This window comes from Acinetobacter sp. ANC 4558 (genome assembly GCF_002135375.1).
In the GTDB taxonomy this organism is placed as follows: Bacteria; Pseudomonadota; Gammaproteobacteria; order Pseudomonadales; family Moraxellaceae; genus Acinetobacter.
In genome coordinates this window covers 115343-173013 of record NZ_NEGH01000008.1, presented here as the reverse complement: position 1 = coordinate 173013, position 57671 = coordinate 115343, and the positions used below count along the sequence as shown (strand labels likewise).

Below are 57671 nucleotides of genomic sequence, written 5' to 3'. Positions count from 1 at the left end.
TATTGCAAAATAACTACATTTTTATTAATTAATGGCTCTTGCATATTAATAATACTCATGCCTATCATAATTTAAATACTTCAAAGGGTTTTTAAAATGCTAAAGAAATTAGCTCTAATAACATTAATGGGTGTATCTGCTTCTGCAATGGCGGGTGGTTGGCAAGTAAAACTTGCAGGCTCTCTTATTGATCCAACGGGAAGCACAAATGTTAATGGTCTTGGCAAAGTAGAGGCTGACTATCAATATGCTTTCACACCTTCAGTAGAGTATTTTTTTAATGATAATTTTTCTACCGAATTATTATTAGCAAATCCAATTAAGCATAACATCAAACTTGATGGTAGTGATATTGAAGGTACAAGCATTAAACAGCTTCCTCCAACGCTTACTTTCAAATATAACTATGTTAACTCAAGTGCATTTACGCCATATATCGGTGTAGGTGCGACAGGTTTCTTCGCTTGGGATGAGAAGGGTGTAGTTAAAAAAGTGAAGAATACTGCTGGTGTTGCGGGGCAAATTGGTGTGAATTTCAAACCTGCTGATGCAAAAAACTGGGGTGTTTTCGTTGATGTACGTTATGCTGATTTAGATCCTAAAGTGACTCTAAATGATGATAATAATACAAAATTTAAATTGAATATCGATCCAGTAGTTTATACTTTGGGTTATAGCTATAAATTCTAAGTATTTAGCCGTTATAAAAAGCCCAGTCTAAAAGACTGGGCTTTTTATATGACGAATAGAATGTATAAGAATATAAATAAATTGGAATTAAAATCATTGTTTTACGATATAGTTTTAAAAAAATAATATACAAGCATTGAAAAAATAAAAAATTACTCCATTCATATAACAACGATAGAAACTACCGATTAAATAAAAGGAGTAACAGGTGACTGAGCAAAGCACACAAAAACATAGTTTCCAAGCTGAAGTATCTCAATTATTACATTTAGTAACGCATTCTCTTTATTCTAATCCAGAGATTTTTTTACGTGAGTTAATTTCTAATGCTTCAGATGCTTGCGATAAATTGCGCTTTGAAGGAATCAATCATCCAGAATATTATGAAAATGACTCAGAGTTACATGTTCGCGTTACGTTAGATAAAGACAATAAAACCATTACAATTTCAGATAATGGGATTGGTTTAACTGAGCAAGAAGCGATTGATAATCTAGGTACCATCGCAAAATCTGGCACAAAAGATTTTATGTCAAAGTTGACTGGAGATCAAAAATCAGATGCACAATTGATTGGTCAATTTGGTGTTGGTTTTTATTCAGGATTTATTGTTGCAGACAAAATTACTGTTGAATCTCGCCGAGCTGGTTCAGATGTTACGCAGGCTGTGCGCTGGACGAGTGGTGGAACGGGCGATTTTGAAGTTGAAGGGATCACTAAGGAAAGCCGAGGTACAGATATCATTCTTCATTTACGTGATGATGCGCTTGATTACTTAGAAAGTTATAAAGTTAAGCAAATTATTAATAAATATTCAGATCACATTAGCTTGCCAATTGAAATGCAAAAAGAAGTTTGGCAAGAAGAAGAGGTTGCTGAAGGTGAAGAACCTAAAGCAGGTCAATATGTGAAAACTGATGAATGGGAAGCGATTAATTCTGCAAGTGCATTATGGACTCGAAATAAATCAGAGATTACGGAAGAGCAATATATTGAGTTCTATAAAAATCTTTCGCACGATTTTCAAGAACCATTGGCATGGGCGCATAATCGTGTAGAAGGAAGTACGGAATATACACAATTACTTTATATTCCAAGTAAAGCAGCAAGCAATATTTTTACACGTGAAGCAAAAGCTGGCATTAAGCTCTATGTAAAACGTGTATTTATTATGGATGATGCAGATAACCTTATTCCGAATTATTTACGTTTTGTGCAAGGTGTGGTTGATAGTGCAGATTTACCATTAAATGTAAGCCGAGAGTTGCTACAAGAAAGCCGCGATGTAAAAACAATTCGTGAAGGAAATACTCGTCGAGTTTTAACGGTATTGGATGGTTTGGCAAAGTCGGAAGATGAAAAAGATCAAGAAAAATTTAAAACCTTCTATGCAGAGTTTGGTTCTGTACTAAAAGAAGGATTAGGTGAAGATCTTGGTAATCGGGAACGTATTTTAAAACTTTTACGTTTTGCAACCTCGACAAATGATGATATTTCAACATCATTAGCAGACTATAAAGCACGCATGCAAGAAGGGCAAAAAGCAATTTACTATGTGACTGCTGATAGTTTGAATGCTGCAAAAAATTCACCACAACTCGAACTCTTCAAGAAAAAGGGCATTGAAGTTTTATTGATGAGTGAACGTGTGGATGAATGGGCAATGGAGTTTGTTCATGAATTTGACGGCACACCACTGCAAAACGTGGCAAAGGGTGCGGTAGATTTAGGTGATTTACAAGACGCAGAAGAGAAAAAAGCACTTGAAGCTGCGGCAGAACAATTTAAACCAGTGGTTGATAAATTGTCTGACTCATTAAAAGCGAAAACGAAAGAAGTTCGTGTGACGACGCGCTTGGTTGATTCACCAGCATGTTTAGTGACCAGTGATGGCGAACTTTCTCCGCAATTGGTGCGTATGCTCAAACAAGCAGGTCAACCTGTACCTGAAAGTAAGCCGATTTTAGAAATTAATCCAGAACATCCTTTGGTGAAAAAGCTTGAAAGTTCAGCACAGTTTGATGATTTGGCTAACGTAATTTTTGATCAAGCGCTTATTGCAGAAGGTGGATTACCTGAAGATCCAGCAGAATATATTAAGCGTATTAATAATTTGTTAGTGAAGTAATCGCTAAAAACTTTAGATAGACGTGATTAAAAAAGCCTCCTAATAGGAGGCTTTTTTAATATTAATTCAAGAGTTCTCTTGGTTTAAGAAAATTTTATTCTTTAGGAATTTCACATTGATCATCGGTGCACGTTTGAGCAGTAGGTGCTATTGTTTCTCTTGCTTTTTCTAAAACCTGAATAAAAACTTCTTTTGGTTGAGCACCTGCAAGTGCAACACGTTGATCAAATACAAAGAAAGGAACGCCAGTAACTTTTAATTGATCACGTGCGACTTCTTCATCAAATTGAACAAAATCTGCATATTCATTTGAATCTAAAAGATCATCAACTTCAACAGGATTTAGTCCAATTCTAGACGCAACATCTTCTAAGGTTTCTCTTTCACCAATCGGTAAGCCTTGGGTCATATAACTAAAGAATAAAGCTTCTTCTGCTTCAGAACCGAGTCCTTTACTTTGTGCTAGATGAATAAGGCGATGCGCATTCAACGTATTTCCTGAATTGGCATTTTCCCAGTTAAATTCAATCCCTTCAGCTTTTGCCATTTCTGCAATATTGCGCTGCATATCTTCAACTTCTGCAATGGTCCGCCCATATTTTTGTGCTAAACGTTCTGAATTTGAAATTTCTTGTCGTGGCGGTGCCTCTGGATCAAGTTGGAAACTATGCCAATGTACTTCAAGTTCTACACCCGCTTCAGCAGCGGCAGCCTCTAAACGCTTTTTACCAATATAGCAAAATGGGCAGACGACATCAGACCAAATATCTACACGCATAAACTTTCTCAATATTCTGTTTGAATTAGAAATGGGGGTCAAAAATGAGAATAAAAGGAATAAATAAAAAATTATAATGATTCATTGTGAATAACAAGGGGGTAATTGTGGAAAATAATTTTAAATTGAATAGAGGGGATCAGTAATAGTAGTATATAAAATAGACGATGTTAAAAAGTTTATACAACTATATAGAGGGCTTGTGAGATGCGTAAAATTGTAATCGTTATTGCGATGATCACTTTTGCTATCTTCGGCTTGATGATGTATCAATATCGAGAGCAAGCGCGAGAAGTTACTCAGTTTGAAATTTATCAAAATGTACTTGATGAAAAGTCAGATACTCTTTATGAGCAAGCAAAAGATTGGACAAAACCAATAGCGATTGATACACGAGATGTGCGATTAAAGCCCGATTTTCAAATTATGGCAGATTTCATGTTGAATATGATGGTTCAAAATGCGGAATTAAGAAACTCATATTTACGTGAACTTAAAGATGCGCAGTGGGATAAGTTTTTAGATATTGATCGATTAGAAAAAGATCAACAATATGCGTATATTGAAACAGAAACAATGCTCGCTCGAGTGGGAGAAATGATTAATTTATATCAACAAAATTTAGATGAGCATCAGCATGAGATTCAGAAAGAAATATCTGTATTACCCATTAAGACAAGATTTCGTCGATATTTAACAGAAGTGTTAGTTCAACGTAATGATCAAGGTCAAGATCATTTATTATTTCAATTAGAAAAACAAAGATATGCTAAAGCACAGCAATTATTTAAAATTTTAAAATCTCAAAAATGGAAAAATAAAAATAATACCTTTATGTTCGAGGATCAACGCGTTGTGAACGAGTTTAATCAAGGCTATGCTGAAATTGTGGCATTGGATAAACAAATGAGACAAGTGAGTCAATTAACTCAAAAAGAATTAGAAAAACGTGTTGAATAAAGTGATTAAAATATGATCTAAAACTTTAATGTCATGATATTTATGGATGTATTAGAATAAAAAAGGATGTAATAACATCCTTTTTCTTAAGTTAATTTCAATTAAGATGCTTTCTTTTTAAAAATAGAGAAAATACTTTTTTTCTCGGCAGCTTTTGGGTCTTTGCACTCATGAGCACAGATTTGTTGTTCAATTTTTTGCTCTGCACGTTTTTCATCAGCACTGAGTAATTTATTCTCAACTTTAGCTTGAGCTTCGATCGCTTTTATTTCACTTTTAGCATCAGCTTTAACAGTAGCATCATCTGTTTTTGCAACTTCTTTTAACGTGATTACAGTCGCATTTGTATCAGCTTTTAATGCTACTTTTTCAGCTTGAGTTTTTTCTTTAATTTCTGCTTTGGCCTTTTTTGCTTCTAATTTTGATTCAGTTTTACCTGCATCCACGGTTTGTGTAACAGTTGTTTTAACATCAGTTACATCTTGCTTAATGGTGTTTTTTGCAGCATCAGCAGTCACGTCAATTGCTGTTTTAATGGCAGTTTCTGGTGTTGGTTGAATCGCTTGTGCTGCCATAACCGATGTTGTACTTGCTAATAATGCAATAGATAAAGTGGTTTTTAAGGCGTTCATGCATGAATTCCAATGAAATAAAAGAATAGAAGTTTTCGATATGGATTCTAAACCTGAAGAGACTAAAAATATGATTTATGATCTTTTTAATCTCTTCATATGATTGAATATTCAACAAAAATTACAGAGTGATAACATAAAGTTTCTATTGAATTACATGCTTTTCTCTCAGGGAGAAATACCATTTGGAAACCGATACCAACTTTCTATCAGTAATGCAGCTGCAAGACTATCTGCAGAAACTTTTTTACCACGCCCTTGGGTTTGATAATGTTCTAATTCATCACGAGCTTCACGTGTTGTTAAGCGTTCATCAACCATGAAGGTTTCAATATGAGTCTGATGGCGTAGGCGCCGTGCAAACTTACGCGCACGTGTTGATAGTTCAGATTCAGAATCATCCATATTCAGGGGCAAACCGACTAAAAATAAATCAGGTTGATGCTGCTTTACAATTTTCAGTAATTCCTCCCAATGAGGAATGCCATCACGCATAGGAAATAATGCAAGTGGATGTGCACTTTCAATCAGGGATTGGCCGACAGCCATTCCCATTTTTTGTGTACCAAAGTCAAATGCCATAACCATTTGAGCTAAATTTGAATCAGGCATGTCCGATCTCAGAAGAAAGCCAAGTACGATCTATGCCTATTTTTTTATAGGCTGCATCCCATCGATCGTCATAAGGAAGATTAAAAATTAAATCCATGTCAGAGTCACAAACCAACCAATCTCCATGAGATATTTCTTGCTCTAATTGGTTTTTTGACCAACTGGCATAGCCTAACGCAATTTGATATCGACCAACACCTTCATTATGTGCAATTGCATCTAAAATATCTTTTGATGTTGTAATGCAAACATTTTCACCAACAGCAATAGATGAATGCCAAGTCGGTTGCCCCGTATGAAGGACGAAACCTGCTTCGGGTCTTAAAGGACCACCTTGTAAAACTTCGTGTGGATTAACATTGTCAGCAACAATATCTAAATCATGTAATAATTCTTTTACTTGTATACCTGCTGGTCGATTAATAATGATTCCTTGAGCACCATCTTCATCATGGCGTGCTAAATAAATGACTGTATTTGCAAAGAAATCATCATCCATATTAGGCGGAGCAATGAGACACCGATGTGTCAGATATTGTTTGGGCACCTAATGGTTTCTCCTTATTGCTATGGGTTTCGTTTAAATTGTATGTTTATATCAAAATACAAGACTAATTCAGCTTCAACAATGGATTTTTGTGAGAATATAGAAGAATTATGAATAAATATAAAATTTAATGTGTTCTATTTATCTATATGTATATAAAAAGGTAATTTTCATTTTTTGTATTAATAATTATATAATTGATTGATGTTATCCCCCATTTATAAAATCATAGGTTAAATTTAAAATAACATTATTTTATAGGAAAGAGCAATGCTAAAAATAATGACGAGATTGTTCATTGGAATGAGCGCAATGAGTTGGATACCAACCAGTTATGCAGATCATGCTGCTTTAAATGTCTTTGAAAAAAGTGTAATTCAAAAGTATAAAGATGCTGATTTTTATGAAGTTAATGCAGATATTGCCAGTGATATTTCAAAACAAATTTCTAGTGATGTTACAAGCTATAGCTATGATTTTCCTTATTTACAGAAAGCGGGATATGTACAAATTCATTATTCACCTGATAAAAAATTAAAATTTTATACATTTGATGTTTCTGGTGGTGGAACAATGGGAGAGTGGTATACCGATGTCCAATATACAATTGGTGACAAGACATTGGTTGATGAGTTTAAAGCAGGGTATATATCGAAAGTTTCTCAATCGAATATTAAAAATAAACCAGTATATTTAGTTCAAAATTATTATAAAGGAGACAGTTGTCATGGTGCATATGATGTACGAGCTGTCGAAATTGGTGCTCAGCAATTATTAAAAGCCTATGTATTTGAAGGTAAAAATAAAACGAATCATGAAATTACCGTTGAGTTTGATTGTCACAAAGTCCCTGATCGTAGTGAAGCATTAGATTATATTCGTGTGACACCAAAAACCGTGGATATCATGCTATTAAATACAGATCTTGTTCCACAGAATAAATACTTACGTTATCGTTTGGAAAAGAATGCTTATAAATATATCGGCATCGTAAAATAAAAATGACATATTTTATGATATGTCATTTTTAATACAGCATTATTTTAAAACCTAGTGAAATTTTAAATTGAGCTGGGTTGGAATTTTAGTTGTCTAAGTTGTTTGGCATGTTGCAAAGTGGTTTCATTGATGTCTATCCCCCCCGTCATGCGTGCGAGTTCTTGAATTCTATCACTTTCTTCTAGCTCAATAATAATGCTGCTCGCAGGATCTGTTTGGCGCTTTTTAACCAATAAATGTTGGTCAGATTGAGCAGCGACTTGAGCTTGGTGTGTGATACAGAGAATTTGCACATGTTGCGCTAAGCCAGCTAATAAACGACCGACGATTTCAGCTGTTCCACCACTGATACCAACATCAATTTCATCAAATACTAAAACCTCAGATTCTGTTTTTTCAGCATTCATGACTTGCATGACTAACGCGATACGAGATAACTCACCACCTGATGCAACACGTGCTAAAGGCTGTGCGGGAATTCCTTTATTGGCAGTAAAGAGTAATTGAATAAAACTTAAACCTTCACTAGAAACTTGCTCGAGTGGTTCAAATTTGAACTCAAAATGTGCCTCTGGTAATGCCAGCTGTTTAACCTGTTCTGTCAGTTTTTTTGCTAGAGGTATCGCGGCATCGCGACGAATTTGATCTAGGTGTTCTGCTTTGACGATAAAATCTTGATAAGAAATATCGACTTGTCCAGCTAAGGTTTCTGGATCTTCTAATTGATGTAATTGTTCTAATTCATTTTGCCAGCTTTCAAACTCTTGCTGAAGCTCTTCAGGCTGAGTACGATATTTACGCGCTAAACGATGGAAAGTTTCAAGTGAATTGTTGAGTTCTTCCATACGTTCAGGATCAAAGCTTTGTCTGTCAATGAATTGACGCAAATTTGCAGTTGCATCTTCAAGTTCACTTTGTGCATTCAGGAGTGATGTATAAATTTCTAAAAGCTGTTCACTTCGACCTGAATGAGATTCAAGACGCCTAAGAATAGATGAAAGTTCCTGATTTATATTTTGTTCAGCATCATCTAAAGCAGTTAAACCATAGCCACAGTCTTGCATAATATGTTCATGATGACTTAAACGATCAAATTCTTGTTCAGTTTCTAGATAATTGATTTGAATAATACTTTCTAATTCTTCGAGTTGAAGTTCTAGCGTTTCAATACGTTGTTTACGTGTTGCTTGAGCATCAAGTGCAGCTTGATGTTGACGAATATCTTTTTGCCATTTGCTGTAACGCTCTCGGACTGCTTGAGCAGATTCATAAAAATTACTATATCGATCAAGCCAATGTTTAGGATAGGGTGGTTCGAGAAGCTGCTGTTGGCTATGTTGGCTATATAATTGAACCAATAACCGCCCGATCTCTTTAAGTTCGGTTAAACTGCTGGGTCTACCATTAATCCATGCTTTACTGCGGCCAGTGGCAAAAATAACACGACGTAAATGAATTTCACCAGATTCATCATCTAATTCATGTTCTTTTAGCCATCGCGCTTCGGCAGAGCTATTTTGATAACTAAATGTTGCTGTCACATCTGCTTTGTCTGAACCAAAACGGACATAATTGGTATCCGTTCTTTCACCTAAACATGCGGAAAGGGCATCGAGTAAAAGTGATTTTCCTGCACCAGTTTCACCTGTTAAGACATTGAAGCCTTCTTCAATATCAATAGCTAAATGATCAGCTAATGCAAAATTAATTAGAGTTAAATGTGTCAGCATAAACGCATCCGCACTGCGAAAAGTTTGAGTTAATGATAATTCAGTTTTGTTATTACAAATTAACTTATATTCGAAATTGACTGAAAACCCAATAATTTTATCGTAAATTTAAAGTTCAGGATAAAATTATGATCAATATTTATTCTACAAAAGTGATGTTCATTCTTTTGAAATGGTTATGGGTTATAAAGTACTTTAACTATGTCATAAATTTTATACTATGTGGGCATGTTAGGTATAGCGATTATGAGTGAAAATGTTTTTTATCGGATGATCGAAAAAGTTATTTGTGATTCAGATAAACTTGATTTAGACTCTCGAAAAATTGCGATAAATTAGCTTGCCGTTGATAGTATATTTATCTTGTTGCATAAAGCAATAAGACGTATTTGTTGGGTATAGACGTAATTGATTTATAGGCATGGATGGGCAAGTGTTAGAGATGTTAAATCTGACGAGCTTTTTCAGTCGTACAAATATAAAGTGTTATCTGGAGAATAGGCATGTCAGCTCAGTTTGATCATGTATCAGTTGTAAAAAAGTCTAATGTTTATTTTGGTGGCTTATGTATTAGTCATACGGTGCAATTTGAAGATGGTACGAAGAAAACACTAGGTGTAATTTTACCAACTGAAAGTGCGTTAACTTTTGAAACACATGTTCCTGAAAGAATGGAAATTATTTCTGGTGAATGTCGAGTGCTTATCGCAGAGAGCGAAGAAAGCGAATTATTTCGTGCAGGTCAATCTTTCTATGTACCAGGAAATAGCCGTTTTAAAATTGAAACGGATGATGTTTTAGACTATGTATGCCACTTAGAAGGCTAATATCTAGTTGAAGTAAACAAAGAATTTTTAACCCGAATCGGGTAAACTATTCATAAGCATAAATCCTGCGAAGTTGGCTTTGCAGGATTTTTCTATTTTTATCCGTATGACTAGGGGTCGTTCATGGCTAAACCTGAATATTATTATGGCGTTCACTCAGTGGAGTCATTATTAGAGCTTGAGCCAGAACGTGTACTCACGTTATTTACTTTGAAAGGTCGTGATGATCACCGATTAAAGCGTGTATTAGAGTTGGCTGAACCTTTTGGTGTGAGTGTTCAACAAGCAAGTAGAGATAAACTAGAAAAGTTAGCAGGATTACCTTTTCATCAAGGTGTGGTTGCTGCTGTACGCCCATATCCCACGTTAAATGAAAAAGATTTAGAAAGCTTATTACAAAGTTCACATCAACCATTATTGTTGGCTTTAGACCAAGTCACTGATCCACATAATTTAGGTGCTTGTATTCGAACAGCAGCAGCAATGGGGGTGGAAGCTGTGATTGTGCCACGAGATCGTTCTGCAAGCTTAACGCCAACTGCGCGTAAAGTTGCAGCAGGCGGTGCTGAAAAAGTAAAATTTATTCAAGTGACAAATTTGGCCCGTACATTGGGTCAGATTAAAGACGAATTTAATGTTCGTGTGGTTGGAACAATGTTAGATGAGAAAGCACTCCCTGTTCAGCAATATGACTTTACCGATTCAACGGTTTGTATTGTGATGGGCGCTGAAGACACAGGGTTGCGTCCAATTACACAGTCTCAATGTGATCAAACAGTTTTCATTCCAATGGCAGGAAATTTACAGAGTTTAAATGTAAGTGTTGCAACAGGAATGGCTTTATATGAAGCATGCCGTCAACGCAATGTTTAAGACTGACCTCCTTTGATATTCTTTTAATTTTATGATGTCATCAAGAACGCAGGGATATATTTATGTCCTGATTACGATGTGTATTTGGGGCGGTTTTACATTAAGCACCAGACTAAGCGTTAAATGGCATATCGAATCATGGGATTTAGCTGCCCTTCGTTTTCTTTTGGCATTTTGTATTTTAATACCAATTTTAATTTGGAAAAAAGATACGGCTTTTTTATGGAAAAAAGAGCCCATTATTTTAGCAGTAATCGGTGGTCTGCTTTATTGTTTGACTTGTTATAGTGCATTTTATTACGTTCCTGCTGCACATGCTGCTATTTTCTTAAATGGTTGCCTACCTCTTTGTACGGCTTTGGCAGGTTTTATATTATTTCGGCATCCTTTTGATCGACATACATGGCTAAGTTTAGCCATTATGTTGAGTGCGATTACAACAATGAGTGTTTTGATGTATCAAGAAACAGGGACAGCCTTTGGATTTGGTGATTTCCTATTTTTTATGAGTGCAATATGGTGGGGGATTTTTACTGTTTTGCTACGTCATTGGAAACTTTCGGCTTGGCATACCATGTGTGGGGTCGCGATTTGGTCTGCAATCATTTATATTCCCATTTATTTACTATTTTTGCCTAAAAACTTATCGGCACCAGAACCCACGCACTTATTTGTTCAGGTACTTTTTCATGGCATCTTTGTCGTGATTGTTGCCACATTAACATATGTAGAAGCAATTAAAAGATTAGGTGCATTTAAAGCGGGAAGCATTGTGACATTAGCACCTTTTATTGCTGCCATCTTGGCTGTTCCTTTGCTGGATGAGCCCTTAAGTTTTGCGATCATTTGCGGTCTTATTGGTATTGGTATTGGTGCATTACAACCTTGGCGCTGGTTTGGACGTAAAGATGCACTAGCACAGCAATTAGAACAACACAAAGCAGTAAAATAATCGTTATTTTTTTTCTAATGCAAGTTTTAAATATTTATGATGCAATGGCTGTAGTTTTTCGTATAAATGCTCAAGATGCCCATCATTAAGCACAATATCATTTGCGAAATCACGCTTTTTTTGACGTGACATTTGTGTTTGAATAATTTTTTGAATTTGTTCTATATTCTGATCATCACGTTGAGAAGCGCGTTGAATTTGAAGTTCTTCAGAAGCATCAATAAGTAAATTGTGCTGTGTGAGTTGATGTTGATTGGTCTCAAATAATAAAGGAGAAACTAAGATAACATAAGGGCTTTGTGCTCGTTGTAATTGCTCAATAATAGAAGTACGAATAGCAGGATGAGTAATATTTTCTAAAGTCTTACGTGCAAGAGGATTTTTAAAAATATGCTCACGTAAGGCACGTCGATTTAACGCACCATTTTCAAGTAAAACCCAATCGCCAAATGCTTGATGAATTTGTTGCAAAGCAGGTTGACCAATTTCCACAATTTCACGTGCAACAACATCTGCATCTACGACTACAATATTTTGAGATTCAAACCATTGGCTTGCAGCTGATTTACCACTCCCAATTCCACCTGTTAATCCCAAAATAAAGCTCATATTTTCCCTTAATAACCTAAATAAAAATTCATGATGGGTTTACCCCAAAGTAAGGCAACCCATCCTGCAATCGCAATATAAGGACCGAATGCAAAAGCTTGGTTTTCTTTGCGAATTTTTAATAGAATAATACCAATAATTGCCCCAAGCAATGATGAAAATAAAATAATCAACGGTAAAAAGAAAGGGCCTAACCATGCGCCTAGAGCAGCCAGTAATTTAAAATCACCATAGCCCATGCCTTCTTTGCCTGTGATGAGCTTAAATAGATAATAAACAATCCAAAGACAAAGAAAGCCAATGATATAACCCCAAATTGCAGAACTTGGTGATGTAAAAATAGCAAAGCTATTGAACCCTAAGCCAAGTGCAGCAAGTGTTAAGGTAAAGCGGTCTGGTAAGAGTTGTGTATCAAAATCGATGAAAGTGAGCGTGATTAGAAGATAGGTGACGATAAGTCCACCGAGCATCTGTATGGTAGGTCCTAACACAAAAGCAACCGTGAGCGCGCATCCAGCAGTTAATAGTTCTATAAATGGATAGCGAACACTAATGGGATTTTGACACGATGCACATTTTCCAGCGAGGAAAAGCCAACTCAGCACGGGAATATTATGATACCAGAGAATAGGCGAATGGCATTTGGGGCAAGTCGAGTTTGGCTGACTTAAGCTTAATGGTTGTGTCTCTAAGGTTGTCGTAGGTTGATCAGGATTGATAAGAAGTTGACATTCATGATGCCATTCTTGTTGCATTATTTTGGGTGTTCGGTAAATCACAACATTTAAAAAACTGCCGATACACAGGCTAAAAATACCGACTGCAAGATAAAGTGCAATTGGATTTTCGATAAAGTAATTGATTAAATTTTCCATTAAATTACAGATCCCATTTGGAAAATTGGAAGGTACATTGCAATGACTAAGCCACCAATTAAAACACCTAATATCGCCATAATTAGAGGTTCCATCATTGAGGTAAGGCCATCAACAGCATGATCAACTTCATTCTCATAATGTGTGGCAACTTTATCTAACATATCGTCTAAAGCACCAGATTCTTCACCAATAGCAACCATTTGAATTGACATTGATGGAAATTTTTCAGCCATACGCATTGCAAACTGTAATTGTTGTCCGCTAGCAACATCATCACGTATTTTTAATACCGCTTTTTCATAGACGGTATTATTGGTTGCACCTGCTGTTGACTCTAGTGCATCAATTAAGGGAACGCCTGCAGCAAACGTAGTTGATAACGTACGACTATAACGAGCGATAATGGCTTTATAAACTAAGTTACCAAAGATGGGAACTTTAAAGATAAGACGGTCTAAAAAATTTCTAAATTTTTGACTTCGCTTTTTGACTTGGGTAAATAATATAATCGCAATAATGAGCCCAATGATTAAAAAGAGCCAATATTGTTGTAGCCAGCGTGAAATATTCACCACGAACTGAGTAAATGCGGGTAATTCTGCACCGAATGATGAAAATAAGTCTTCAAAAACTGGAATAACTTTCACCATTAAAATAATGGTGACAATAATGGCAACAATGAGAACAGTTGCAGGATATTTCATTGCTTTTTTTATTTTTTGTTTCAATAGTTCACTTTTTTCTTTATAGATCGCAACACGTTCTAACATCGTTTCAAGTGAACCTGATTGCTCACCAGATTCAATGAGTGAACAAAAGAGCTGATCAAAATATTGTGGATGCTTTTTTAAGGCTTCTGCAAAGGTATTGCCACTTTCGACATCACCTTTAATTCCTAACACGACTTCTCGCATTGATGGATTGTCTAAGCCTTCTGCAACGATTTCAAAGCTTTGTACTAATGGAACACCTGCTTTCATCATGGTTGCAAGCTGGCGTGTAAAGATTGTGATATCTAAAGTCGAAACTCTTTTTTTCATCATTCCTTCAAGAATATTCTTCTTCTTTTCTCGAATTGATTTAATGCTAATTCCTTGTTTACGTAGTGTGACTTTTGCTAAGGCCAGATTGCGTGCAGGAATTTCACCTTTAAGTCGTATGCCCTTACGGTCAAACCCTTCATATAAAAAGAGCGGCATCATTTGTGAGTTTTTATTCGCCATAATTTATTATCCTTATTTATTCTAAATTATTTGCTGGTAATTCGATTGATTTCTTGTAATGAAGTAATTCCTTGCATTGCTTTTAATAGACCTGAGCGCCTTAAGTTTTGAAATCCTAAATGTTGAGATGCTTCGGCAATTTGAATTGCATTGCGATCTTCCATGATTAATCTAGCAATTTCAGGCGTCATTTTCATGACTTCGTAAATACCAATTTGTCCCTTGTAGCCATCATGACAGGCCGAGCAGTGACTGGGTTTATAAAGTTGAAAGGTTGCATTGAGCAGATCACTTTCCAAAAATCCCATTTCAATCAAACTTTGTGGAGGAACATCAATGGGTACTTTACATTGATTACACAGTTTTCTCGCAAGACGTTGTGCGACGACGAGATTAATCGAGGTTGCAATATTGAAAGAGGGAATTCCCATATTTTTTAAGCGAGTTAAGGTTTCTGATGCACTATTGGTATGTAGTGTAGACATCACCATATGACCAGTTTGTGCAGCTTTTATGGCAATTTCGGCAGTTTCTAAATCTCGAATTTCCCCAACCATAATAATGTCAGGATCTTGACGTAAAAATGCACGTAAGGCAGTTGCAAAAGTTAATCCTACTTTTGAGTTAACATTAACTTGATTAATTCCTTCCAGGTTAATTTCAATAGGGTCTTCTACCGTAGAAATATTTATTTCTTCATGATTGAGGATGTTTAATCCTGTATATAAAGAGACTGTTTTACCAGAGCCCGTTGGACCTGTAATGAGTAATAAACCTTGTGGTTTCGTTAAAGCTTCCATAAATAAAGCTTTCTGATCAGGTTCATAACCTAAAGTATCAATTCCAACCATTGTGCTTGAAGAGTCTAAAATTCGAAGTACGAGTTTTTCGCCAAATAAGGTTGGGAGTGAATTTACTCGAAAATCAATGGCTTTCTGTTTAGATAATTTCAATTTCACACGACCATCTTGTGGTAGTCGTCTTTCAGATATATCCATTTGGGACATAATTTTAATGCGCGAAGCTAAGCGACTGGCAAGATGCAGGGGCGGGGTGGCTATTTGTCTTAAAACACCGTCAATACGGTATCGGACACGATAATAATGTTCATATGGTTCAAAGTGTAAGTCGGATGCTCCCATGCGAATAGCATCAATAAGTAACTTATTAATATATTTAACAATAGGAGATTCATCTTTAAAAAAATCTTCTTCTTGAGGTGTATCATTAGGATCAGAGTGATCGATTTCTAGTTCAAAATCTTCATCAAAATTAAAAGTTTCTTCATTGGTAAAATGCTGCTCAATAAGTTTTTTTAATTTGTCATATTCAACAATCGCGATTTCAATGTTCATTTTACTGCTAAAACGAATCGCTTCAATCGCATCTAAATTGGTTGGATTTGATGTTGCAATATAAAGCAAGTTACCCCGAATAAAAATGGGTAAAACTTTATGCTGAATAATAATGTTTTCATGAACTATATCTTTGATAATTAAAGATGAATCATACGCATTTAAGTCAAAAAGAGGATCACCAAATTCTATGGAAATTGCTTTGGCGACAACCAAGGCAGGAATATTATAATGCTGTATCAAATAAGGTACGATGTCTTGCTCGGTTTGCTTAGAAGACTCAATGGCCAAATGCATTCGATCAGCATCGACGATATCATTTTCAACAAGTTGTCGAATAAAACCGGTAAATTTTGGCATCACTTGCATGGGTGCCCCTTCTAATTATCTAATTTAATTTTTATACTTTTGGTGTAACAAAATTATACGATTGTTTAACAAAAATACTATATATAAGTTTGTTTATACTTAGTATATCTGCGCTTTTAATGTGGTATAGTTAACAAAAATGTCTCGAAATATATGAAAAAATTAAAATACTTTTGTAATTTATAATTTCTAAAGCGTATGAGATATTTTTTTAGCAGAGTCATGATTTACGTGTAGAATGTGCACGATTAAAAAATAGTTTTTGTGAGTTATGTATGTCGGGGTCGACGATTACACCTTGGGTTATTGGTAATTGGAAAATGAATCCAGTCAAAGCCGATGCTCTACAACTTGTTGAAAATTTCAAACAATTATTGCAAGTTCAGCCCATTGATGAAAATAAATGTTATTTAGGGTTTGCGCCAATTTCAATTGCATTGACCAGTATTCAATCTGAACTCGCGTCCTTGAATCGTGTGGTTTATACCGTTGCTCAGGATGTATCTCGTGTGGCAGGTATGGGTGCATATACTGGTGAAGTGAGTGCAGAATTACTGAAAGATCATGGCATTCAATATGTATTGATTGGTCATTCAGAACGTCGTGAAATTTTTGCTGAAGATGCGCATATTTTAAAGAAAAAAATAAGTAATGCACTCAATGCAGAAATGACGATCATTTATTGTGTTGGGGAAAGTTTAGAACAGCGAGAAGCAGGACAGGCAGAGGCCGTTGTTTTACAACAAATCTGTGATATCGCTTCAGTGGTTAGTGCGGAACAGTGGCAGAATCTTGTCATTGCGTATGAACCAATTTGGGCAATTGGAACGGGTAAAACAGCATCTCCTGAAGATGCTCAAGCAATGCATGCTAAAATTAGAGAAGGTTTAAACCAAATCACAGCATTAGGTTCGAAAATTGCAATCTTATATGGTGGTAGTGTTAAGCCTGAAAATGCAGTAGAGTTGGCGGCCTGCCCAGATATTAATGGTGCTCTCGTTGGTGGCGCATCACTGAATGCAGAGTCTTTTTATCAAATTGCACAAGCATTTGCGAATACAAAATAATTAGGAGTACAGCATGCAAACATTTGTGCTGGTCGTACATATTATCTTAGCAATCTTAATGATTGTGTTGATTTTAATCCAACATGGAAAAGGCGCTGATGCTGGTGCCTCTTTTGGTGGTGGGGGCGCTGCTACGGTATTTGGTGCCGATGGTTCTGCAAGCTTTTTAACCAGAGCAACTGCAATTTTAACTGCATTGTTTTTTGTTACAAGTTTGACTTTAGCCATTTTTGCAAAAAAGCAAACAACGAATGCTTATAGCTTAAATACAGCACCTGTGACAACAACTGTGCCTGCAAAAACGACTGAAACTTCACCAACTGCGCCAAAAACAGGTGAATAATTCTATTTAGCCCTTTCTTTTTTAGATTGATACGACTAGAATGCGACACAGCTGCGGTGGTGGTGGAATTGGTAGACACGCTACCTTGAGGTGGTAGTGCTTTCGGGCGTGGGGGTTCAAGTCCCCCCTTCCGCACCAACAAAATAATCCAGAAGTTATTGTTGGTGAAGCAGCTAAATCTATTGATGCGGGATGGAGCAGTCTGGTAGCTCGTCGGGCTCATAACCCGAAGGTCGTTGGTTCAAATCCAGCTCCCGCTACCAATCAATTTTATTGATAAGTGCAATCTTACAATAAACAATTTAAAGTTATTTTAAATTGAGATAAAACTTGTATGTTGATGCGGGATGGAGCAGTCTGGTAGCTCGTCGGGCTCATAACCCGAAGGTCGTTGGTTCAAATCCAGCTCCCGCTACCAATCAACTTTATTGATAAGCGTAATCTTACAATAAACAATTTAAAGTTATTTAAATTGAAATAAAACTAGTATGTTGATGCGGGATGGAGCAGTCTGGTAGCTCGTCGGGCTCATAACCCGAAGGTCGTTGGTTCAAATCCAGCTCCCGCTACCAATCCAATTAGGGTGCAACTTAATTGGGCAAAATTTAGAGTTTTGATTGAAAAGATTCTATATTTTGTATATAATTTTTGCACGTTGATGCGGGATGGAGCAGTCTGGTAGCTCGTCGGGCTCATAACCCGAAGGTCGTTGGTTCAAATCCAGCTCCCGCTACCAAGTTTCTAAAGAGGCTCACAACAAAGTGGGCCTTTTTGCACATTGGATTTTTAAAAAACAATGTGTAGTATTGGGGCGATTACGCCCTTTTTTATTGGCTATCGTGTAGTGTCGATATAAGCTGTATACGGCTTACGGTCAAATATGCTTCACTATAGTAAAGTATTATGGTTAATCAGACCAAGTTTTCGCACAAATTTGACGAGAGTAAATGAAGCTATCAAACAAAACACAAGCACTTCAGGACTTAATTGAGCCAGCAGTGCAAGCATGTAACGTAGATCTTTGGGGAATTGAGTTTATTCCACAAGGCAAGCGATCATTGTTGCGTATCTATATTGACAAAGCTGTTAATGAAGTTGCTGAGCCTGTTCTTAATGAGGATGGCGAAGTTGAGGAAGGTCGTGGTATTGGCGTTCAAGATTGCGTTCGTGTAACACAGCAAGTCGGTGCTATGCTTGATGTTCATGATCCGATATCGGGTGAGTATGCACTTGAGGTTTCATCTCCAGGATGGGATCGACCATTTTTTCAACTAGAACAAATGTCTGCCTATACTGGTCAACAAGTTGCATTACGTCTTATTAGTGCAGTAGATAACCGTCGTAAATTTCAGGCAAAACTGGTATCAGTTGATCTGGAAAATGAAATGATTCAGGTTGAAGTTGAAAAGCAACAGGTATTGGAGATTGATAGTCACAATATCGATAAAGCTAACTTAATCTATCAAGATTAATTTAACAAATAAGAATCTAACGAATAGGTGGCTTATGGCGCGCGAAATTCTTACCGTAGTTGAAACGGTCAGTAATGAAAAAGGTGTAAGTCGTGAAGCAATTTTTGAAGCGCTTGAACAAGCTCTCGTTGCAGCGACTAAAAAGAAATTTTACGAAGGAACTCGTTCTGAAGAAGCACGTTTACGTGTAGAGATTGATCGTAAAACTGGTGACTATAGTACTTTTCGTCAATGGGAAGTTGTTGCTGATGAAGATCATGAAATGCCGGCATGCCAAGATGCAATTTCTGATGTAGATCCTGCACAATGGGCAATTGGTGATATTCGTGAATTAGAAGTTGAGTCGATTGATTTCGGTCGTATTGCTGCGCAAATTGCAAAGCAAGTGATTGTTCAAAAGATTCGTGAAGCGGAGCGCGCTTTAGTTGCCGATGCATATGAAGCAAAAGTTGGTGAGTTAATTTACGGTGAAGTGAAGAAGCAAACTAAAGATGGCTTTATTATCGATTTAGGGGATAATGCAGAAGCTTATTTAGCGCGTGAAGAAATGATTGCTAGAGAAATTCTACGTCCAAAACAACGTATAAATGCTATTCTTTATAGTGTGAATCGTGAAGGCCGCGGTGCTCAATTATTATTATCACGTTCTAAACCAGAAATGCTTATGGCATTGATGAAGAAAGAAATTCCAGAAATTTCTGAAGAAATTATCGAAATTAAAGCTGCTGCACGTCATCCTGGTGTTCGTGCTAAAATTGCTGTTAAAACCAATGATCATCGTATAGATCCAGTAGGTGCGTGTATTGGTATGCGTGGTACACGTATCCAAGCAGTACAACAGGAATTAAATGGTGAACGTATTGATGTTGTTGTGTGGTCTGATGATCCAGCACAATATATCGCAAGTGCTTTAGAGCCTGCAGATGTATCGAGCATTGTGATTGATGAAGATGCACGTACAGCAGATATTATTTTTGCAGCGAGTGATCAATTAGCTCGTGCTATTGGTTCACAGGGTCAAAACGTTCGTTTAGCATCTGAGTTAACTGGCTATAAGCTAGATATGATGTTAGAGGAAGAGTATTACGCTCGTCAGCAAAATGAAGCACAACAATATTTAGATATGTTTGTTACACGTCTAGATATTGAAGAAGATCTTGCTATGGCATTGGTTGAAATGGGCTTTACTTCGTTAGAAGAAATTGCTTATGTACCAGTAGAAACATTCGATGAAATCGAATTAGACGCTGAAGTTGTGGAAATGTTGCAAAGTCGTGCAAAAGAAGTGACTTTAGCAGATGCATTAAAACAACAAGAAAATATTCAAGATCCGAGTGAAGAACTTCTAGCAATGGAAGGTATGACACAAGAGATCGCTTACTCGCTTGCTGCTCGTGGAGTTGTAACGATTGATGATCTTGCTGATCAAGCAACCGATGATATTGAAGATATTGAAGGTTTAGGTGCTGAAAAAGCAGGTCAACTCATCATGAAAGCGCGCGAATCATGGTTTAACTAGGAGGTAATATATGACGGACAAGTCAATAAAAGAGTTAGCTCTAAATGTGGGTCGTTCCGTTGAGAAGCTCCTAGAGCAGGTTCGTGATGCAGGTTTACCACAACGTAAAGCTGACGATATTATTTCTACTGAACAACAAAATGCCCTTGTAAACCATTTGAAGAAAATTCATGGTCAAGAAGCAGGTAATGCAGGACAAATCACGTTGAAACGTAAAACGACCAGTACGGCTAAAGTAGCAAGTACATCAGGTAAGGCAAAAACAATTAATGTAGAAGTTCGTAAGAAGCATACATTTGTTAAGCCTGATCCAGAACAAATTAAAGCAGAAGCTTTAGCGAAAGCACAAGCAGAGCAAGAAGCAAAAGTTGCATCTGAGAAAGTTACTGATATAAAAGCAGCACCTTCTCAATCATCAGGTGCTAGTAAGGCATTAGAAGCAATGCGTGCAGCTGCAAAGCAAGAAACGGCTAAGCAAGAAGTTCCTAAAGCTGCGGTTGTTGTGAAGAAAAAATCAACCAATAAACCAATTACTAAACCACAAGTGAAAGTAGTTGAAACAGCAGAACAAAAACGTGCCCGTGAAGCTCAAGCAGCGCAATTAAAAGCAACTGAAGAAACAGTACGTCGTAAGGCTGCTGAAGAAGCTCAGCAACGTACGCTTGAACAAATGCGTCAAATGGCATCTAAATATTCTTCTGATGATGCGACAGCAACTATTCGTGTTGTTGATGATTCTCCACTTGCGGCTGGACTTGTTGGTCAAGCATATGAAGATTCATTTGCAAAAGAAGACCGTGAAATTAAACGTGGTACAAACACGAATAATACTCGCTCACCGAAAAAAGGTGGTCGTCGTGGTCAAGAAGAGCAATCATTTAATCAAAACCAACATAAACGTGGTTTAAAAACGAGTCAGGCGAACAAGCATGGCTTTGAAAAACCAGTTAAAAAACAAGTTTATGATGTTGAAATCGGTACAACAATTGTCGTTGCAGATTTGGCTGCAAAAATGGCAATTAAAGTTCGTGAAGTTATTAAATCACTGATGAAAATGGGTGAGTTAGTGACTCAAGATCAAGCAATTGATCAAGAGGTTGCTGCACTAATTGTTGAAGAAATGGGGCATAACCCAGTATTGGTTTCAGATACACAAGCAGAAGATAATTTACTTGAAGCAGCAGAAGAAGCGCGTGGTGCACAATCTACACGTCCACCTGTTGTGACAATTATGGGTCACGTTGACCATGGTAAAACTTCACTTCTTGACCGTATCCGTCGTGCTAAAGTTGCTCAAGGTGAGGCTGGTGGTATTACGCAGCACATTGGTGCATATCATGTTAAAACTGAGAAAGGCATTATTACTTTCTTAGATACACCAGGACATGCAGCTTTCACAGCAATGCGTTCACGTGGTGCGAAAGCAACGGATATTGTAGTTCTAGTTGTTGCTGCAGATGATGGTGTTATGCCACAAACTGCTGAAGCAATTGATCACGCACGTGCGGCTGGTACACCAATTATTGTTGCAATCAACAAGATGGATAAAGAGTCAGCTGATCCAGATCGCGTATTGAATGAATTAACTACAAAAGAAATCGTTCCTGAGCAATGGGGCGGTGATGTACCAGTTGCCATGGTTTCTGCACATTCAGGCGCAGGAATTGATGAACTTCTAGATCTTATTTCAATTCAAGCTGAAATGTTAGAATTGAAAGCTTCTGAAGAAGGTGCAGCGCAAGGTGTTGTTATTGAAGCTCGAGTTGATAAAGGCCGTGGTGCGGTAACATCAATTCTTGTTCAAAATGGTACATTAAAAGTAGGTGATCTTGTTCTTGCAGGCGCATCTTATGGCCGTGTTCGTGCAATGACTGATGAAAATGGTCAACGTATTCAATCTGCGGGACCTTCAATTCCAGTTGAAATTTTAGGTTTACCTGAAGCTCCTATGGCGGGTGATGAAGTTCTTGTTGTGAACGATGAGAAAAAGGCACGTGAAGTTGCCGATGCTCGTATGGATCGTGAACGTCAAAAACGTCTTGAACGTCAAAGTGCAATGCGTTTAGAAAACATCATGGCTTCTATGGGCAAAAAAGATGTGCCTATTGTGAATGTGGTGCTTAAAACTGATGTACGTGGTACCTTGGAAGCATTACATGTTGCACTTGCTGATTTAGCAACAGATGAAGTTGGTGTTCGTGTCATTGGTTCAGGTGTTGGAGCAATTACAGAATCTGATGTAACACTTGCAGAATCTTCTGAAGCTGTTCTTCTGGGCTTTAACGTTCGTGCAGATACTGCAGCACGTCAAAAAGCCGATGCAGACGGTATTGATATTCGTTACTACAGCATTATTTATCAATTAATTGATGATGTAAAAGCAGCAATGAGCGGTAAGCTTGCGCCAGAACATCGTGAAACAATTCTTGGTGTTGCTCAAGTCCGTGAAGTATTCCATTCAAGTAAGTTTGGTGCAGCAGCTGGTTGTATGGTACTTGAGGGTGTATTACATCGTAATAAGCCAATTCGTGTATTACGTGATGATGTGGTGGTATTCCAAGGTGAACTTGAATCTTTACGCCGCTATAAAGAAGTGGTTGAAGATGTTCGTGCTGGTATGGAATGTGGTCTTGCAGTTAAAGGTTATAATGACATCAAAGCACTTGATAAAATTGAAGTCTATGATGTTCAACTCATTAAACGGAGTCTTTAATGGCGGGTAGTCAACGTCTTAAGCGTATGGCCGATTCAGTTCAGAGAGAATTATCTGAACTGATTCGTCAAGAGCTGAAAGATCCTCGCTTAGGTGGTTTAGTCACCATTTCAGCAGTTAAAGTTAGCCCTGATTTAGGTTATGCTGACGTTTATGTAACTGTGATGGGGCGTGAATTAGGCGATGAACAAAGTGAAGTGGCAAATAAAGAAACTTTAGATGTATTAAATAAAGCTTCTGGTTTCTTACGTCATGAATTAAGTCGCAGTATTAAAACACGCATTACACCGCGCTTGCGGTTCCATTATGATAAAACCAATGCATATGGTAATTATATGTTTGGTTTAATTGCTGAAGCAGTCAAAGATTTACCTCCTAGTGAGGAAAAAACAGATCAAGAATAATGTTGATTATTCTTAAAAATGCCACCTTCGGGTGGCTTTTTTATTTTAAAAATTGCGATTGAACATATGAAATACAAAATGGATATTTAAATATGAAGATAAGGATAAAGCAGCTTTAAAAGAAATTAAGCAAAAAGTCTTATATTTACATCGCGGAGTTACGATTTTAGTCATGATATTTATATTGTATTTAAATACGAGATGATCTTCATTAAAGAAGATCATCTTTGGTTGATTTGCTTTTTGAGTAAAATGCACGTCGACGTGTGCGTTGCCATGGCAGTGGGCGATTTAATGCTTCAGGAACGTCTCCACTCATAGAACGTAAGCGTAAATGTAAAGCCGCTTGTGCAATTAAATTTGCAGATACAGGTGCTGTGATAAATGCAAAAAGTGTAATTAAAATTTCTGCAAAACCAAAGCGTCCGTGAAAAGCAGAATATATAATTGCAGCCAATAAAAAACTTCCTAAACCTAAAGTACTTGATTTAGTTGGCGCATGGAGTCGCATAAATAGGTCAGGTAAACGGATCATCCCAATACCACCGACCAGAATAAAGAATGAACCAATAATTAGGAAAATCGAAACTAAAATTTCCATGGTTATTTGCATTGCCTAACTCCTAATCAATCACATGACCAGTGGTGAAATAACGCGCTAATGCGGCTGTTGAAACAAAACCAAGCATTGCAACCAATAAAGCACTTTCAAACATTGAAGTACTTGCCCAATAAATTCCAAGCACCACGATCAAGCAAATTGCATTCAGAAATAAGGTATCTAGCGCCAATAGTCGATCAACAATTGAAGGTCCTATGATGAGTCGAATTAAGCACAGCAGCATTGAAATCGTAATCGCAAATGTACAAATACCTAATGCGTAAGGAAGTATGCTCATGACTGTGCTCCTGCTTTTACACCGAAAATATTCATTAAGGGTTTTTCATAGCGAACTTTGATCAATAGAATTTCTTCATTGATATCATTTGTATTTAACGCATGAACTAGAATATCACCACGATCTTGATCAATACCTGCAGATACTGTTCCTGGTGTTGTGGTAATGATCATTGCAAGAAGCGTATTCACTTCTTCATGTTGGGTTTCTAGTGGAACACGAAACCATTTGGGTTGTAATTTATGAGTAGGGCCGAGTACCAGTTTTGCAACGTTGATATTTGCAATAATGATATCCCAAAAAACCACGAAAAAAAGTTTAGAGGCTTCAATCCAGTTGATATTGGGAGTTCGATCAATAAATGGTTGAATGAGTTTTGGAATGAAAATAGCCAAGAACAATGCCATGGTTAAAGACGCTGCATCTGCACTATGAGCGAGCATTAACCAACTCAAGCCCACAAGTACAGAAACAAAAGGGTGGGGGAGCCATTTATCCCACAACGATTGTTTAGACATGTTATGGTCCCTCCGCTGGTTTTAGTTCAGTATTTTCTTCACTATCTGCATGCTGTTGCTGAATTTGTTGAAGTTTATAATCTGAAATATGTTCGCCAGATAAAGTATCTGGTGCAATCAGATAAGGAATAAGATGTGCATTTGGATCGACAGTTTCGCCACCATATTTTGTTTCTGGAAGATATTCTGGATCAAATGGTTGCACGCTAATGACATTGCCTTGTTCATCTGCTTTGAGCAAAATTTCATTATAAAGCGTATTGTTTTGCATTTGTTCAGCAGTCGCATATACATATTGATAGACAGGATTTGAACAAATAACATAAATAATCAAGCCACTTAAAAGAATATAAATAACTTTATCATTACGCTTTGGTGCATGTGCTGGAAGCATTTGATAGCGTTTATATTCTTCAGATTCTGGGTTTTCTTCAGGACGTGTTGCGCGCCAAAAAAGAATAAAACCTACACGGGTAAATGCAATGATACTGAGTAAGCTCACCAGCAATACAACAATAATGATCAGGATTTGATAAGGTGAATGGGCTGTCGCTTGAAGAATTAAAACTTTACCAAAGAAGCCACTAAATGGTGGCAGACCAGCCATCATGAGTGCAATTAGAAAGAAAACAATAGAAACGACAGTATGTTGTTTCATTTGTGGTGCAACTTGTAGCTGATCTTTAAATACACCTCGTTGAGAGGTAATCCAACCACATAGAATATAGAATGCTGCACCAATAATGGTACTATGAACTAAGTAATATAATGCCGCTGCCCATGCTTGAGTATTAAATAGTGAAATAGAAATTAAAATAGTACCAATGGAAGAAAGAATCATAAATCCGACAAAACGACGTAATCGTTCGGATCCCATTGCACCAATGACACCATATAAAGATGTGATGATTCCTAGTGGAAGTAGCCAGTTTTGTAGAATAGCTTTACTCATAGGATCATCAAAGACTGTACCATTGATGCGTAAAATAGAATAAATACCAACTTTGGTCATAATGGTAAAAATCGCAGCAATAGGTGTTGCTGCAACAGCATAGGTCTTGGGTAGCCAAAATCCAACGGGAAGCATTGCTGATTTAATGGCAAAAACAACAAATAATAAAAGTCCACCAGCAACTGCAAGTCGATGTTGATCTGCTTCAAGTAATGGAATTAAGCGGGCAACATCTGCCATGTTTAAACTGCCCACACTACCATAAATCATACCCAGCCCAATTAAGAATAGGGCAGAGGCAAATAAATTTATCGTAACGTAGTGAATGCCTAATTGAAAACGTGCTTTACCTTGACCATGCAGTAATAAAACATACGATGCCATCAATAAAATTTCAAAGAAGACAAATAAGTTAAATAAGTCTCCAGTGAGAAATGCACCGCAAAGTCCCATGAGTAAAAAATGCATCATGGCATGGAAATAGCGACCTCGTTCATCCCATTCTTTGCTGGCAAACCACATGACAGGTACGCTGAGCGTATAGGTTAAGACCAGCATAAATGCGGAGAGTCGGTCTAGAACTAGAACAATACCAAATGGCGCGGACCATTCACTTAAGCTATAGGTTGTGATTTGCCCACTACTCGCAAAAATTAAATAGATAATTGCGGTTGTTAAGCCTAAAAAAGAAGAGAGATAGCTAATTCCACGTCGCCAAGGTTGGCGCCAGTCATGTGCTAAAGAACCAGAGCCAGGATTGCCTAAAAGCACTAAAATAAATGCTGTAAATGCAGGAATTAAAATACTAAAAATAGGGGTATGTTGAATCCAAAAATGGAAGAAGTCATTCATTATGGCTCATCCTCACGTGGATCAATTGGAGGCATTTCTTCTTTTGAGTCAACATGATCTGTCCCTATTTCATAACGTGTACGTAGTGCAAGTTGGACAATAAATGCGGTTGTTGCAAAACCAATAACAATGGCAGTGAGTACTAAAGCTTGTGGGAGTGGATCAGTTGTTCTTGCTGTTTCTGTTAAAATAGCAGGAGCGTTAACATGAATTCTTCCCATTGCAAATAAGAATAAATTCACGGCATAACCAATCATCGCTAAGCCTAAAACAACAGGAAATGTACGTGCACGAAGGATCAAGTAAATTCCTGTTGCAACGAGCAATCCAATTGCCGAGGTGAGTAAAAATTCTAAACTAATCATGATTACTCCTTCGGTACTGGACCGGACATGGTTGAATGGCGTGAATCACCCAATACCGAAATCATTAACATAGCAGCACCGACCACCGTAATATAGACACCTGCATCAAAGAGTGCTGCTGAAGCTAAATGCATTTCTCCGAGAATTGGCGGTGAAACATAAATATGTGCACTGGTGAGGAATGGGCGACCCCAGAACCAAGATGCAACACCTGTGAGTCCTGCAATGACAAGTCCGACTCCAATCCATATTTCATAGAGGCGACCTGATTTTGCTTTAAGCATTCTTTCAGTTTGGTCTTGACCAATTGCGATATATTGGATAATTAACGCTGAAGAAGTAATTAAACCTGCAATAAACCCACCACCAGGTAAGTTATGTCCTCGTAAAAAGATATATAGGCTAACAACAAGAGCCAGAGGTAGAATCCAAGAAGATGTAATACGGAACATTAATGGAGAGGGATTAAAGCGATATGCAAGCCCTTGTGTCATGGTTGTGCCGTGTGCGCGCATACCATCCATTAAACAAAGTGCTCCAATAGCAGCAATGCCTAAAACAGTGATTTCACCAAAGGTATCAAAACCACGGAAGTCAACTAAGATCACGTTAACAACATTACTGCCACCACCTAAAGGAATGGCTTGCTGCATGAAGAACCAAGAGATTGAATTATGATCTCGGGTTAAAATTAACCATGTGATCCAAGCAATTCCTAAACCAGATCCAATCGCAATAATGGCATCTCGCCAACGACGTGTAACACTTGACTCATAAGGCGTGAGCTGAGGTAAAAGTGATAAGCTCATTAATAATAAGACTGTTGTTACAACATCTACTGTAATTTGGGTTAATGCTAAATCTGGTGCAGAGAAGCAAATAAAGACCATGGTAACAACAAGGCCTACAGCACCACTAATTAAGACTGCTTTGATTCGTTCATGATGGAACCAGAGCATCATCCAGCATGATGAAAATAACAGTAACCAAAGTACAATGGCAATGGCTGGGGCATGAGTCAGTTCTCGTGTACCTGTCGTGAGATCAGGGCTTGCTAATGGTACCGCTACAACAGCAATGCTAAATAAAATAATCCAAATTAAATAACTTTGAAGTTTTCCATTTTCTGTAAAGCGTTTGAATTTACGAGAGTGTATAAGCAAGCTTTTAAGCAGAGACTCAAATAATACTTTACCTTGTAGTTTTCCAAAATAAGGGTCTAAATCTATATGGCGAATTCGACCATTTTTGGCCAATGCAAAATAGAAGAGACCTCCACCGAATAGGGCAATCATGCTCATGATTAATGGTGCATTAAAACCATGCCAAATTGCGAGGTGTACACTTTCAAGATGCTTAATTTGTGTGCTTGATTGCATTCCTGCATTAATAATTGGTTCGATCAATAAAGCTGGAAATATACCGACTAAAATACATAAAATTGCCAATATAGTTGCAGGTGCACGCATACCGAAAACGGGTTCGTGAGCATTTTTATTTGGAACATTTTTGCCAACTGGGCCATCAAAAAATACCCCATGGACTAAGCGAATAGAGTACGTAACAGCAAATATACCAGCCAATGTCGCAACAATAGCTGAGAGCACCATGACAGGACCATAGAGATCTGCTAAAAGTTCTGTAAAGAACATTTCTTTAGATAAGAAACCATTTGTGAATGGAACACCCGCCATTGAGGCAGCGGTGATCATGGTCAGTGTTGCAGTAAATGGGAGTAATTGCCATAAGCCGCTGAGCTTTCGTAAATCTCGTGTGCCAGATTCATGATCGATAATGCCTGCAATCATGAATAAAGCAGCTTTAAAGGTTGCATGGTTGATAATATGAAAAATTGCAGCTGCGACAGCAAGTGGAGAACCTATGCCCAATAAACAAACAATTAAACCTAAATGGCTAATAGTTGAATAAGCTAAAAGTCCTTTTAAATCTTCTTTAAAGATGGCAAAAAAGGCAGCCATACATAAAGTAAATAACCCAATAAAAGTAACAAGATTATGGTAAACCATTGAGCCAACAAAAATAGGCAACAATCTTGCTAATAAGAAAATTCCTGCTTTGACCATGGTGGCTGAGTGTAAATAGGCAGAAACAGGTGTTGGCGCTGCCATCGCATTTGGAAGCCAAAAGTGGAATGGGAATTGAGCACTTTTGGTGAATGCACCAAGTAAAATCATGAGTAAAGCGGGAACAAATAATGGGCTATTTTGTATTTGGTCTGCCATTCCAGTGATTTGATCAATTTGGAATGTGCCCGTGATTTGTCCTAATAAAATAAAACCACCCAGCATGGATAACCCCCCCATACCTGTAATGGTTAAAGCCATACGAGAGCCCCGTTGGGCTGCATCGTAATTGCTCCAGTACCCTACAAGTAAAAATGAGGAAATACTGGTGAGCTCCCAAAAAACGAGCAAAATAATTAAGTTATTAGACAGGGAAATACCCAACATGGCTGCCATAAACAGCATGAGCAAAAAGTATAATTTACTTAATGAATTTTTGGGGCTTAAATAATAATAAGCGTAGATATAAATGAGTGTGCCAATTCCAGTAATTAGCAATGAGAATATTAAGCCTAATGCATCTAAGCGGAAACTTAAATCAATACCTAACTGCGGAAGCCAAGACCAGCTTTCTAAAAGCGTAGAGCCTTTAAATACGTCTGTTGCCTGAGTCAGTAACAAGATAAAACTTGTTAAGCTGACTCCAATAGCGCCAAAGGCGATTACCCCGCGTGAGAACTTTTTCAGCCACGAGATAAGTATTGTGCCAAGGACTAGCGGTAACAATATAATAATCGGTAGCACACTCGTATCCATTGTTGTAAATAGGTTTAAAACCTAAGTAAATCTAAATCTTTCAATAATTTAAGGACGGCAAAGAGGAGTCCAAAGATTCAATTTTGAAAGCGACTATATGTTCAGATTGCATGAAGATTAAATTACATTGCGTAATTTGTCATTCGATAGTAATTTCCGATTTTAATTAAAAAATCACAAATAAAATCGATCATATTACAGCATAGACTGAACATCAATCATTTTATGCATGTTTTATATATTATATGTTTTCTTTGAAGATCTTAGGATATTGAAATGCCTAAAAATTATTGAAATAACATCAAGATTGGTGTTAATAAATGTAACAAAAAAGCTACGAAGCATGTCGCTTCTTTTGTGAAAAGAACGTTGATGTTAATAAAGAAGTGTAATCTGTTCAGGTGATTGTACTGTGTTTAAATTATTTTAAACCGCTGTCAAGAGAGCTTCAACGCTAGTAATATTTAAAACTCTTTTTTGTGGAAATTCATGTTTTATGTGCATGAATGTGTAGATGTTTCATTGGTATGAACATGTTCGAAAAACAAAAAATCATTTAATAGGTTTTCTTAAAGAGACAGGCATTTTTTGTTTTAACTGTTGCATTAAATCATATATATGATGAATATTTAAACTTAACTTCGCACGCGTACAGGCTACATATAAGAGTCGTAACTCTTCATCGCTAATTTTAAAATCCTTTTCGTTTAATTTAAATTGGTAGTCATCTTCAATATGAACACGATTCCATTCTAAACCTTTGGCTTTATGTGCAGTTGAAATAATATAGTCGGCATGTTCGAGTGGTGTGATCTTTGCGAGTGCTTTTTTGAGTGGATCTGTACCATGATCATCAACCAATTTAACTAAAGGTTTAATATCACTTCCTTCATTGGTTTCACAGTATTCATGAACATCATGCCAAGAATTAAACCAAGCCAGTTCAGGAACATCGGTGACTCGCTTTCCTTGCTTGAGCATGCTTGCTGCATCGACAAAACGATTTAATCGAACATGGTCTGCTTGCAGGCTGACTTTGTCACCATGAACTAAACCTGCTAAAAGAAGCTCCATTGCGCGTGCATTGGTTCGACATAAAATCGCATCACGCAGTTTAGTGTGAGGTTTATTGACAACTTTTGAGTTTAAATCTGGGTTTCCGAGGAGTGGAACAGTCTCATGTAAAGCACCTAAAATGGCATTCGCATTGAGTGCAATTTCTTCACCAAACCGAAATGAAGTGGTTAATCTTGACTCAGGTAAGGGAAGTTGTTGCATGGCATTGATCGCTCCGCGCCACGCGTAAATTTGTTGATGGGCATCACCCACATAAATAACTTGAGCATTTTTTTGTTTGAGTAAGATGCCTAACATGAGGGGGTCAGCATCTTGAGCTTCATCAAATAAAATATAATCTGCTGGAATATTCGGTTCAGATAAAGCCCAAAGTTTTAAATAAATATCATGCCCAATTCCTGCTTGATGCTGAGGATCAATCGATTCTAACCAACGCCGTTCAATGGCAGGATATAGATGTGATTGTAATGCTGTAATATCATCTGGGTGTAGCCAATTGGGGGCTTGTAAATGTCTAGGTGCAGGATATTGTGAGCTTGTTGAACAGAAATAGCTCACAGAATTTGCAACTAAACTGGCTAACCGAGAAGGCATTAATACATATTTTTCATAGCGACCACCCATCATGCGTCTTAGCGTAATTGGTGTTAATCGATATTCTTTGGCAAGGAAACTTGGACTTAACCGTGGTAAGCGAAGTTTATCGGTTACTCCACGTGGAACACTTCTAAATGCGAGGGAATGGAACGTTCGACAATCGACCTGACGATGAAATTTACTTTGCGCTTCAGCAGCAATTGCTTTATTAAACGCAAGATACATGCCACGTCGCTGCGGCATGGCATCACTAATCATTTGCAGGGTGGTTGTTTTACCTGTACCTGCATAGGCAATCACTTTAAAGGATTGCCCTAAACGAGCATTATCTATTGCTGTTGCTTGTTCATAGGTTGCTTTAGGTTTTTGCATATCAGATACAGATGAGTTCATCATTTATTGTTGTTGTCGGTTTGCTTTTTCAATTAAGCCCGATAAACCTTGTCTACGCGCGAGTTCATTTAAAACCAGTTGTGGTTCTAAATCAAAATATCCAAGCATGACAATGGTATGGAACCAAAGATCACTGACTTCATAAATTAAATCATTTTTATGATCTTCAGTTATTTCAGATTTAAATTCTTTGGCAGCAAGAATCGTTTCGATGCTTTCTTCACCAATTTTTTCTAATATTTTATTTAAGCCTTGATGATACAACTTTGCCACATAAGATGAGTCTGGGTCGGCTTTTTTGCGTTCACTCATCATCTCGCCTAAATATGACAATACTTCAACTTGTTCAGATTGGGCGGTGGATGCATTCATGGCAATGGTGTGTGGGTTGTTGGATTTTTCGCCATAAATTTGATTTGGATCTTTCAATTGTACATCAACAATTTCCCAACCATGTGCAGTCAACTTACGATAAAAGCAAGACTCACGACCAGTATGACAAGCAATTCCACCATGTTGTTCAATTTGTAGAATGATGACATCAGCATCACAATCAAGGCGAATTTCATGGACAGTTTGAAAGTGACCAGATTCTTCACCTTTATGCCATAATTTATTACGAGAGCGAGAAAAGTATACTGCTTGATTTTTTTCTGCGGTGAGTGCTAATGCTTCTCGGTTCATCCAAGCAACCATTAAAACTCGACCTGTTTGATGATGTTGAGCAATGGCAGGAACTAAACCTTGTTCGTTAAATTTTACTTCATCGAGCCATTGCACATTATTCATGAGTATTTCACCAAAATTATTTAAAAAATTACCTATACGTAAATCGTATAGGTTCCATAGTGTACGGTATTCATCTCCTAAGAAGGAAATAAATCTTGATCTATTTTTATTATGATTTAAAACGGGATCTTACACCATCATTGGAGCACTATAATTAAATAAAGAAGATTTTCTTTTAACTTTTGTGCGATACAACAATTTGATGTGATTCAGTTTGAATCGTTATAGATCTTGCATATGTGCGGAAAAGTTTTGTTTTTCGACCATTTCTAAAAACTCATCTCCCATGCGATGGCTTTCAGAGACGCATTGATTCCATAATTTTATGCGCTGATTTTGGTCTAAACCTTTCAAGGTAAAATCTTTACGATCGGGTAAACGCCCTAATGGTAAATTTTGTAAATATTCTTGAGAAGGGGAAAGTAATAATGTTCGTGCTTGATTTTCAGGATTAGCTCGACGTTTTTTTAGTATTTTATCAAACCAGCCTGGTGTAATGTGATCTGTAAAATGGGGATATAACACAATACCTTTGCTTTTAAAGGGAAGGTCAATATGATAATCAATCAGACCACCATCACGATAACTGCCTTGTGGAGCATCTGGAATATCTTGTACAGCAGGCATGACAAGCGGAATAGATGCTGAAGCCATAAGCCACGGAATAATATTTTGTTCAGTCAGTGATTGATATAATGTGGTGAATTCATCATCAACTCTAAATTGTTGATGTGTATGAGGTTGACTAATAACACGTTGCATAAATAAGCGATTGTGTTTTCGTGCAATGGCATTACTGCCAACAATACCCATGACAGACGTTAGTAAAGGGAGCGTTTTATCACTTTGAAAAATATGATTTGCTTTTATGGAAAGTATCGTTAAATGATAGTCTGGGTGAGCAATTAATTGTTGTTCTTTTCCTTGTATTAAATCGGTCAACATATCTCGACAGATATTACCTACGTCATGACGTGTCATTTTTTTATGAAAATGTAGATGGGTATAAAGTTGAGCAAGTTTTTCAGTCCCTTCTTTGGCACCCCAAGCGAGAATGCTTGCAAAACGCCAACTTCCAATCGATGAACCAATTAACATACGACGTTGGTGTGCTTGAATAAAAAAATCACCGAAAATAGCTTGATCCAAACCTTGTATGCCTAAACCTTTGGGACCGCCTGCTGCACCAGGTACAATATCCACTTGAGCTGCATTTAATCCTTCTTTTTGAATGAGTTGTTTCGCTAAATGACCTGCGCGAATATTTAACGATGGAGCATGTTTTTTAAGAATTTGCGTCATAATAGTCTAAACGAATTTTAATGTATTTTTATTTTAAATCAGTCATTTCATACAACAATGGCGATAAGAACCATCACATGACTTATTGGTCATCTTATGGATATTTTATTTTGAGTGATTAAAAAAACCAGCAAGGTTGCTGGTTTTTGATTCAGAATAGCTTATTTCGAGATACGCCAAATTGCAAGAATGCCAGAAATTATGATGAGAATAATGGAAATATACCAAGGCGCAATCACTGCGATAGCAAGAAAAATGGCGATAAAACTACCAAAAATCCAACTACGTTTATGTTGATTTTCCATTTCAAGGCGAATACTTTGCAGTTCATTAATTTGTTTTGAATGCCAAAGTGATTGATTTTTTAATCCATTTAAACTATCAATCAGCAGACTTGGGAAATCTTGGGCACCTAAAAGTAAATCTGGAATTTTTTGACCTAATTCTTTTAGGTTCTTTTGAGGGTTCATTTGGGCTTTTATCCAATCAGTTAAGATTGGTTTTGCTAAGCTCCAAATATCAAGTTCTGGGTATAAATCTGTTCCTAATCCCTCAACATGTACTAAGGTTTTCAGTAGTAGCATGAGTTGAGGTGGTATTTCTAAATGGAAGCGACGAGCAATATCCATGACTTCAAGTAAAATACCTGCAAAGTCTAATTCGTGCATAGGCTTAGAAACCATTGGACCAACAGTTCTTCGCATTTCACGTGCAAGTGCATCTTGATCTGTTCCAGGTGGAATCCATCCTGCTTGATGCACAACTTGAATAAGTTGCATGAAATCACTATTCATAACAGACAATAACATACGTGCTACGGTCATTTGATCATGTTTAGAGAGTTCACCCATAATGGCGCAGTCAAGTGCGATAAAGCGGGGATTACTTGGATTAATGGTTTCTACAAAGACATTTCCAGGATGCATATCTGCATGGAAAAAGTTATCTCGAAATACTTGTGTAAAGAAGATCGTTAAACCTTTACGTGCAAGATCAGCACGATCCATCCCAAGACGATCAAACGTTTCTGTATCTGAAATAGGGACACCAGTAATACGTTCAGCAACCATCACATCTTTACTGTCCATATAGACTTCAGGCACATACATCATGCTTGAACCAGTAAAGTGATGACGCATTCGGCAGGTGTTATCTGCTTCTAGAGTTAAATCAAGTTCTTTAAGTATGATTTGGCGATAATCTTGAATAATTTCAGTGAGATGTAATGCTCTAGCTGCTTCTAAACGTTTTTCTAGTTTATGACCTAACCATTCTAAAATTTCAAAATCTTGTAAAATTTGAGCTCGTATATTTGGACGGGTAACTTTAACAATTACTTCACGACCATCATTTAATGCTGCAGTATGAACTTGAGCAATTGAGGCAGCAGCAAGAGGTTGTTCGTCAAAGCGAGAAAATAACGTCGAAATATCAGCTTTAAGAGATTCTTGAATTCTTGTTTTTGCAATTCCTGAGTCAAAAGGCTTTACACGATCTTGGAGTAGAACCAGTTGCTGTAATATTTCAGGTGGAATTAAATCTCGACGTGTAGAAAGTAATTGGCCAAGTTTAATAGCTAAAGGGCCCATATCCTCTAAAGCTTGTTTTAACTTTAGTGGATTTTTACGTTCTTTGCTCGACCATGCAGCAGGGTGCATTCGAATAATGCTTAAAGCATGGCGAGCTTTTTCAGGTAATTCTTCAGCAGGAAACAACGTGTCGAGTCTATAGTGCGCAGCAATACGCCAAAGTTCGAATAAACGTGAAACATGCGGAATCATATAAATATTTACCTAATTTTAAGTTATTTTTTGTCGTGCTTCAATTTTTGCTTTGATCTGCTGAATTTTAGCTTCAGCTCGATCTAAGTTTTGATTGAAAGTTCGAGTGTCTTGGATCAAATCATCCATCTGCCAGCGTGGTGCAAATATTCCAGTATCTTCTTTGAGTGCATCTTCAGCAAAAAAAAGATAACTGCGTATATTGCGCTTTATATGCTGTGGAGCATGTTGAATTTTACCAATTTCATGTGCAAGCGCTGGACCAATCCAAGGAGATAAGTGAGCAGCAAGATCTGGTTCAACTTGGTTCATAATACGTTGAATATCTTGCAATAAATGATAATCACCTTGAAGTGGAATATTGCCAACGTCTTGAGCAAATAAGAGTTTGATCAGTTCAATGATATTTTGAACATGTAATATTGTTGTTGCTTTGGTAGCTTGATTTTCTTGTTCGAAGGGTCGTTGTTCAAAAATAGATGAACTTTGAGATTGACCAGTTGCTGTTGCTTCAAGACGTAATTTTTGATCATCAAAAAATACGTCAACTGACAGCTGTGGTGAATCTATTACAACGCGAAGAAGTTTACCTTTCAATTCATTTAATTGAATACGAGTAACTGTATCTAAATCAATGAAATGATTAATTAATCGTTCAGCTACACCAAGCGCGAGAATCGACCACATGAGAATAACCTTAAAGTTTAAAACCACGGTGAACTGCGACAATACCACCGGTTAAGTTATGGTAATCACAATTTTGGAAACCCGCATGTTCCATCATCCCTTTTAATGTTCTTTGGTCTGGATGCATACGAATTGATTCTGCTAAATACTTATAACTTTCTGCATCATTGGCAATAATTTTCCCCATGATTGGTAATGCCGTAAATGAATATAAGTCATAAAGTTTAGAAAAAGGTTCAAAAACAGGTTTAGAAAATTCGAGTATAAGTAACCGACCGCCTGGTTTAAGAACGCGATACATGGCTTCAAGTGCGGCATCTTTATCGGTGACATTACGAAGACCAAAGCTAATTGTGACTAAGTCAAAACTATTATCTGCAAAAGGTTCCAAGGTTTCAGCATTTGCTAAAACATAATCAACATTGGTGCAGCCCGCATCAATCAGGCGATCTCTTCCAACATTAAGCATAGACTCATTGATATCGGACAGGACAACATGGCCAGTTGGTCCAACTTCACGGCTAAATACTTTTGCAAGATCACCTGTACCGCCAGCAATATCAAGAACATGCTGACCACGACGCACACCTGACATATTAATTGCAAAGCGTTTCCATAGACGGTGAATTCCGAAAGACATTAAGTCATTCATAATGTCGTATTTACTTGCAACTGAATGAAAAACTTCAGCAACTTTTTGTGCTTTTTCTTCGCTATTAATTGTTTTATAACCAAAGTGAGTCGTTGAACCCACATTTCCAGTATTGGCGCCACGAGGAAGGTTATATTTAGGTATTGAATGAGTGATAGGCGTATCTGTTAAAGGTTGTTCGAGTGATTGTTGTTGTCCTTGAGGGATGCCTTGAGGGAGAGGCTCGGTTAAGAAAGGGCTCACGTTGTCTGAGTTTTGTGCCGACGGGGTTGTTGTAGACGTCTGAATTTCATTCGACATGGGAGTCACTCCTAACAAAAAATAGGGTTAATCTTATAGTGCATGCATGATGACATATTATTTGTCGTTGTACAGCAATCATCATGCAATTGATGGGCATAATATACAGGAAAAACACATTTAATTTTTCTATTTTTTAAATATGACAATTCTCGTTTATTGAAAAGGTGTTGGAAAGCCAGAATGTACTTTATGAATAATTTGGCGTTCGCAAGCTGTAAATTCATGGACAAATTTTTCTGCAGACTTTAAGGGTTTAATGGCTAAAAAACCTTCCTGCATAAACTCATACATCACTTCAAAGTGGTGCTTTATGGCGATATTTTTACACATTTTAAAAGCAGTTTGCACCATAAATGAGCGTAAATATTTATCCAGATATCCGCCCAACTCATCTAGCATATCTAGTTGTTTATAACGCGCTTCACTTTGTTGAAGTTTCAAATAAGTGAGACGCATCATTTCATCATTAATAATTTCATGAGGATGATAGTCTTTGAGAAGTTGATCAGCCACATCTTCATCTAACTGTACTGCGAAAATAGCAAGAGAAATCCCTAAACTTCCTGTTTTAATGGCATTGTCAGGAATGAAACCTTCAGCTTTATGCGCATATTTTGTTAAACGTGAAATTTGTTCTGCCAAGGAATCAAAATCGGGACCACCGTATAAGCGATTCACAAAAAAATCAGCCATTAATATATTTTTTTTGTCAGTAAAAAGTTTGACATGAGTTCGTTGTAAACGCGCTTTTTTCCATGCTTGAACTTCTTGTAAACGCTGAAAAAGTTCAGAATTATTATGATATTTTAGTTGATAATACTGTTCTAATAGTTCATCTAGTACCGCAAGCTTAGACATGATTGCCCTAAAAATTAAAAGATGAGAGAAGTTTAAGACGAGTTGTTGAAACTCGCTATGGCTATTTTATTGAAATTAACGGGTCATAGGGTAAATTGGCATAAAAAATAGTCATTCGATGGTTTAAATTTGTGTAAAAAATAAATTTACGACCATGCATCACTTAGGCATACTCAAAAGTATAGATAAGAAATAGAGAGAAGACTTTGGCTAAAAGTGATTTTAAAATGATGGCGGTTGATCAACTATCGGTAGATTTAATACAGGCACAATATAACCTTTTACAATCACAGGGAAAGTCGAATGCAAAAAGCTTGGTTATTCTTGTAAGTGGCATAGAGTTGGCGGGTAAAGGAGAAGCGGTTAAGCAGTTACGAGAATGGGTTGATCCGCGTTACTTACGCGTAAAAGCAGATGCACCGAATATTGTGAATGATCGTAACTTATTTTGGCAACCTTATGCGAAATCAATTCCTGCGGAAGGGCAAATTGTCGTCATGTTTGGGAATTGGTACAGTGATTTGCTTTCTACAGCAATGCATGTTTCTTCGCCACTGGATGAAACATTATTCGATGAATACGTAGAAAGCATGCGTACATTTGAGCAAGATTTAAAAAATAATCATGTTGATGTGATTAAAATCTGGTTTGATTTATCTTGGAATTCATTACAAAAACGGTTAGACAGCATGGAGCCAAGTGAAGTTCGTTGGCATAAATTACATGGTTTAGACTGGCGTAATAAACGGCAATATGACAACTTACAAAAATTAAGACAACGTTTTACGAATGATTGGCAGATTATTGATTGTGAAGATGAAGCAGAACGTGATCAACAATTTGCGCAATACATTCTTCGAGCATTAAAACATTGTCCTGAACACTTATCGAAAGCAAAAGGGAAGTGGAAGCAGGCAAAAGTTCCTGAAGTTTTACTCAATTTCACAGCAGATAAAATAGAAAAAGCAAGTTATAAACAAGAATTAAAAAATCTGACAAAAAAGGTGGCGAATGCACTACGTTTAGATCGACGTAATGTGGTGATTTTATTTGAGGGAATGGATGCTGCTGGAAAAGGTGGGTCAATTAAACGAATTGTTAAAAAACTTGATCCGCGAGAATATGAAATTTACACCATTGCAGCGCCTGAAAAGCATGAGTTAGCACGTCCTTATTTGTGGCGGTTTTGGACGAAGTTGCAGCCTGATGAAAAGATTAATATCTTTGATCGAAGTTGGTATGGTCGAGTTCTGGTGGAACGAATTGAAGGTTTTGCAAGTGAAGTTGAATGGCAACGTGCATACGATGAAATCAATAATTTTGAAAAAAACTTAACTCAGCATGAAACGGTTGTCATTAAACTCTGGTTAGCTATTTCGAAAGATGAACAAGAACGACGTTTTAAAAAAAGAGAGATTACACCACATAAGCAATTCAAAATTACTGAAGAAGATTGGCGCAACAGAAGTCATTGGGATGAATATTTAAATGCCGCCGCAGATATGTTTGTTAGAACCAGTACGAATTATGCACCTTGGCATATTATCGCAACAGATGATAAACATGGTGCGAGACTGGAAGTTTTACGCGCAATTTTAAAACAATTAAAGGCAGAGTAATCTGCCTTTAATGGGTATACTTATAGCGAAATATTGGCATCTTGAGCATTCTGTTTGTTTTGAATGCTTTTAGCGAGTTTATAACAATCATTGACATGTGCTTCAGCCACTTTTTTCATCACAAAGTAGCCTAAACCTGCTGCAATCATCTGCCCCCCAATTGGGATAAACTTAGTCACTTGTTTAGTAATATATTTAGCAGCGGCATTGTTTATTGATTTCTTTACAGCAGTACGTGCAATAACTAACCCTGAAAACTCAAAACCGCGTTTGCGTAATTCTTCCCAATGCACTTGTTTAGTTGCGGGATCATATACACTAATATGTTCAGGCGCTAAGCCAAAACGAGCACTAATCTCAGGAATGAGTTGTGAAAGAATACCGACATCAATCACGACATCAAGAAATGGTACAGGAATAATTGCTGCGCCAGCAGAGACATATGCTCGTTTTTTTACCGTTTGAAGACATTCTTCCCGTACTTTTTCTAAATTTAACGTCGGATCAATGGATGTCGGAATATTGTCTATTTTCATAATATAAATACCATAATTACTGATCTGCGTTAGGCGTTAAAAGGATCTTTAAGTGAACATAATCTAAGCGTTTTATGCTTAAGCATCATATTAATGTGACATGGACAAGTATAGAAGTATAGTCAATAATCTTAATAAATTGTATGTGATAACTGAAAAAAGGAAAAATGTAGATGGGGATTCATGTGATTCAGAGTCAGCGCATTGATGTGCTTTTAGAAGCAATGTCAGCAACGATTCAAAAACCAACATCGAACCCATTTGACGTTTTAAAATCACAGCACTTTATTGTTCCATCGCCTGCGGTAGAAGCATGGCTGACACAGAAACTTTCTGAAAAGAAAGGGATTAGTGCCAATACCGTATTTCATCATCGTATTCGTGGCTTTCAATGGACAGCCTATCAGTGGGTTTTAGAGAAGCATAAAGATAAAGTTCGTAAAGCCAATATTCCTCGAATTATTATGAAATGGCGAATCTTTCAAACGCTGAAAGAATATATTCAAGAAGATGAAAATACCTTGTCATCAGATCATCCATTATTTCCAATTGTTCAACGTATTTATGACAGTGCTGATCGTTTAGATCAAAGTCTAGAAAAACAATTAAAAAAACAAGGAATGTTGTATTGGGTGGCAGAACAAGTTTCTAAATTATTCACCAATTACATGGTGTATAGAGGACATTGTCAAAAAGCATGTGAAGGCACGTGCCATTGCTCAACCAATTGGTTAGATCAATGGGGACATAATCAAGTATTAGATATTGAACAAATGTTTTTTAAAAGTGGAACTGATGTTTCAGCATTTGTTTTACAGCAAGCTTATGAATTAGAAGCTTGGCAAAGATGGTTATGGCAAGAAGGTTTTCACCAAGATTTTACAGAAATGGTCGAAATTGATGAACTTTTTTGGCAGACGCTAGGTGATCCGAAAAATCCAACAAGGGGGGTAAAAAAGTTACCGCAAAAACTTGTTGTTTTTACATTATTGGATCTTCCGTCAAGTCAATTAAATTTTCTGAGAAGACTTGGGCAATATATTGATATTTTTATTTTTCATTACAATCCATCTCAAGAATATTGGGCGGACAGTGTAGATCCGAAATGGAAAATTCGTTATGACGTCAGAGTAAAAGAAAGATTTATTGAAAAAAATCCAAAGGCAACAGATGCAGAGATTCAAAGATTCTTTGAAGAATTTACTCTTAATTTTAATGCACAGAACAGAGAGTCTCGTCATCCACTCTTAACCCGATTAGGCAAACAGGCGCGTGATCATTTTTCGTTGCTATCGGGTTTATCCTCTGGAGAGGAAGGGGTATGGGCAGATTTATTTGTAAATGATGATACAGATACGCTATTGGCTAAAGTTCAATCTGATATTTTATATTTGGTTGAACCAGAACCAAATGCTTACTTACTAAAACCAGAGGATGATTCAATACAAATTCATGTTTGTCATTCTTCACAGCGCCAACTTGAGGTGCTGAAAGATCAACTCATTCATTGGCTATCTAAAAGCACACCTGAGAATCCACGTAAACCGAGTGATATTTTAGTGCTTAGTCCAAACTTGAAAAGTTTAGAACCTTTAATTCGAAGTACATTTGCACCACCACCGAGAGAACGAAATTTACGATCTGAACAACCATTATTTAAACAGCGTTTAAGTCAAGATACCATTTACTTACCAGTTCAAATTGCGGGTGTGACACAACTCGATGCCAGTCATGCATGGCGAGCAGTTCTTGGTCGTATTCAGCTAATACAAGGTCGTTTTAATATAGAGGCTTTTGCAGATTGGCTAAGTCTCAGTGCAACTTTGATTCGTTATGATTTAGATATTAACAGTATTGGACGAATGATTGAGTTATTAACGAATGCAGGATTTAAACGAGGATTTGATGAAGCACATTTGCAAAGAAGTTTAAGTCAAGAAGATCAAGATTATCGTTTTAGTTTTAAGTTTGCTTTAGATCGTTTGGCGTTGGGAATTGCAATTCCAGAGCATAAATTATTTCATGATGTACTCAGTTTTGCACAAGTGATGCCAAGTGATTTTGAGTTAATTGCTAAATTAATTCAAATTTATCATGATTTTGATAATCGCCGTGATTGGATGATTGCGCATGAGTTAGGGCAAAATATTCATGTTGAGCAATGGTTGAAGTTGCTTATGAAAGATATTACTGAATTTATGGATGCTGGTGTCAGTGCTTTAAGTTCAGTTTTTAAAATTGTCAAAAAACAAGAAAGAATGCTGACCTTGGCAAACTTCTATGATGAAGATAACCTGCATGCTTTGGAGAAGTTAGATTTACCTTTACCTTATTTAATGGATGAAATAAATCAACTGATTGATGCGCAGTTAGAGCAAGCAGAACCAACAGGACAAATTACATTTAGCCAAATTGGACAGATCCGTCCGTTGCCTTACAAATTAGTGGTGATGTTGAATTTAGATAGCGGAAAGTTCCCAAATCGAAATGTAAATTTACCGTTTGATTTAATGGATATTCTGAAACCACAATTGGGCGATCGTTCTCGATTAGAAGATGACCAAGGTGCATTTTTGGATGTGTTGTTATTAGCACAAGAAAATCTATGGCTTTTTTATAATGGTTTTGATGTCAATGATGGTGAAGTACGTGAACCATCAAGCGTACTTCAAGAGCTCATTCAGCACTTAGCGTTGATTGTCTCGGTTCATGATGAATCAGTAAAAGCAATTGCTGAAATGGTGTCAGTGCATGGTTTATCTATACCGAAACATTTACAGCATTTATATCATGTACATTGCTTACAACCCTTTGATCCTATAGGTTTTGAATATCAGGAAGATATTCGTTATCCCGATCAATGGTTTAAAGTGGCAAATCAAATTCGTTCAAAAAAAGACAATCGTCATGGTTGGGTTAATACAGCATACCCAATAGTGGATCAAGAAATTCAAGTTCTAGATAGCCAGCAATGGATGAATGATATTACCTTTCCTGCACGGTTATATTTAAAAAGCCTTGGTATTCAAAACTTAAGTCCAAGTGATATTCCTACAGATTTTGAACCTTTATTATTAGATGGTTTAGGACGTTATGCTTTACGACACTTTTTGCATCATCATGATGGAGATTTATCACGAGAATTATTAATGGATCAGCTTCCAATTGGTAAAACTCAAGAAAGTGCATGGCAAAAGGGCATACTTGAACAAGAACAACTAAAACAACGATTACAGCAATATGCAAAAGAGGAAACGGCAACGACAAGACAAGTTTGGCGAGTAAATTCTCACTTACATATGAATGTTGTTTTACCGAAAAATAGCGTCGAACAGTGGGTGAGTATTCAGGCTTCAAGTGCACGAGCAAATAGACGGGCTAAAGTATGGTTAGAATATTTATTATGGTTGGCATATTCAAATTTAGGAGATGGTGGACGTAAGCATCAAAGGGTTGTAATTTTTAGCGATCAAACAATTTTATGTCACAAAGTGAGTTCAAATCAAGCAAGACAATGGCTTAATGATTGGTTTAATGCTTGGGATTTTGGGCAACAACAGCCTTTAGTATTGCCTGCGGCCTTAATATTAAAATGTATAGAAAAAGGCAAAGTACTTGAATGGCAAAGTAATGAAAATGGTCAGATGATTCTCCAGAATATGGATGACATTTTAAAAGTTTGGAATGAAAATGGTCAATTTTCAGGTTTTGATGTCCGATCAAATGAAGCCAGTAAATATCACCGAGATTGGCAATTTATTTTACAAGAGCAAGATGCCTTGGCATTATTAGAAAATGCATGTGATCAGTTTTCATTTTCCCTTTATCAGCCTATTTTTTTGCATCAGCAAGTACTTGAGGATTAAACCATGACGATTAATCATCAAGCTATTTCATTTGATCCTATTCAGGACATGCAATTTGAAGGTTTACACTGGATTGAAGCATCTGCAGGAACTGGGAAAACATATACACTTTCCAGTTTGATGATTCGAATTTTTTTAAGTCAATATTTACCCAGTCAGGTCATTGCTACCACTTTTACACGTGCGGCGGCTGCAGAATTGAAAGTTCGAATTCGCTTACGTTTAGTTGAAACGTTAAATTTTTTAGATGCTTTTCAAGATAAAACCGAAACTGATATTCAGCAACATATTGCACACGAAAAAGATCCATTATTCAAAAAAATATTGCATGATTATATTCATCGAGTTGACTATGCAAAAGAGCGATTAAAACTAGTTCTAGATCAGCTAGATGAATTGTTTGTTGGAACTTTAGATAGTTTTAGTCAGAAAATTTTACGTGAATTTAGTTTTGAAAGTGGGAAAATAGAACTCGCTGAAATTACAGATGATGCAAAAAGTTATACTTATCAGTTAATTCATGATGTATTAAGAGGCTGGATTCAGGCACAGCCACAAAATATAGTGAATTATTTATTGCTTCAACAAAAACTAAAATCGGTTGATCAATATATTGGTATTGTGGAAAATACGCTGAATTTCTCCTCTGCTCATTTTCAGGAGATTCAAACGCCTCAATTAAACTTAGATCAATTTGAGGCTGCAATTGATGAATTGCTAGAACTTGATTTAACTCATTTAGAAAGCTTGAGTGAATATTATTTAGAAAATGGACGTTATAACTCAATTATTGCTAAAAAGTGGCGATCAAATAATGTAATTCAACATGTTTTAACTCAAGATTTACCCCATTGGTTGAGTGCTTTAAAAACCCAGCGTAGTTATGCATTGTTCGCATCACATTTTGCCACAACACTGAAACAGCTCACGGAGATAAGCACGAAGAAAGTTTTAAATAAATGTGCTGATGATGTATTAAATCAGTTTAATCAAAATATAATCATTACGGCATTAAGAAACTTCTTTGAAAAGTTACAGCAGTTAGAAAATGATCTAGATTTACTTGATTCTTACTTAAAATTTTATTTGGGGCAACACGTCAAAAAACGCTTACCTCAATTATTACAACAAAAAGGTGAAACCACATTTTCACAACAAATTAGAACACTTTCAGAAGCGCTAAAAGGTACTCAAGGACAGCGCTTTGCTCAGTTTGTTCAGGCTAAATATCCACTGATTTTAGTTGATGAGTTTCAAGATACAAATCAAGATCAAGATGATATGTTGGCACGTATTTGGCGTGACCCCCTGCGCTATATGGCAGGTTGTATGATCATGGTCGGTGACCCCAAGCAAGCTATCTATGGTTTTCGTGGTGGTGATATGCTGACGTATAATAAAGCGAGAATAGATGTACTTGTAAAAAATGGGCAACAATATAGTTTAAAATATAATCATCGATCGACAGAAAAACTGGTTGAAGTTGTCGATGCTTTATTTCAACGGAAAGTCGATTTTGGTGAGGATGTTTTTTATCAACCTGTTGAAGCAGGACGACAACATGCACCATTAGTTGATGTGCAGGGAGAAAATCACCTGCCATTACGTTGGCTTATGTTGGAAAATAAATCGGATGAAGCACTTCAAGTTGCGTGGAAAATTCGTGATTTAATAAATCAAAGCATAGAGGGCACGTTATATCTAGAAAAAGAAGAGGTAAAACATGCAATTATTGAAGACGATATTGCTGTTTTATCTAAAAATCATGATGGTCTAGATAAAGTACAATATGAATTGGAACGCTTAGGGATTCGAGTCAATCGTCCTTCGAAAAAAAGTATTTTCGATAGTCAAATTGCAAAAGATATTGGTGCACTTTTAACAGCAATCATGAGTCCTTATGATGAAGCCAAAATTAAACGGGCATTATTAAGCCGATTATTAAATTTTGATTTAAAACAATTGATTGAATTAGAAAATAGAACAGAAGGATTAAGTCAATTTATTTCAGATTTTGATCAAATACGTGAAATATGGTTAGAAAAAGGATTTTTAACGGCATGGCAATTTGCATTAAATTTATTTCATGTTTGGGAAAATATAGTTGCAAATCAAAGTCGAGATAATGAGCGAGCAGTTGTCAATTTACGGCACTTAACTGAAGTCTTGAGTCAACATAGTGAACAATATCAAGGTGCGCAAACTTTATTTCATTGGTATTTAAAACAATTAGAATTTCCAAGTGAAAGAGAATGGGAATTAGAGCGGAAGCTATCTAATGAAGCTGGTATTCAATTGATGACAATTCATCAATCTAAAGGACTAGAATATAAAATTGTGTTTTTATTAGGTGCAGATAAAAGCTTTAAGGAAATAGGAAAAACATTAAATTTTTCTACAGAAGTAGCAATTAATCCTGTCACAAAGCAAGAAGAACAATATCGAGTGGTTGCAGTCAATGATAAAACACTCATATCAGATGTCGCACAGCAGCAACATCAACAACGTGCTGAAGCAGAACAGCATAGACTTTGGTATGTCGCGCTTACTCGTGCAAGCTATCGTGTATATGCAATGCTCAGTGATTTAGATGGAAAATCAGATACAGCTTTGGCTTTTTGGCGAGGGCAAGGAGATCAAGTTTTTCAGCATATATATAGTACTGATGAGGCTCCATTAAAAGAATGTCCAATGGCTTTGAAATTTAAACAAACGGAGTATCAACAACTTTATGTATTAGCATTTCCACAACAGCGATTTTATCCACGTTCAAAAACTAGCTTTAGTGCGCTTTCACAGCATTTAAGTCGTAAACAAGCCAGTGATGCTTTAACGGCTCAAATTGAAAAATTTGAAAGTGCAGAAGATGAGATACATCATGTGATTGTGCAAGATGACCAGCTTGATCAAGCTATAGATTGGATTAAATATAAGTTTCCAATGGGCACCGTTGCTGGAAATTTCTTACATGAAATTTTTGAGCATATTGATTTTCAAGACACATCATTGTGGCATCTGGAAATTCATCGTCGATTTAAAAATGATTATCCAAGTTTATGGGCAGAATTACTTGAAAAGTTTAATCAAGATTTTCCAGACCATAACGAAAAGCAGCTCATAGAATTGGTTATACATTGGTTACAAGAGATTTTAGCAACTCCTTTGCATAATAATTTCCAGTTAAAACAACTCAAAATAGAACAGCATTTGGTTGAGTTTCCATTCTATTTGTCTTTGGCTGATCATGTACTTTCAACGAAGCGAATTCAGCAGCTTTTTGCTGATTACGGAATACATATTCTTGATTTAAACGAAGCAAATTCTGCACGATATTTAACAGGCTCTATCGATTTGGTTTATTTTGATGGACAGCGTTATCACATTGCAGATTATAAAAGTAACTTTTTAGGAACAGATCATCGGCACTATCTTCCAGAAAAAATTAAAGAAAATATGTCTCAGTCGAGTTATTGGCTTCAAGCTGGGCTTTATTTAGTTGCTTTACATCGCTATTTAACGGTGCAACTAGAAAATTATGATATTTACACTAATTTAGGTGGAGCTTCATATCTATATTTAAGAGGAATGAATGGTCAAACATCTCATGGTTATCATTTTTGGAAACCTGAAGAGGAGTTTATTTTACGACTGGATGCACTTTTAGGGCATTTTGCTCTTGATCAAAAGATCGATAGAGCCTTATTAATCTAATTTCTATTAGAAATACAATCAATTAGTCTGTGGATAACTTTGAGGATAAATGTGTGGAAAAGCTGAGAACAACGTTAAAGCAACAACCTGAAAGCCTATCTACAGAATGGTTTGGTATTTGGAGTAATTATCTCAATCAAAAACCATATACGGCAGGAACATTAGATGAACAATCTGTAAATGTCATGCAACGAATTTTAGAAGCAACAACACGAGGTGATAGCTGTATTGATGCTGATTTAGAGGCTATTGATTATTTAGGGAATTTAGTTTTAGAAGAGAAACAGGTTTCACCTCAACAAGTTGCCCCTTTTGTTTATGATCAAAACTATCTTTATTTATATCGTTATTGGGCCTTAGAACGAGCCTTGGTTGAGCAGATTGTTCGTTTAAAGCAACAGAATATTCCTTCAATTCCTTTCATGGTCAGTGAAGAATTATTTTCTGATCATCATCAAAAACAAGCTTTAGATACGGTTGTTAAAAATAGTTTAAGCATTATTACAGGTGGACCTGGTACGGGTAAAACATATACATTGGCGCGCATTATTGCCGTGCTTAATCGCGCAGAGCCAAACTTACGGATTGCGATGGCTGCACCCACTGGTAAAGCTGCACAGCGAATGAAAGAAGCATTACAAAATTCTTTTAGTGATCCTAAATTAGAACCTTATTTGAATAAAGATTTAAAAGAAATCACTCCCATTACTATTCATCGTCTATTAGGTTTAGGGCATACATACACACCAAAATTTAGTGCAAAACAACCTTTGCCCTACGATTTGATTGTTGTGGATGAAGCATCAATGCTAGATTTAAATTTAGCAACAATGTTATTTTGCGCAATTCCAGATCAAGCACGCTTGATTTTATTGGGAGATGCGCAACAACTTGCATCTGTTGAAGTTGGTAACATTTTAGCTGATTTACAAAGTATGAATGTATTGAGTGCGAACCGAATGAATTTGGTGAAAAGTCGTCGATTTAAAGAAGGTGCTTTAATTGGTGAGATGGCTAAATTTATTCAAAAAGAACATGATCTCACCCATGTTTTAACTGATTTTGAACAAAATATTGTTTCTGCAAGTCAGTTACAAGATGTGTTGTTAAGTTCAGAGATGTCAGATGTACTACAGCTGGAATATTTACCTGAAGATATTTCATCTTTTATAGATTTAACCCATTATTATGATCAACTATTTTTAGGTTTTCAAAATTATACTCAAGTTATTCAACAATTTGAGGAAAGTGAATTTTCTCATGATTTAGTTTTAAATGTCGTATATGCCTTTGATCAATACCGAATTTTAACAGCGATACGTTATTCTTATTTTGGGTTAATCACTTTAAATGGTCAAATTGAACAGCGTTTTTTAAATAAAACTCGACAAATTAAGCAAGGTGATTGGTACATTGGACGCCCTGTAATGATGAGCTATAATGACTATCAATTAGGTTTGTCAAATGGTGATATTGGTATTTGTTTCAAGCGTGGTTTAAGTGATTTAATACCTTTCGAGGTTTACTTCCCAAGTTTAGAGAAATGGGTTTTAGCAAATCGACTTCCGAATAATATTGAAACGGCTTTTGTTTTGACCATACATAAATCTCAAGGGTCTGAGTTTAAGCATACTGCTGTTGTTCTAGATAAAATGGCAACTAACTTATTAAGTAAAGAGCTTATTTATACAGCAATCACACGTGCAAAATCAGTTGTCAGCTTATTGGTCGATAAAACTGCATTTGAACAAGCATTGACCATTAAAACTGTGAGAAAAAGTGGCTTATTAACTAAAATTACAAAATTATTATGATTTTAGAAGTTTATTTAAATAAATAGAGGTCTTTGTAGGAAATTGCTTACAAAGATTAAGGAAATTTGCGCATAGGCGAGGTGTTCTACATTTGAGAAGATAGATTTATAAAATAATCTGGCAAGGAATGCTGGGTATAATCGTATAATTATAAAATCAAGTTGTATGACAGCGAGCTTACAGTGACGTAAGTTATAGAGGAAATTACAGCCGCTAAGCCTTGTAGTTTTGGGAGAGACTACAAGGCTTTTTTATTGATTAAATTTTATTAAATATTGTGTTATTTGTATTGTTTCATTGTGTAAAAAGTCCTACAAGAAAGTACGAAAATGGTTGTTTTTAAAAGTAAAATACTATGTAAATATATGTATACAAGGACGTGAAATTAGATACATGGACTGTTGTATAATAATGAGCATATAAAATGCTAAATAATCATAATAATAAAATAATAAAAATAAACCAGCAGCGCATTCGGGCAACTTAAAATAATTTAAGTTGCCCTTATTTATGTTAGGTGAAAATTTTTAAAATTAATAAGAATTGAGATAAGAATGGATTAATTTTAAATATTCCATTCTCTCTAACGAGAATGACGTTAAATTATGAAACTGTTATTGGATTTCTTTTTTGCAATTCGTACTCTTTTCCCTTAAAATATTGAACTTGCTGTAGTGATGCACGGCAGTCAATTGTATTCCAATTGATCAATATCGCAATTTATATATAAGCATCTCGGAGAAATCGAATGGCTTTAACAAACGCAGATCGCGCAGAGATCATTGCTAAGTTCGCACGTGTTGAAAATGACACTGGTTCACCAGAAGTTCAAGTAGCACTTTTAACTGCTCAAATTAATGACTTACAAGGTCACTTTAAAGAGCATAAACACGACCATCATAGCCGTCGCGGTCTTATCCGTATGGTTAACCAACGTCGTAAATTATTAGACTACTTAAATGGTAAAGATCATGGCCGTTACACAGCATTGATCGGTGCATTAGGTTTACGTCGTTAATTCGATTAAAACTTTTATTTTCGAAGTATTGCATGCTGAATGCTATATTGCCGGAAAGAAAAGATTATCTAGTTTTCTTCACTAGATAATTGGAAGGGGCGATGATTCGCTCCTTCTTTGTGTTTATAAATCGTCTTTCTAGTGAGGTCGGCTTCTAAGTTTTGTCATTTATGCCCATCTATATGGGCTAGTGAATGCTAAACCTTAGGGGTCTCCACTAGAATATAATTAGGAAAAAAATATACATGTCAATGTTTAATATTATTCGTAAAGAATTTCAATATGGTCAGTATAATGTTGTATTAGAAACAGGTCGTGTTGCTCGTCAAGCGAAAACTGTTGTCGTGACGATGGGTGGCGTAACGGTATTGGTTGCTGTTGTTGCTCAACCTACTGCAAAAGCGGGTCAAGATTTTTTCCCTCTTACTGTTAATTATCAAGAAAAACAATATGCTGCAGGACGTATTCCAGGTGGTTATGGTAAGCGTGAAGGTCGTGCTTCAGAAGCTGAAACTTTAATTTCACGTTTAATTGATCGTCCTATTCGCCCATTATTCCCTGAAGGTTATTATAACGAAGTGCAAGTAACTGCATCAGTTGTATCCTCTGATAAAACCATGGATGCTGATATTGCTGCAATGCTTGGTACTTCAGCTGCACTTGCAATTTCAGGTACACCTTTCCGTGGACCTATTGGTGGCGCGCGTGTTGGTTTGATTAATGGTGAATATATTCTAAATCCAAGTCATGAACAGTTAGCAGCATCAGATCTTGATCTTGTTGTTGCTGGTACTGAAACTGCTGTGCTTATGGTTGAATCTGAAGCGAAAGAACTTTCAGAAGACCAAATGTTAGGTGCTGTGCTTTTCGGTCATGATGAAATGCAAATTGCAATTCAGGCGATTAAAGAATTTGCAACAGCTGCTGGTGCTGTTGAGTCTACTTGGGTTGCACCAACGAAAAACGAAGAGCTTCTTGGTAAGTTAAAAGACGTTTTCGAAGCAAAAATTTCTGAAGCGTATACTATTGCAGTGAAGCAAGATCGTTATGCAGCATTGGATGCACTTTATGCAGAAGCTGTTGCACAATTCGTTCCAGAAAATGATGAATCAGGTATTGCTGATGAAGTGAACGAATTATTTGAAGATCTTAAGTATCGTACAGTTCGCGATAATATTCTTTCAGGTAAACCACGTATTGATGGTCGTGATACGAAAACAGTTCGTGCACTTGATGTTCAAGTGGGCGTATTAGACCGTGCACATGGTTCTTCATTATTCACACGTGGTGAAACACAAGCGTTAGTAACAACAACGTTGGGTAATACTCGTGATGCGTTAATGGTTGATACATTAGCTGGAACGAAGACTGATAATTTCATGCTTCATTATAATTTCCCTGCGTATTCTGTAGGTGAAACTGGACGTGAATCTGGTCCTAAACGTCGTGAAATTGGTCATGGTCGTCTAGCGCGTCGTGGTGTTCAAGCGGTGTTACCCGCAGCAGATCGTTTCCCATATGTGATTCGTATCGTGTCTGACATTACTGAATCTAATGGTTCATCTTCAATGGCTTCTGTATGTGGCGCATCTTTGTCATTGATGGATGCAGGTGTTCCACTGAAAGCTCCAGTTGCAGGTATTGCAATGGGCTTAGTGAAAGAAGGTGAACGTTTTGCTGTGCTTTCAGATATCTTAGGTGATGAAGATCATTTAGGTGATATGGACTTTAAAGTTGCTGGTTCTGCAAATGGTATTACTGCACTTCAAATGGATATCAAAATTGAAGGTATCACTGAAGAAATTATGGAAGCTGCATTAAATCAAGCATATGCAGGTCGTATGCACATTTTAAATGCGATGAATCAAGTCATTTCACGTGCTCGTCCTGAAATTTCAATGCATGCACCGACATTCCAAGTCATTAATATTAATCCTGACAAAATTCGTGATGTTATTGGTAAAGGCGGTGCAACTATTCGTCAAATTACTGAAGAAACGAAAGCAGCAATTGATATTGAAGATAATGGTACAGTTCGTGTATTTGGCGAAACTAAAGCTGCAGCTCAGGCAGCCATTGCTAAAATTCAAGCATTAACTGCCGAAGTTGAACCTGGTAAAATTTATGAAGGTAAAGTTATTCGCATTGTTGAATTCGGTGCATTTGTAAATATTCTGCCTGGTACTGATGGTTTACTTCATATCTCTCAAATTTCAAATGAACGTATTGCAAACGTTACAGATGTATTGAAAGAAGGCCAAGAAGTGAAAGTACAGGTTGCAGATGTTGATAACCGCGGTCGTATTAAATTATCAATGAAAGATGTTGAACAAACATCATAATTAAATAAAAAAAGCCCGTTTAAAACGGGCTTTTTTCTCAAAGAAGATGCTTAAGAGGCATCTTCTGCTTGTTTTAACATCACATAAATTTCATCTTTCAGTTTTAACTTTTTCTTTTTGAGTAGCTCGATATCTGCAACATTACTGGTGACAGGATTTTGTTCTAAGCGAATGATTTCATGGTCAAGTTCATTATGTTCTTCAAAAATTTTGGAGAAATGGGCATTGTCTTGTTTAAGCTTACTGATGAGTGTGCGATATTCTGGAAACATGTGATCACCTATATTGATTATTAAAATAAATTTATAAATAAAAATGCGACTAATTAATGTGAAATCTACACAAATTAATCATATCGAATGAAAGACACTTTAATCTATAAAAAATATGTATTTATGTTGTATTTTATTGAGTTCATTGATTTGGATTTAAATGCATAATATTGTTTTAATTATATTTTTATACAGTTTAATAACCAACAATATCAAAAAGATTGATTATAATAAATACATTAGAAATACTATATCATGAATAACGTGTATCCCAATTATGCAAATTTATAAATTTTATCAACAGGTTGATTCTACACAATTATATGTGTTGGCTGATACGGAAATAAAAAGTACAGAAGAGTTTGAATTTATATGGGTTGATTATACTCGTGATGATGTGATGAATCGGATTGAGTCATGGCAACAAGAAATATATGACTTAACTGGATTAACATTAAACGAATATCATGTGAAAGATGTATTGAATCTAGAGCACCCTTGCGCATTTGATACATTAGATGATTATGACCTATTAATTTTTCGTAAACTTGTTACACCTGATGATCAAATTCAAGTCGAAGATAGGCTTTCAGAATATTATGAGCATATGTCTGGTCTGGCAACAACACCAATTAGTTTTATATTGACACCTCAAGTCCTTGTCACTGTACGAGAGAAGGGGAACTATGTTATTGAGAGTAATATTTCACGTTTAAATGCTGTAGCAACAAAAGCTTTAGATGAACAGAATAGACCTCGGAAATTATCAATTTCTCCTCTAGATTTAGCATTGCGTTTACTCAATGGAATGATTGATGGATATTTAGATTTACGCATGCCTTTAACACGTCGTGTTGAATTTTGGCAAAAAGAATTGTTACAGGGGCATGGTCGTTTTACAAAATGGCATCAGTTATTACAAGAAAATATGGCATTTCAACAGGTTGAAAACTTATGTGAAGAGCAAATTGGTGCATTACAAGAATTACGTGATGAAATTGTAGATAACTATCCTCATTTAAAGGGAAAAAAGAAAACTGAAAAGCAAGATATTATGCTGGTTCGGATGGATGACTTAAGTGGGCATATTGAAAGAATTCAAAAACATACCATACGCTTACGTAGTGCTATTCAGTCAGCAATTGATTTACATTTTTCAGCAATTGCGAACCAAACCAATGAGAACATGAGAATCTTGGCGATTATTACAGCTGTATTTGCCCCTTTGACCTTATTGACAGGAATATATGGAATGAATTTTGAGTTTATTCCAGGCTTAGGGTCGCCAACTGGTTTTTGGATGATGTTAGGCGTAATGCTCATTACAACATTACTCCTGATTTATTATTTTTATCGACGACATATGGTTGGACGAGGCGAAAAAAGTGTTATTGATATGTTGGCACAGCAGAACAAAGATCAACATTTAAATTTATTAAAATTTCTAGACTATGAACCAATAAAACATACAGTGAAAGATACTATAAAAGGATTAGGAAAATTGAAAAAATAAGACACGGATGAAATGCTGTGGATAAGTATGAAATTAAAATAATGGAACCTGAAAATACAATTAGATTGATGGTGTTATGGTATTTTCAGGTTATATTTGTTGGTTAATCGATTTCATTTTATTACTCAGTACGAACATCACTTTGTTTAAGTAACTTATACATTTCATCTTTTATTCTCAGTTTTTTCCGCTTTAATAGTTCAATATCATCATTAATTTTATTTACTAGATTCTGCTCTAAAAGACTAATTTCTTTATCTAAAGCAGCATGATCCTCAAACATTTTTGAAAAATGTGGGTTCTGTTCCCGAAGAGTAGCAATAACTTCTTTAAATTCAGGGAACATGTTTTTATATTTTTTATTACAATCTTTCATTTTCATTAGAGTAACTTTCCTCATAAAAAATGGACTATATTCATCAAATTTCACATGTTTAAGTACATATGAAATTTGATTTTTAATCTGCTTGAGTTAGAAATGCTTTACCTGACGGCGTAATTGTTGAACTTCATCAATTAAATCGAGCATCATTGCTACAGCTGTTAAGCTTGCATTGAAATCTCGTTGTAAGCGGTAAGCACGGCGCGCAAGTGTAATGTCATCGCCGAAAAATTGATGAACGCGTTCATCAGGGCGATGAGGTAAAATATCATATTCGAGAAGTTGTAAAATCCATTCAGGACTTTGTCCACAGGCTTCAGCAAAGTGGGTTAAATCGAAAGAAATATTTTCATCCACGATTTGAGCTTCTAAACAATCACCACAAACAATTTCACGATAATGAATGGTAGTCATGATTTGCTCCTTAAGATTGGCGAGGCTTAAATTGAGTGAATGCTTCTGCAAATGCTTGATAAGCCGCTTGTTCAGCATCTGTATGTGCAGGAGGATTCACAATATTTAGAATTAAATAAAGATTTCCTGGTATTTTATTTGGAATACCTTTGTCTTTAAGTCGAAGTTGCTGTCCAGTTTGACTATTTTTAGGTAAGTTAACTTGTAATTTACTTCCTGAAGGTGTGCTGATTTCAATACTTTGACCTAATGTAGCTTCCCAGGGCGTGACATCTAATGTCAAATAAATATCTGCACCATCAACACGAAGTTTTTCATTATTTTTATAATGAATTTTTATGTATAAATCACCATTTTCTCCACCATTTATACCAACTTGTCCTTGTCCAGATAGGCGAATTTGTTGCCCATCTTTCATTCCTTTAGGAATTTTAACTTCTAAGGTTTTACGCTGAACTTCTGCTTGACCATAAGCATTCATTGTTGGAATTTGTAAGGTAATTTGCTGCGTTTCTCCGTGGAAGGCAATATTTAAATCGACGTCTAAACTACCATGCTGATCTTCACCTTTATAGCTTTGATGATGATGTTGCCTTTGACCTCTTTGATACTCATAATTAGAACCACCAAAACCTGCGCCAAAACGCCCAAAAATATCTTCGAAACCTGAAAAATCATGATATTGACCATCATTTTGAGTGTTTTGAGAGTAATGTTGAGATCCTGTATTAAAGTTTTGAAATCCATTCGGATTTTCGAGTTCAAAGTCATATTGTGTTTTTTTTTCGTCATTGCTTAAAGTGTCATAAGCAACGTTAATTTCTTGCATTTTTCCTTCAGCATCAGCTTCTTTGCTAATATCTGGATGATATTTTCTTGCTAGCTTGCGGTAAGCTTTTTTAATTTGATCTGGTGTCGCTTTTTTATCGATACCTAGAATTTCATAAAAATTTTTTGCCATTTCCACATCATAATTTTATAAAGTATTCCTTTATTATTACCATATTGATTGTATAAAAAAGTAGCATTATGTAAGTTATTTTTTCGAATCATAACAATGTAACATTTATTCATGATTTTATTTATAGAATATGCAGGCTAGAGTATCAGTCATAAAGTAAATGATAAAAATGAAAGTTAATTCTTTTATTTTTAAAATATAAGGTAAATAAGATATTTAAGCATCAAAGTTTTTAATTATAAAATGGTTTAAACATCAGAATATAAATAAAAAGGATGGGATAACCATCCCTTTTTAGAGCACTATTTAACTTAAATGCTCGCCAAATAAGCCTAAAGCTTGTTCAGCAGTAAACAGATATTGTGTATTACAGAATTGGCAGTCCATAGAAATAGGATTTTGATGTTCTAAGGTTTCGCGAACAGCTGAAACACCAATCTGTTTAAGAGCAGCTTCACAGCGTTCTTTCGAACATGTACAACCAAATGATAATTTTTCAATTTCTGGTAAGCGAACTTCTTCTTCATTATATAAACGATATAAAAGTTCATTTGCATCTAATTGTGTTAATTCATCGGCTTTTAGTGTTTCAGTTAGCATGGTCAATCTTGGCCATAAGTCTTCATCAACACGTTGCTGTTCCTCTTCATTATTACGTGGTAATAATTGAATTAATAG

Annotated in this window: 48 protein-coding genes and 5 tRNA genes (1 of these 53 cut by a window edge); 25 read left to right on the top strand and 28 right to left on the bottom strand. The window is 36.3% G+C overall.

Annotation, left to right across the window (positions count from 1 at the left end):
• The first annotated feature begins 96 nt into the window (after positions 1-96).
• Both B9T31_RS11255 and htpG read left to right on the top strand, forming a co-directional pair.
• On the top strand, positions 97-690 hold the full coding sequence (locus B9T31_RS11255) for an OmpW/AlkL family protein (protein WP_086182052.1): 594 nt from the start codon (positions 97-99) through the stop codon (positions 688-690).
• A gap of 208 nt (positions 691-898) precedes the next feature.
• Complete coding sequence (gene htpG, locus B9T31_RS11250) at positions 899-2818, top strand: molecular chaperone HtpG (protein ID WP_086182051.1); 1920 nt, start codon at positions 899-901, stop codon at positions 2816-2818.
• A gap of 94 nt (positions 2819-2912) precedes the next feature.
• Here htpG and B9T31_RS11245 read toward each other — a convergent pair whose 3' ends face one another.
• Positions 2913-3596: a DsbA family oxidoreductase gene (locus B9T31_RS11245; protein WP_086182050.1), complete on the bottom strand. Its 684-nt coding sequence runs from the start codon at positions 3594-3596 to the stop codon at positions 2913-2915.
• Positions 3597-3803: 207 nt separating this feature from the next.
• On the opposite strand from B9T31_RS11245, the gene B9T31_RS11240 reads away from it, so the two are divergent.
• Entirely contained in the window at positions 3804-4556 is a 753-nt protein-coding gene (locus B9T31_RS11240; RefSeq protein ID WP_086182049.1) for a hypothetical protein, read from the top strand.
• 101 nt (positions 4557-4657) lie between these two features.
• Here B9T31_RS11240 and B9T31_RS11235 read toward each other — a convergent pair whose 3' ends face one another.
• The 3 genes from B9T31_RS11235 to B9T31_RS11225 all read right to left on the bottom strand — a co-directional run bounded on the left by B9T31_RS11235 (position 4658) and on the right by B9T31_RS11225 (position 6347).
• Positions 4658-5188: a hypothetical protein gene (locus tag B9T31_RS11235; protein ID WP_086182048.1), complete on the bottom strand. Its 531-nt coding sequence runs from the start codon at positions 5186-5188 to the stop codon at positions 4658-4660.
• A 168-nt stretch (positions 5189-5356) separates the two neighbouring features.
• A complete protein-coding gene (ruvX, locus tag B9T31_RS11230; protein ID WP_086182047.1) occupies positions 5357-5800 on the bottom strand; it encodes a Holliday junction resolvase RuvX in 444 nt (147 codons plus the stop codon).
• Positions 5793-6347: a YqgE/AlgH family protein gene (locus B9T31_RS11225; RefSeq protein ID WP_086182046.1), complete on the bottom strand. Its 555-nt coding sequence runs from the start codon at positions 6345-6347 to the stop codon at positions 5793-5795. The genes ruvX and B9T31_RS11225 overlap by 8 nt, the downstream gene beginning before the upstream one ends.
• Positions 6348-6659: 312 nt before the next feature.
• On the opposite strand from B9T31_RS11225, the gene B9T31_RS11220 reads away from it, so the two are divergent.
• Positions 6660-7346, top strand: a complete 687-nt coding sequence (locus tag B9T31_RS11220) for a hypothetical protein (protein WP_139840920.1) — start codon at positions 6660-6662, stop codon at positions 7344-7346.
• Positions 7347-7408: 62 nt separating this feature from the next.
• Here the strand turns inward: B9T31_RS11220 and recN are convergent, their stop codons facing one another.
• Complete coding sequence (recN, locus tag B9T31_RS11215; protein WP_086182044.1) at positions 7409-9076, bottom strand: DNA repair protein RecN; 1668 nt, start codon at positions 9074-9076, stop codon at positions 7409-7411.
• 503 nt (positions 9077-9579) lie between these two features.
• On the opposite strand from recN, the gene B9T31_RS11210 reads away from it, so the two are divergent.
• The 3 genes from B9T31_RS11210 (at position 9580) to B9T31_RS11200 (ending at position 11728) form a co-directional block, all read left to right on the top strand.
• Positions 9580-9903 (top strand): pyrimidine/purine nucleoside phosphorylase, encoded by a 324-nt coding sequence (locus tag B9T31_RS11210; RefSeq protein WP_086182043.1) that lies wholly within the window; start codon positions 9580-9582, stop codon positions 9901-9903.
• Between the two features lie 123 nt (positions 9904-10026).
• Entirely contained in the window at positions 10027-10776 is a 750-nt protein-coding gene (gene rlmB / locus B9T31_RS11205; protein ID WP_086182042.1) for a 23S rRNA (guanosine(2251)-2'-O)-methyltransferase RlmB, read from the top strand.
• Between the two features lie 31 nt (positions 10777-10807).
• On the top strand, positions 10808-11728 hold the full coding sequence (locus B9T31_RS11200; protein WP_086182041.1) for a DMT family transporter: 921 nt from the start codon (positions 10808-10810) through the stop codon (positions 11726-11728).
• A gap of 3 nt (positions 11729-11731) precedes the next feature.
• On the opposite strand, the gene coaE is transcribed toward B9T31_RS11200, so the two are convergent.
• Genes coaE through pilB form a run of 4 tightly spaced genes read right to left on the bottom strand, consistent with a single transcriptional unit; the run spans position 11732 to position 16162 of the window.
• On the bottom strand, positions 11732-12337 hold the full coding sequence (coaE, locus tag B9T31_RS11195; RefSeq protein ID WP_086182040.1) for a dephospho-CoA kinase: 606 nt from the start codon (positions 12335-12337) through the stop codon (positions 11732-11734).
• Between the two features lie 8 nt (positions 12338-12345).
• Positions 12346-13212, bottom strand: a complete 867-nt coding sequence (locus B9T31_RS11190) for a prepilin peptidase (protein WP_086182039.1) — start codon at positions 13210-13212, stop codon at positions 12346-12348.
• Positions 13212-14438, bottom strand: a complete 1227-nt coding sequence (locus tag B9T31_RS11185; protein WP_086182038.1) for a type II secretion system F family protein — start codon at positions 14436-14438, stop codon at positions 13212-13214. Before B9T31_RS11185 ends, B9T31_RS11190 begins: the two co-directional genes overlap by 1 nt.
• A 26-nt stretch (positions 14439-14464) precedes the next feature.
• A complete protein-coding gene (pilB, locus tag B9T31_RS11180; RefSeq protein ID WP_086182037.1) occupies positions 14465-16162 on the bottom strand; it encodes a type IV-A pilus assembly ATPase PilB in 1698 nt (565 codons plus the stop codon).
• 275 nt (positions 16163-16437) lie between these two features.
• On the opposite strand from pilB, the gene tpiA reads away from it, so the two are divergent.
• From tpiA to B9T31_RS11125, 11 genes are all read left to right on the top strand, one after another.
• Positions 16438-17229, top strand: a complete 792-nt coding sequence (gene tpiA, locus B9T31_RS11175) for a triose-phosphate isomerase (protein WP_086182036.1) — start codon at positions 16438-16440, stop codon at positions 17227-17229.
• A gap of 13 nt (positions 17230-17242) precedes the next feature.
• A complete protein-coding gene (secG, locus tag B9T31_RS11170) occupies positions 17243-17572 on the top strand; it encodes a preprotein translocase subunit SecG (RefSeq protein WP_086182035.1) in 330 nt (109 codons plus the stop codon).
• A gap of 53 nt (positions 17573-17625) precedes the next feature.
• Positions 17626-17710, top strand: a tRNA-Leu gene (locus B9T31_RS11165).
• 48 nt (positions 17711-17758) lie between these two features.
• Positions 17759-17835, top strand: a tRNA-Met gene (locus B9T31_RS11160).
• 78 nt (positions 17836-17913) lie between these two features.
• Positions 17914-17990 (top strand) — tRNA-Met (locus B9T31_RS11155).
• A gap of 77 nt (positions 17991-18067) precedes the next feature.
• A tRNA-Met gene (locus B9T31_RS11150) sits at positions 18068-18144 on the top strand.
• Between the two features lie 87 nt (positions 18145-18231).
• A tRNA-Met gene (locus B9T31_RS11145) sits at positions 18232-18308 on the top strand.
• Between the two features lie 211 nt (positions 18309-18519).
• Positions 18520-19044 carry a ribosome maturation factor RimP gene (gene rimP / locus B9T31_RS11140; RefSeq protein ID WP_086182034.1) on the top strand — a complete coding sequence of 175 codons (525 nt, stop codon included), beginning with the start codon at positions 18520-18522 and terminating at the stop codon, positions 19042-19044.
• 34 nt (positions 19045-19078) lie between these two features.
• Positions 19079-20563, top strand: coding sequence for a transcription termination factor NusA (nusA, locus tag B9T31_RS11135; protein ID WP_086182033.1), 1485 nt, complete (start codon positions 19079-19081; stop codon positions 20561-20563).
• A 10-nt stretch (positions 20564-20573) separates the two neighbouring features.
• Positions 20574-23276 (top strand): translation initiation factor IF-2, encoded by a 2703-nt coding sequence (gene infB, locus B9T31_RS11130; RefSeq protein WP_086182032.1) that lies wholly within the window; start codon positions 20574-20576, stop codon positions 23274-23276.
• Entirely contained in the window at positions 23276-23680 is a 405-nt protein-coding gene (locus tag B9T31_RS11125; protein WP_086182031.1) for a ribosome-binding factor A, read from the top strand. Before infB ends, B9T31_RS11125 begins: the two co-directional genes overlap by 1 nt.
• 211 nt (positions 23681-23891) lie before the next feature.
• Here the strand turns inward: B9T31_RS11125 and B9T31_RS11120 are convergent, their stop codons facing one another.
• The 13 genes from B9T31_RS11120 to B9T31_RS11060 all read right to left on the bottom strand — a co-directional run bounded on the left by B9T31_RS11120 (position 23892) and on the right by B9T31_RS11060 (position 38545).
• Positions 23892-24293 (bottom strand): Na+/H+ antiporter subunit G, encoded by a 402-nt coding sequence (locus B9T31_RS11120; RefSeq protein WP_086182030.1) that lies wholly within the window; start codon positions 24291-24293, stop codon positions 23892-23894.
• Positions 24294-24303: 10 nt separating this feature from the next.
• Entirely contained in the window at positions 24304-24579 is a 276-nt protein-coding gene (locus tag B9T31_RS11115; protein WP_086182029.1) for a monovalent cation/H+ antiporter subunit F, read from the bottom strand.
• Positions 24576-25097 (bottom strand): Na+/H+ antiporter subunit E, encoded by a 522-nt coding sequence (locus tag B9T31_RS11110; protein ID WP_086182028.1) that lies wholly within the window; start codon positions 25095-25097, stop codon positions 24576-24578. The genes B9T31_RS11115 and B9T31_RS11110 overlap by 4 nt, the downstream gene beginning before the upstream one ends.
• Position 25098: 1 nt before the next feature.
• Positions 25099-26901, bottom strand: coding sequence for a monovalent cation/H+ antiporter subunit D (locus tag B9T31_RS11105; protein ID WP_086182027.1), 1803 nt, complete (start codon positions 26899-26901; stop codon positions 25099-25101).
• The gene (locus B9T31_RS11100; protein ID WP_086182026.1) at positions 26901-27266 is read right to left on the bottom strand and encodes a Na+/H+ antiporter subunit C; all 366 of its coding nucleotides are present in this window, start codon (positions 27264-27266) and stop codon (positions 26901-26903) included. Before B9T31_RS11100 ends, B9T31_RS11105 begins: the two co-directional genes overlap by 1 nt.
• Positions 27267-27268: 2 nt before the next feature.
• Positions 27269-30106 (bottom strand): monovalent cation/H+ antiporter subunit A, encoded by a 2838-nt coding sequence (locus B9T31_RS11095; RefSeq protein ID WP_086182025.1) that lies wholly within the window; start codon positions 30104-30106, stop codon positions 27269-27271.
• Positions 30107-30658: 552 nt separating this feature from the next.
• Positions 30659-32173 carry a UvrD-helicase domain-containing protein gene (locus tag B9T31_RS11090; protein ID WP_086182071.1) on the bottom strand — a complete coding sequence of 505 codons (1515 nt, stop codon included), beginning with the start codon at positions 32171-32173 and terminating at the stop codon, positions 30659-30661.
• A 3-nt stretch (positions 32174-32176) separates the two neighbouring features.
• Positions 32177-32962: a bifunctional phosphoribosyl-AMP cyclohydrolase/phosphoribosyl-ATP diphosphatase HisIE gene (hisIE, locus tag B9T31_RS11085; RefSeq protein WP_086182024.1), complete on the bottom strand. Its 786-nt coding sequence runs from the start codon at positions 32960-32962 to the stop codon at positions 32177-32179.
• Positions 32963-33184: 222 nt separating this feature from the next.
• Entirely contained in the window at positions 33185-34264 is a 1080-nt protein-coding gene (locus B9T31_RS11080; protein ID WP_086182023.1) for a patatin-like phospholipase family protein, read from the bottom strand.
• A gap of 161 nt (positions 34265-34425) precedes the next feature.
• On the bottom strand, positions 34426-36045 hold the full coding sequence (locus B9T31_RS11075) for an ABC1 kinase family protein (RefSeq protein WP_086182022.1): 1620 nt from the start codon (positions 36043-36045) through the stop codon (positions 34426-34428).
• Positions 36046-36063: 18 nt separating this feature from the next.
• Positions 36064-36732, bottom strand: a complete 669-nt coding sequence (locus B9T31_RS11070; protein ID WP_086182021.1) for a ubiquinone biosynthesis accessory factor UbiJ — start codon at positions 36730-36732, stop codon at positions 36064-36066.
• A 10-nt stretch (positions 36733-36742) separates the two neighbouring features.
• Entirely contained in the window at positions 36743-37684 is a 942-nt protein-coding gene (gene ubiE / locus B9T31_RS11065) for a bifunctional demethylmenaquinone methyltransferase/2-methoxy-6-polyprenyl-1,4-benzoquinol methylase UbiE (RefSeq protein ID WP_086182020.1), read from the bottom strand.
• A 156-nt stretch (positions 37685-37840) separates the two neighbouring features.
• On the bottom strand, positions 37841-38545 hold the full coding sequence (locus tag B9T31_RS11060; RefSeq protein WP_086182019.1) for an FFLEELY motif protein: 705 nt from the start codon (positions 38543-38545) through the stop codon (positions 37841-37843).
• 227 nt (positions 38546-38772) lie between these two features.
• On the opposite strand from B9T31_RS11060, the gene B9T31_RS11055 reads away from it, so the two are divergent.
• Positions 38773-40164, top strand: coding sequence for a phosphate--AMP phosphotransferase (locus B9T31_RS11055; RefSeq protein WP_086182018.1), 1392 nt, complete (start codon positions 38773-38775; stop codon positions 40162-40164).
• 20 nt (positions 40165-40184) lie between these two features.
• On the opposite strand, the gene B9T31_RS11050 is transcribed toward B9T31_RS11055, so the two are convergent.
• On the bottom strand, positions 40185-40700 hold the full coding sequence (locus tag B9T31_RS11050) for a hypothetical protein (protein WP_086182017.1): 516 nt from the start codon (positions 40698-40700) through the stop codon (positions 40185-40187).
• 173 nt (positions 40701-40873) lie between these two features.
• On the opposite strand from B9T31_RS11050, the gene B9T31_RS11045 reads away from it, so the two are divergent.
• The 5 genes from B9T31_RS11045 (at position 40874) to pnp (ending at position 53451) form a co-directional block, all read left to right on the top strand.
• Positions 40874-44566 (top strand): exodeoxyribonuclease V subunit gamma, encoded by a 3693-nt coding sequence (locus B9T31_RS11045; protein ID WP_086182016.1) that lies wholly within the window; start codon positions 40874-40876, stop codon positions 44564-44566.
• Positions 44567-44569: 3 nt separating this feature from the next.
• Positions 44570-48277 (top strand): UvrD-helicase domain-containing protein, encoded by a 3708-nt coding sequence (locus B9T31_RS11040; RefSeq protein ID WP_086182015.1) that lies wholly within the window; start codon positions 44570-44572, stop codon positions 48275-48277.
• Positions 48278-48330: 53 nt separating this feature from the next.
• Positions 48331-50091, top strand: coding sequence for an exodeoxyribonuclease V subunit alpha (gene recD, locus B9T31_RS11035; protein ID WP_416202535.1), 1761 nt, complete (start codon positions 48331-48333; stop codon positions 50089-50091).
• Positions 50092-50839: 748 nt separating this feature from the next.
• On the top strand, positions 50840-51109 hold the full coding sequence (rpsO, locus tag B9T31_RS11030; RefSeq protein WP_086182014.1) for a 30S ribosomal protein S15: 270 nt from the start codon (positions 50840-50842) through the stop codon (positions 51107-51109).
• Between the two features lie 251 nt (positions 51110-51360).
• Positions 51361-53451, top strand: coding sequence for a polyribonucleotide nucleotidyltransferase (gene pnp / locus B9T31_RS11025; protein ID WP_171264742.1), 2091 nt, complete (start codon positions 51361-51363; stop codon positions 53449-53451).
• 50 nt (positions 53452-53501) lie between these two features.
• Here pnp and B9T31_RS11020 read toward each other — a convergent pair whose 3' ends face one another.
• Positions 53502-53723, bottom strand: coding sequence for a YdcH family protein (locus B9T31_RS11020; protein ID WP_086182012.1), 222 nt, complete (start codon positions 53721-53723; stop codon positions 53502-53504).
• 277 nt (positions 53724-54000) lie between these two features.
• Here B9T31_RS11020 and B9T31_RS11015 point away from each other — a divergent pair, with 277 nt between their 5' ends.
• On the top strand, positions 54001-55236 hold the full coding sequence (locus B9T31_RS11015; protein WP_086182011.1) for a magnesium transporter CorA family protein: 1236 nt from the start codon (positions 54001-54003) through the stop codon (positions 55234-55236).
• A gap of 121 nt (positions 55237-55357) precedes the next feature.
• Here the strand turns inward: B9T31_RS11015 and B9T31_RS11010 are convergent, their stop codons facing one another.
• The 4 genes from B9T31_RS11010 to B9T31_RS10995 all read right to left on the bottom strand — a co-directional run.
• Positions 55358-55618: a YdcH family protein gene (locus B9T31_RS11010; RefSeq protein ID WP_086182010.1), complete on the bottom strand. Its 261-nt coding sequence runs from the start codon at positions 55616-55618 to the stop codon at positions 55358-55360.
• 90 nt (positions 55619-55708) lie between these two features.
• The gene (locus B9T31_RS11005) at positions 55709-56032 is read right to left on the bottom strand and encodes a chaperone modulator CbpM (protein WP_086182009.1); all 324 of its coding nucleotides are present in this window, start codon (positions 56030-56032) and stop codon (positions 55709-55711) included.
• Positions 56033-56042: 10 nt separating this feature from the next.
• Entirely contained in the window at positions 56043-56993 is a 951-nt protein-coding gene (locus B9T31_RS11000) for a DnaJ C-terminal domain-containing protein (protein WP_086182008.1), read from the bottom strand.
• 306 nt (positions 56994-57299) lie between these two features.
• Positions 57300-57671, bottom strand: partial view of an Hsp33 family molecular chaperone HslO gene (locus tag B9T31_RS10995; protein WP_086182007.1) — the 3' end only. The gene runs 504 nt beyond the window's last position; the window shows 372 of its 876 coding nt (coding positions 505-876); its start codon lies off the right edge, out of view; it ends in the stop codon at positions 57300-57302.

Coding starts and splice junctions, on each gene's coding strand:
- rlmB (WP_086182042.1), top strand. CDS start 10,027: ATGGCTAAACCTGAATATTATTATGGCGTTCACTCAGTGGAGTCATTA.
- B9T31_RS11115 (WP_086182029.1), bottom strand. CDS start 24,579: ATGAGCATACTTCCTTACGCATTAGGTATTTGTACATTTGCGATTACG.
- B9T31_RS11105 (WP_086182027.1), bottom strand. CDS start 26,901: ATGAATGACTTCTTCCATTTTTGGATTCAACATACCCCTATTTTTAGT.
- infB (WP_086182032.1), top strand. CDS start 20,574: ATGACGGACAAGTCAATAAAAGAGTTAGCTCTAAATGTGGGTCGTTCC.
- B9T31_RS11095 (WP_086182025.1), bottom strand. CDS start 30,106: ATGGATACGAGTGTGCTACCGATTATTATATTGTTACCGCTAGTCCTT.
- B9T31_RS11240 (WP_086182049.1), top strand. CDS start 3,804: ATGCGTAAAATTGTAATCGTTATTGCGATGATCACTTTTGCTATCTTC.
- B9T31_RS11055 (WP_086182018.1), top strand. CDS start 38,773: ATGATGGCGGTTGATCAACTATCGGTAGATTTAATACAGGCACAATAT.
- rimP (WP_086182034.1), top strand. CDS start 18,520: ATGAAGCTATCAAACAAAACACAAGCACTTCAGGACTTAATTGAGCCA.
- B9T31_RS11235 (WP_086182048.1), bottom strand. CDS start 5,188: ATGAACGCCTTAAAAACCACTTTATCTATTGCATTATTAGCAAGTACA.
- coaE (WP_086182040.1), bottom strand. CDS start 12,337: ATGAGCTTTATTTTGGGATTAACAGGTGGAATTGGGAGTGGTAAATCA.
- hisIE (WP_086182024.1), bottom strand. CDS start 32,962: ATGAATAATGTGCAATGGCTCGATGAAGTAAAATTTAACGAACAAGGT.
- B9T31_RS11190 (WP_086182039.1), bottom strand. CDS start 13,212: ATGGAAAATTTAATCAATTACTTTATCGAAAATCCAATTGCACTTTAT.
- B9T31_RS11075 (WP_086182022.1), bottom strand. CDS start 36,045: ATGATTCCGCATGTTTCACGTTTATTCGAACTTTGGCGTATTGCTGCG.
- B9T31_RS11005 (WP_086182009.1), bottom strand. CDS start 56,032: ATGACTACCATTCATTATCGTGAAATTGTTTGTGGTGATTGTTTAGAA.
- rpsO (WP_086182014.1), top strand. CDS start 50,840: ATGGCTTTAACAAACGCAGATCGCGCAGAGATCATTGCTAAGTTCGCA.
- secG (WP_086182035.1), top strand. CDS start 17,243: ATGCAAACATTTGTGCTGGTCGTACATATTATCTTAGCAATCTTAATG.
- B9T31_RS11000 (WP_086182008.1), bottom strand. CDS start 56,993: ATGGCAAAAAATTTTTATGAAATTCTAGGTATCGATAAAAAAGCGACA.
- B9T31_RS11185 (WP_086182038.1), bottom strand. CDS start 14,438: ATGGCGAATAAAAACTCACAAATGATGCCGCTCTTTTTATATGAAGGG.
- B9T31_RS11125 (WP_086182031.1), top strand. CDS start 23,276: ATGGCGGGTAGTCAACGTCTTAAGCGTATGGCCGATTCAGTTCAGAGA.
- B9T31_RS11110 (WP_086182028.1), bottom strand. CDS start 25,097: ATGTCTAAACAATCGTTGTGGGATAAATGGCTCCCCCACCCTTTTGTT.
- tpiA (WP_086182036.1), top strand. CDS start 16,438: ATGTCGGGGTCGACGATTACACCTTGGGTTATTGGTAATTGGAAAATG.
- B9T31_RS11040 (WP_086182015.1), top strand. CDS start 44,570: ATGACGATTAATCATCAAGCTATTTCATTTGATCCTATTCAGGACATG.
- B9T31_RS11060 (WP_086182019.1), bottom strand. CDS start 38,545: ATGTCTAAGCTTGCGGTACTAGATGAACTATTAGAACAGTATTATCAA.
- pnp (WP_171264742.1), top strand. CDS start 51,361: ATGTTTAATATTATTCGTAAAGAATTTCAATATGGTCAGTATAATGTT.
- B9T31_RS11210 (WP_086182043.1), top strand. CDS start 9,580: ATGTCAGCTCAGTTTGATCATGTATCAGTTGTAAAAAAGTCTAATGTT.
- pilB (WP_086182037.1), bottom strand. CDS start 16,162: ATGCAAGTGATGCCAAAATTTACCGGTTTTATTCGACAACTTGTTGAA.
- B9T31_RS11255 (WP_086182052.1), top strand. CDS start 97: ATGCTAAAGAAATTAGCTCTAATAACATTAATGGGTGTATCTGCTTCT.
- B9T31_RS11080 (WP_086182023.1), bottom strand. CDS start 34,264: ATGACGCAAATTCTTAAAAAACATGCTCCATCGTTAAATATTCGCGCA.
- B9T31_RS11070 (WP_086182021.1), bottom strand. CDS start 36,732: ATGTGGTCGATTCTCGCGCTTGGTGTAGCTGAACGATTAATTAATCAT.
- B9T31_RS11220 (WP_139840920.1), top strand. CDS start 6,660: ATGAGTTGGATACCAACCAGTTATGCAGATCATGCTGCTTTAAATGTC.
- B9T31_RS11010 (WP_086182010.1), bottom strand. CDS start 55,618: ATGAAAATGAAAGATTGTAATAAAAAATATAAAAACATGTTCCCTGAA.
- nusA (WP_086182033.1), top strand. CDS start 19,079: ATGGCGCGCGAAATTCTTACCGTAGTTGAAACGGTCAGTAATGAAAAA.
- B9T31_RS11050 (WP_086182017.1), bottom strand. CDS start 40,700: ATGAAAATAGACAATATTCCGACATCCATTGATCCGACGTTAAATTTA.
- ruvX (WP_086182047.1), bottom strand. CDS start 5,800: ATGCCTGATTCAAATTTAGCTCAAATGGTTATGGCATTTGACTTTGGT.
- B9T31_RS11100 (WP_086182026.1), bottom strand. CDS start 27,266: ATGATTAGTTTAGAATTTTTACTCACCTCGGCAATTGGATTGCTCGTT.
- B9T31_RS11045 (WP_086182016.1), top strand. CDS start 40,874: ATGGGGATTCATGTGATTCAGAGTCAGCGCATTGATGTGCTTTTAGAA.
- B9T31_RS11015 (WP_086182011.1), top strand. CDS start 54,001: ATGCAAATTTATAAATTTTATCAACAGGTTGATTCTACACAATTATAT.
- B9T31_RS11245 (WP_086182050.1), bottom strand. CDS start 3,596: ATGCGTGTAGATATTTGGTCTGATGTCGTCTGCCCATTTTGCTATATT.
- ubiE (WP_086182020.1), bottom strand. CDS start 37,684: ATGTCGAATGAAATTCAGACGTCTACAACAACCCCGTCGGCACAAAAC.
- B9T31_RS11200 (WP_086182041.1), top strand. CDS start 10,808: ATGATGTCATCAAGAACGCAGGGATATATTTATGTCCTGATTACGATG.
- B9T31_RS11120 (WP_086182030.1), bottom strand. CDS start 24,293: ATGCAAATAACCATGGAAATTTTAGTTTCGATTTTCCTAATTATTGGT.
- B9T31_RS11090 (WP_086182071.1), bottom strand. CDS start 32,173: ATGAACTCATCTGTATCTGATATGCAAAAACCTAAAGCAACCTATGAA.
- recN (WP_086182044.1), bottom strand. CDS start 9,076: ATGCTGACACATTTAACTCTAATTAATTTTGCATTAGCTGATCATTTA.
- B9T31_RS11020 (WP_086182012.1), bottom strand. CDS start 53,723: ATGTTTCCAGAATATCGCACACTCATCAGTAAGCTTAAACAAGACAAT.